The following is a 56,110-nucleotide window of genomic DNA, read 5'->3' on the forward strand; positions in this document are numbered from 1 at the left end:
CTGGAAGTCCACATGGACGGCTGCGCCGAATGCACCCGGGCATTCATCGACGTGCGCGAGGTGTCCTGGATGCTGCGCGACCTCGGCCAACACCTCATCGCCGGAGGCTGGGCCACCGGCACCGCCGTGGGCTCGGGCGCCCTCGCCGCAGGAGCCGCGGGCTCCACAGGCGCACGCCCGCGCTCGTTCGGCAAGAAGGAGACCGCCGTCGCCGCCGGAGTGCTCGCCGTGCTGGCAGTCGGCAGCGGAGCGGCTGCTCTGATCGCCCATCAGAACGACCAGCCACCCGTCCAGGCCATCGAGGAGGCCGGAGCGGCCGCCGGTGGCGGTGCGGGAAGCGGTGACGGCGCGGGTGGTGGTGACGGCGCGGGTGGCGGTGGGGACGCCCCGAGCTCGCCGGAGGACGCCACGCAGGAGCGACCGCCGTCGATCCCGCCCGCCGACCCGCAGCCGCGCCCCGCCACCACCCCCAAGGAAGACGCCGCACCGACGCCGGTGACGGCACCCGAGCAGGAGGTGGTCGACCCTGCGCCGGCACCGGAGCCGAGACCGGAGCGCGAGGACCGCCCACCGGCGTCCGACCCTGGTCCCGGCCCGGCCCCTGACCCGGGCCCGGTCCCCGGTGGTGGTGGCACGGACGAACCCGATCCGGAGCCTCCGACCGACCCCGCGCCCGAGCCCGAAGAACCTGTCGAGCCGCCGACCCTCCCCGAGCCGGAAGTTCCGACGACACCCGGAGTCGGCACGGCGCTGGCCGACCTGCTCGACAGCCTGGGCCTCTCCGACCTGCCCGGCATCGATCTCGCGACGACCACGCTGGACGAGATCTGGTCCCTGCTGTTCGGCACGGTCACCGGCAACGCCGGACAGGCCGTCGGCGACGTTCGAACAGCGGCCGGGGACTGATGACGGTGCGGGCTCGCTACCTGGCCCGCACCTCCGCACTGCTGTGCGAACGCACAGCGCTGCTGGGCGACGGCCCAAGATCGTCCGCCGAGCCCGTCCGCGTCTTCCCTGCGCCCGCGTTCTTTGCGAGCATGCACGCCCGAGGTCTTGTGCAACGTGAGGTCACGCGGCGCCCTGCCGTGTGCAGGAGGGGGGCGGCATGACCGTCACCAGCGCGGACCTCAGCCAGTGGGCGGCACACCGTCGTGCGGTCGTGCTCATGGTCTCCCGGCGCGTGCCCGGCATCGATCCCGAGCTGGCCGCCAGCCGCGGCCTGGAGCTGTTGTGCGTCGAGCTCATCAAGTACGGCGGAGTATCCGACCCTGTCGCGTTCTGGAGCGCCGCCGCGCTGGACGCAGCCCAGGCGATGGCGCACGAAGACCCCCTGCCCGTCGACCAGGCAGCGCAGGCCGAGGCCATCACCGCACCGGTCCGGCGCGCTCTGGACTTCGAGGTACTGACCACGGCGATGGAGCGGCTGCCCGCCGGAGACCAGCAGCTCCTGTGGGACCACCATGTCGCGTCCCGCCCGGTCGCCGCGATCGCCGACGAGATCGGGGTGCTGCCCTACGCCGCCAAGCGGCGGCTACGCCGCGCCGAGAACCGGCTCGCGAGCAGCTTCGCCGAGACGCACGTGGACTCGGCGGACAACGTCGAGTGCGAGTCCACCCGAGCCTCGATGCACGACTTCGTGCGGAACCGCCTCCTGCCGGGCCGTCGGCAGAAGGTCGAGGACCACATGGTTCAGTGCTCGGGCTGCACCAGGGCGTTCGTCGACGTGCGGGAGTCGTACTGGATGCTGCGTGCGGCTGCGCCGGTCCTCCTGCTGGGCGCCGCTACCGCGGCGCAGACGAGCACGGTGGTGGCCGCCGCCGGTGCGGGCCTGACCGGCGCCGGGATCGGTGGCGGGCTCGCCACCCTGGGCACCCGCGTCGTCCTGACCGTCCGCAGCGCACTGACCGATCCGGTCAGCCTGACGGCGACGGTTGCGGGCGGCCTGTTCATCACGACCGCCGTCACGACGGGCGTGGCAGGTGGAGCGGGAGCCGTACCGACGCTCCCCGAGACCGGGATCGTCTCCGTCTCCACACCGGACGTCGCGAAGGCCGCGGTCCGGGGCGCCTCGCCGGCCTCCCGGGCGGAGGACCCCGCGAACCTTCCCGAGCCGACAAGGTCCATCCCAGCGGGCCAGGCGCAGAGCGGCGGCATACCGCCCGGACTGGCAAAGAAGGGCGGCTTACCGCCGGGCCTGGCGAAGGACGACGTACCCCCCGGTCTCGCGAAGGACGAGCTACCGCCCGGCCAGTCGGACAGCACCGGCGGCCAGGGCCAGCCCGACGCACCGGGGACCGCCACACCTGGTGGTGGCGGCAGCGGTGCCGACAAGACCCCGCCCGGCCTCGCGAAACAGGACAAGACCCCACCGGGCCAGGCCAAGAAGGACGGGACGCCGCCCGGCCGGGCCGCGAAGGACGAGTCTCCGCCGGGCCAGGCGAAACAAGACAAGATCCCGCCCGGGCAGGCCACGAAGGACGGGAGCTCGTCCGGGGCGTCCGACCCGGCCTCAGGCCCTCCCGGTCACTCCCGTTCCAGGAGCACGAGCACCTCGTAGTGCGCGGTCTGGGGGAACATGTCGAGCAGGCGCGCCCGCACGGGACGCAGCGACGGCATCGCGGCGAGGTCCTTGGCGAGCGTCGTCGCGTTGCAGCTCGAGTACAGGACGTGCTGGATCCCCGACGTCTCCAGCCATCGCGCGAGGTCCGCGCCGATGCCTCGCCGCGGCGGGTTCACGATCACCATCTCGGGCAGCGGGGCATCCGGCCCGACCGCGAACGCCGTCGCGTCACCCGCGGCGAACGTGACGTCACGGAAGCGTTCGGCTCCCGCGCCGTCGCGCAGCTTCGCCACGGTGCCCGACGCCGCCGCCACCGCCTCCGCGCTGATCTCGATGCCGGTGACGGCGCGGCCCGGCGCGGCGCAGTGCAGCGCGAACCCGCCCACCCCGCAGTACAGGTCCCAGAGGCTGCTCGGTCCCACCTCGTCCACCCAGTCGCGGGCCTGCCGGTAGAGCTCGGCGGCGACCGCGGTGTTGGTCTGGAAGAAGCTCTGCGGGCGCAGGTCGAGCGTGATGTCGTCGATCCGCATCGGCAGGGTGGTGCGCTCGGTGAGCGGGATCTCAAGGTCGCCCTCGAGCACCGCGGCGTGCAGCGGCTGGATGTTCGCCGAAGCGACCGCCAGGGCGGGAAGCTCTTCCTTCAGCACGGGCAGGTGCTTCCGGATCCGCGCTATGGCCTCCTGGGAGCGCAGCACGAACCGCACCATGAGCTCGCCGTCGGGCGACAGGGTGACCAGCAGGTACTTGAGCTCGCCGCGCTGCTGCGCACGCTTGCCCCGGCCGGAGACCTGGTAGGGCTCCAGGCCGGCCCGGGTGACGAACGCCGCGAGGGGCCCGAAAGCCGCCTGGAGCGCGTCAGGGTAGAGCCCGCAGTCCGTCAGGTCGACCCCCCGGCCGGTGCCGTCCAGGATGCCGAGCACCGGCTCGGCGACTGTGCCGCTGACCACCATCTTCGCCTTGTTCCGGAAGCCTGACTCCGCGCTCTTGACGGCAGGGAGCCAGGTCAGGCCCGAGCCGGCCGGCTCGGTGGTCGAGCCGGTGGCCGCATAGGTCGACCCGGGCGGCTCCGAGGCCGAGGCCGTCGGGGCGGTCAGGACCGGAGCGAGAAGTGCGGCGACATGCCGCTCCTTGTCGAGCACCTGGTTGGGGTAGTCGACCTCCAGGAGGGTGCAGGAGTGGCAGCGGCTCGCGTCGTAGTGGGGGCACTGCACCCCACCAGTATCAGCCACCGCACTGCCCGAACGCGATGACGACCTGGTCACTCTCCGTCAGAGGGGGAACCCTCGTACTCGAAGTGCCACGGCTCCTCGCGACCGCCACCCGCCCGCGCCCACTCCGGGTGGTGCCAGCCGGCCTTGGGCCCGTTGGCGGCGAGCCACTCGAACTCGGGCCGGCCGAACCGGAAGCCCTCGTCCACAGGCACGTCCACCGCCAGTGCCCAGCCGTGGTTCGACGTGCCCGGCGCGGCCACCTGGCCGCTGCCGAACTCGTCGAGCGCCTGAAGCTGCCAGTCGTAGGGGCGGTAGCCGTACTCCACCCGCAGCGGCTTGCCGAACTTCGCCTCGAACTGCACCCCGAGCTTCTTCCATGCCTCGGCCGCGTCGCACCGCAGGTACTGGTCCTGCCCCTCGGGCCCGACCCCTACCTTGCAGAGGGCGTCCAGCTCGAGCCGGCCGTTGGAGCCGTCGGCCACCGTCGCGCGCGCTTCCCACGCCGCCGTCTCGATCGCCGCCCGCGCCGCCTCACGTCGCTGGCCGATCGCCTCGACCGAACGGAGGTCGTTCATCTTCGCCGCGGCCGCGAGCGCCGCCTGGCCCTCGGCGCGATGGGTGTCGAGAGCCTTGCGGACGGCGGCGGGAGCGCCGGCGTCGGCGGTCCAGCTCAGGGTGTACTCGGAGTCGCGCACGGAGATCTTGAGCTGGGCGGTGACCGACGTCAGCCGCGCCTTCGCGGTCTTGAGCTGGGCGGCTGCCTTCTGCGCCTGTGCTGCTGCCGTGGCGGCCTCGGCCTGTGCGTCCTTGCGCTTCTGCTGCCACTGCTGGTGCGAGGCCCGTACGTCCTCTGTGGCCGCGACAAGGGCCGTCGACGTGGTGCGCATGGTGATCGCCCACTCGGTCGCCCGCGCTTCCAGTGCGTCGACGTCGTCGGTCGCGTCGAGCCCGGGCGTGCCGGCCTCGGGGACCGACGGCGGCTGTATCGCGCCGAGCTTCTTGGCCGAGGCGACGTGCTCGGCCAGGTCGGTGCGGACGGCGGCGTCGACCACCTTGCCCTCGGAGGCCGCGAGGGCCTGTTCCGCTGCCGCGATCTGCTCGGCCAGGCTCTCCTGGGCGGTGCGCCCCTCGTCCACGGCCTGCACGACGTCGGCACGGGCGTCGGCCAGCTGCTCCTGCTCGCGCTGGTTGCCGACATGGACCAGCGCGAACACGATGCTGCCGACGAGCGCGACCGCCGCGGCGACCAGGAAGACCACCAGCGGTCGCATCGAACCGCCGTCCGACTGGATGCCCACCCGGGGTGCCGCGTTCAGCGGCCACGCGTCGTACGTCGACTCGGCAGTGCCGGCCGGCGGGCTCTGCGTGTCCGCGTCGGGTTCGAGTGGTGGTCCAGCAGGTGCGGGCGGGTCCGCGTTGAGGGGCATGGCCCGAAGTTTGGCGAATCCGGAGCCCGGGCGCTAGTTGCCCGCCCGTTCCGCGAGGTTCTTGAGCTTGTCGAGGTAGACGGCAGCCTCGCCCGCCTGCCAGTCCGGGATGTTGGTGTTGCCGGCGACGAGACCCACGGACTTGTCCGTGAGCTCACGCAAGATGTCGGCGTGCCCGGCGTGCCGGGCGTTCTCGTTGGTCACGTGAACGATGATCTGGAAGAGCGTGACCTCACGGTCCCCCCACCACGGCACGCGACCCACGGTGTCGAGGGGCAGCAGGTCGATGGTCTCGTCGCAGAACACCCCGGCCCTGCGGTAGAGGTCCGCCACCGAGGCGATCGACTCGTTCGCTGTCGCGTACCAGTCCGCCTGGGGGTCCTCGTCCAGCGTCTGGTCGGACACGAGCTCCTCCAGGTCGGGCCACTCCCGGCCGAAGCTGGTGCCGAGGTAGCCGATCTCGGTGTTGGCGCAGTGCTTCACCAGGCCGAGCAGGTTGTTGCCGGAGGGCACCAGGGGCCAGCGGGCCTGCTTCTCCGTGAGGCCCTCCAGCTTCCACAGGAGGGCCTCACGGGACTCGTTCAGGTACTTCTTCAGGATCTGCTTCTGTGCCGGCTCACCCGAACCGGTGGTGCCGTCAGTCGTCTGTGCCATGGGGACAGTGTGTCGCGCACCACCGACATTCAACGACTTCTTTGCACCCGGGCCCGCTTGTTCGGCTTGCGGTGCAGCCACCACTCGGCGAACAGCAGATTTCCGACCCACGACACCCACGCAGAGGTGATCGCAACGTCCTTGACCGCCGGGTGCTCGACACCGATGCTCGGGTCGGTCAGCGACTCCGGCACGAAGATCGCCAGGAGCACGGGGATCCAGAATCGGTTGGCCACGATCGAGAACGCCAGCGCGGTGCTCCGGACCATCCATTCCCGGTGGTCACCGAAGCGCCGCTGCCGCACCGCACGGAAGCCGAGCAGGGTGCAGGCCAGGAACAGCACGCCGAGCAGCGTGTTCGCCACCTGCTGGCCCAGCCCCGCACTGGGGAACTGCGCGACCACCAGCGCGGCGACGCCTGTCACGAGCGCCGTGGCCACGTAGACGCGGCCGCTCCACCGGTGCACCCGCGGGTGGTGCGCACGCAGCCACGGCCAGAGCTGCAGCACGGCGGCAGCGAGCATGATCGACCCGGTGAAGATGTGGGTCACCAGGGCGGGGTAGAACACCGCACCGCGGTCCGTGGGGACCAGGGACTGGGTCGGGTCCAGGCCCACGTAGCGGGGCAGGGACGTCGCGAGGAAGATCGCCGTGATGATCGCCAGCGGCGCGATCCAGGGGCGGCGCCACCAGCGAACCCGCGGGGCCGGCCCGGCCGGTGAGGCAGGAGTCGAGGTGCTGGTCGTCGTGTCGGTTGCCATGACTTGCCTGCTTTCGTCAGGTCGGAAGGTCGGAAGGTCTGACGGCCGGACGGCCGGGAGTGCGCGGCGTCAGCGCCGTGCACGGAACGCCAGGCCTGCCGCCACCGCGAAGACCAGCCCGAGCCCGAGGCACCACCCGACGGCGAGCACCGCGACGCCGACCGGGTCCGCAGCCGTCGGCACGCCGCCCGAGAGCAGGCTGCGCACCGTCTCGATCACCGGTGTCACGGGCTGGTGCTCCGCGAAGCCGCGCAACCAGGACGGCAGCGTGTCGACCGGCACGAAGGCGCTCGACACGTAGGGCAGGAACATCACGAAGAACGTGAAGCCCCCGGCGGCGTCGGGTGACCGGACCAGCACACCCACGAGGGCGGCGAGCCACGTGATCCAGCCGACGAAGAGCAGGATCATGCCGACCGCGGCGAGCCACTCCAGCACGGACGCCTCGGGCCGGAACCCGATGGCCATCGACACGCCGAACACGATCGCGGTGGTGGCCAGGTTCTTCACGAGGCTCGCGACCACGTGGCCCGACAGGACGGTCCAGGCGGTCATGGGCATCGACCTGAGCCGGTCGACCATGCCGCTCGACATGTCGTGCTCCACCGCCAGCGCCGTGTTCGCCGCCCCGAACCCGGCCGCCAGCAGGATCACGCCCGGCGTCACGTAGTTGATGTAGTCGGTGCCGATGTCGACGGCGCCGCCGAAGACCAGCACGAACATCAGCAGGATGACCACCGGCAGCACCACCGCCGTGATCATGGCGTCGAGGTCCCGCGAGACGAGGCGCAGGCTGCGTGCGGCCATCGTCGAGACGTCGCTCAGCAGGTACGTCATGCCGCCACCTCCGCCGTGCGTGCCGGGCTCTCCTGGCCGACGTGACCGGTCAGCGTGAGAAAGACGTCGTCGAGGCTGGGCGCGCGTACCTCCCAGTGCTCCGGCACGGGCCCCGCCGCCTCGACCGCCGAGAGCACGGCGCGCACGTGCCCGACCGAACCGTCGGTGGGCACCCGCACCCGCGTGCCGTCGACCGTCGCGACCCCGAGGGCGGGGGCGACCCGGTCGGCGTCGGACGCCGTGGCGAAGGTGAGCTCGACGCCCGCCTCGCCCACCTGGCGCTTGAGCTGCGCGGGCGTGCCCTCCGCGACGATGCGGCCGCCGTCGACGAGCGCGACGCGCTGGGCGAGCCGGTCCGCCTCCTCCAGGTACTGCGTCGTGAGGAAGACGCTGGTGCCCTCGTCCACCACGCCTCGCACCACGTCCCACAGTGCCTGTCGCGACCTCGGGTCGAGGCCGGTCGTCGGCTCGTCGAGGAACATGACCCGGGGCCTGGTCAACAGGCCTGCCGCCAGGTCGAGCCGACGCCGCATGCCGCCGGACCAGGTGCCGACCTGCCGGTGCGCGGCGTGGGACAGGTCGAAGGCCGTGAGCAGCTCCGCCACGCGCTCCCGCACGACCCGGCGCGGGAGGTGGGCCAGACGCCCCATCATCGTGAGGTTCTCCGCCCCGGACTGCTTGTCGTCCACCGCCACCTGCTGCCCGGTGAGACTGATGATCTGGCGGACCTGGCGCGCCTCCCGCACCACGTCGAACCCCGCCACCGTCGCGCGGCCGGCGTCGGGCCGCAGCAGCGTCGACAGGATGCGGACGGTGGTGGTCTTGCCCGCGCCGTTGGGACCGAGCAGCGCGAGGACCGCTCCCTCCTCGAGCTCCAGGTCCAGCCCGTCCAGCACCGGCGGGCTCGCCGAACCTCTCCGCGCGAAGGACTTCTGCAGGCCTTCGGCTGTGACGATCGCAGCCATGGTCTCTCCCTCTTCCTCGGGTCGTGGCGTTACTGTTTACGCTCTACGCGTTTTAGTGTGGGGCGTAAACAGTATGTGGTCAAGAGAGTTTCGGGAGCCGAGCGGGACAGGAGCCGCCGAGCAGGGCAGGACGAACAGGGCAGGACGAACAGGGCAGGATGGGAACCGATGAGCACCGAGAGCACGCCCGAACAGCCGCACGGTTCCGCCCGACCACCGTCGGACGCGGGCTCGAGGGCTGAGCTGCCCGCCACGATCCAGCGCATGTGGGGCGACGGAGCGCCGCGCCGCCGCGGGCCCAAGCCCGCGCTGTCCGCCGCACAGATCGTGCAGGCCGCACTGGACCTGGCCGACGCCGAGGGCCTCGCCGCCGTCTCGATGGCACGCGTCGCCGAAGCCGTGGGGTACACCCCGATGGCCCTGTACCGGCACGTGTCCGGCAAGGAGGAGCTGCTCGCCCTGATGGCGGACGCGGTGGCACGGGACCTGCCCGACCTACCGTCCGACATCGGCTGGCGCGACGGGCTCGAGACCTGGACACGAACCCAGATCGAGATGAGTCTGGCCCGTCCGTGGTTCCTCGACCTGCCGCTGTCCGGCGTGCTGCCCGGGCCCAACCGGGTGCGCTGGCTCGACCAGGCCTTCGGGGTCCTGCGGAACATCGACCTGCCGGCCGACGAGAAGCTCGCGATCGTGGGGCTGCTCGCGCAGCACGTGCTCGGCGAGGCGCGCGTGCACGTCGAGACCCGTCGTGCGGCGGTCCAGCGGGTGCGCCGTGAGGCCGGGCTCGCCGAGACCACACCGGAGTCCGAGCTCGACCCTGCCGCGATCGAGGCGGCCGACCCGTACGCCGACTTCGAGGCGGTGCTCGCGCGCTATGCCGAACCCGCTGCGTACCCCCACCTGTTCGCGTCGTTCGCCACCTGGACGGGAGCGCAGACGCAGACGGCCGTCGCCGACGACATCGCCTTCGGGATCGGCATAGTCCTCGACGGTGTCGAGGCGTACCTGAGGCGCCGCGGCGCACTACCCGACGACGCGTCCTGAGCCCCTGGCGCACAGTTCCGCAACGCTCCGGGCGCGACCACAGGCAGCGGTTTTCGGACGTCGTGCACAGGTGAGCGGCCGGGACCCGTGGAACGTCAGTGGCGTGAGTCAGAGTGGTGCCGTGACAAGTGATCCCATGACCGATGACAAGACGCCGACACCGGCGCCGGGTACGGCGCTGCGCTGCTTCGGCGACGGCGACCCGCTCTACGAGGCGTACCACGACGAGGAGTGGGGCGTACCCGTCCACGGTGAGCAGGCTCTGCTCGAACGCATTGCCCTGGAGGGTTTCCAGTCCGGGCTCTCCTGGATCACCGTGCTGCGCAAGCGCCCGGCGTTCCGCGAGGTCTTCGAGGGGTTCGACCCGGAGAGGGTGGCGGCCTTCGGGTCGGACGACGTCGAGCGGTTGCTCACCGACGCGCGCATCATCCGGAACCGCATGAAGATCGAGGCCACCGTCGACAACGCACGCGCGGTGGTCGCCCTGCACGACTCCGGCCGCACGCTCGACGAGCTGTTCTGGTCCTTCGCGCCCGAACCGGGTACGCGCGAACGCCCCGCCACCTTCGGCGACGTACCGGGCTGGACCCCCGAGTCAAAGGCCATGAGCAAGGCGATGAAGAAGCACGGGTTCCGGTTCATCGGCCCCACCACGGCCTACGCGGCGATGCAGGCCTGTGGCCTCGTGGACGACCATGTCGCCACCTGTCCGGTGGTGCTGGGGCGTGACCGGGCGGTCACGCCGGAGTCCGCCACCTGAGCGTCAGAGCTCCGCGCACGGCTCCACGACCGGAAGGACGGCGTCGCGGACCCACGCGGCGAGCGATGTGGCGGGCGGGCGCAGGATCACCGTGTCCACCCCGTGCTCGGCGAAGCCGCGCATCTCCTCGACGAACGCCGCCGTGTCACCGGGGCCGATCGGCGCGCCGCGGTGCAGCATCGTGACGCGGATATCGGCGGGGTCGCGCCCGACGTCGTCACAGTGCCGGTGCAGCACGTCCAGCAGGTGCCGCAACCGTTCGGGCGTCTCGGCGAACAGGTTGCACGCGTCCGCGTACTGCGCGACCAGCCGGAGGGTCACCTTCTCCCCCGACCCACCGATCATGATCTCCGGGCCGGACAGCGGCGGCGGCGAGCAGATGGTCTCGGCAAGCTGGTAGTGCTTGCCCTCGAACGGGCCGTTGTTGTCCAGGTCGTACATCTGGCGCGCGATCCGGACCGTCTCCTCGAGCATCTCGAAGCGGTCCTTGAGCGGCGGGAACGGCACGCCGAGAGCCGCATGCTCCTTGTCGTACCACGCGGCGCCGATGCCGTACGTCGCGCGCCCACCCGAGACGACGTCGAGCGACGCGACGATCTTCGCCAGGAGTCCCGGGTAGCGATACGTCACTCCCGTGACCAGGGCGCCGAGCTGTACCTTCTCGGTCACCCCGGCCAGGTAGCCCAGGGTCGTGTACGCCTCGAGCATCGGGTCGGACGCCGGGAAGCCCTGGTGCTCCATCTGGAAGTAGTGGTCCATCACGGAGACCCATGCGACGCCACCGTCGTCCGCGTACCGGGCGGCGTCCGCCAGCTCGGTACGCATCCCGGCGGGCTCCATCGAGTCGAAACGCATGAAGTGGGTGCCGATTCGCATGCCTCGATCCTCCTACGTCGGCACAGGACGTCAAGCGCGGAACGCGGCGAGCTCCTCGGTACGGCCCAGGATCCGGGCGACGAACCACGTGAGCGAGTCGGCGGTCTCACGCGGCGGCGCCGTCGGCTGCATGACGTGGCTCAGCGAGGTGCGCACCAGGATGTCGATGATCGCCGTGATCCGCTCCGGCTCCAGGTCGATCTCGTACCGGTCCACCCGGTCCTGCACGACGACCATCAGCGTGCCGAGCAGCGACTCCGAGTGCGTGGTGAGCAACGGCAGCAGCTCGGTGTCCGCACCGTGCGTCGCGGAGACGACCGCGCGCAGCAGCTCGTTCCCCTCGGCGAGCACGAGCGTGTTCTCCACGGCCTCATGGATCGCCGACAGCAGGTCATCGGGGTGCTTCTCGAAGCCCTCGACGATCGTGAAGATGAACTGGGCCGACTCCGTCAGCACCATCGCCTCGGCGAGGTCCTCACGACTCCCCACGGCGTTGTAGACGGTCTGCCTGCTCACTCCCGCCTCGGCCGCCAGGCGCCCCATCGTCACCTTCGACCAGCCGTCCGCGCACGTGAGCCGCGCCGCAGCCGCGATGATCCGACTCCGGCTGGAGATCGGGTCCTCGTGTGCGGACGTCACCTCGGCCATGACTCGAATCCTAGGCAACCGGCGGCATCCGGGCAGGGACGGCGCGGCCAGGCAGGATGCTTTTCACCCTCACTTCATTTCCCCATATGGATCGGTGGCCGGCGCCGGCACCGAACCCCTGCGATCCGGAAACCCCATAGGGTGGCGATCATGGACCTCGAAGAACGCCTTGCTGTCTTCATCGACTACGAGAACCTGGCGCTGGGCGCCCGGGAGCACCTGGGCGGGATGCAGTTCGACTTCGGCCCGATCGCCGACGCCCTCGCCGTGCGCGGCCGGGTGGTCGCGCGGCGGGCCTACGCTGACTGGTCGTACTTCGACGAGGACCGTCGCATGCTGACCCGGCACCAGGTCGAGCTGATCGAGATGACGCAGCGGATGGGCGCCTCCCGCAAGAACGCCGCCGACATCAAGATGGTGGTCGACGCCATCGAGATGGCCTTCGAGCGCGACTACATCTCGACGTTCGTGATGTGCACGGGCGACAGCGACTTCTCGCCCCTCGTCCACAAGCTGCGGGAGCTGAACAAGCGCGTCATCGGCGTCGGCGTCGAGAAGTCGACGTCGCGCCTGCTGCCCGCCGCGTGCGACGAGTTCCTCTTCTACGACCGCCTCGAGGGTGTCGAGGTGCCCGACGACGACCTGGGCGCACCGGCGCCGAAGCGCGGCACGCGCTCGCGCAGGCCGGCCGCGGCACCGGAGCGTGCCGCAGCCCAGAAGGCTCCCACCACCTCGCGCCGCACCAAGGCCGCCGAAGCGGTGGCGGAGGCCGTCGCCGAGACTCCCGCGCCCGACGCCGTCGTCGAGCCCGAGGCGAAGCCCGCCACCCGCCGCCGCAAGAAGGCCGAGCCAGCCCCCGCACCGGTCGATGTCGCGCCCGAGGCCGAGATCGACGCGAGCGAGCAGGAGGAGGAGGCCCCGGCGTCCAGCGACGCGCCCATGGAGGTGCGGGTGGCACAGACCCTCGCGGACCTGCAGTCCTCCACGAGCGGCCCGGTGACGGCGTCCGCCCTCAAGCGGACGCTGCTGCGCAAGGACGCCACGTTCAGCGAGTCCGACTACGGGTTCCGCACGTTCGGCGAGTTCCTGCGGTTCCTCGCCGACCGTGGGTTCGTCGAGCTCGCGACGGGCCCCTCGGCGGGCGACCCGGAGGTCTCGCTGCCGGAGCAGGGCAACACCGACTCGGCCTTCGTGCTGCTGCGGACCGTGGTGCAGGAGTCGAAGGGATCGGCCGCCCTGTCCGGGCTGAAGAACGCGGTGCGCAAGAAGCGCCCCGACTTCTCGGAGAAGGCGCTCGGCTTCCGCGGGTTCCTGCAGTTCGCGAAGGCGGCGGAAGCCGCCGGCGCCGTCACCCTGGCCTGGGACGACGACGCCGACGACTACCTCGTCACCGCCTGAGCCGGAGGTGCAGCGTAGGGTGTGGGCCGAGGAACGAGGCACGCGCCCGAAGCGGAACCGCAGGCTCAGGCGGTTCAGATGGAGCCTGAGCCCGGTCAGTCGGTGAACACACCAGGGATCGCGGCCAGCTGACGCGTCAGCTCGGCACCGTCCTGGCCGGCGACCGTCGGCACCCGCGGCGCGTCGACGCCGGTCTCCGGCTGATCGGCGACCGGCATGTTCCCGGCGAGGACCCGCTGCCCGCCGGTGAGCTGCCTGATGACCACGGCACGCACGCGGTCAGGATGCCGGTCCACGGCCTGTGCGTAGATCTCCGGGTCGTGCTGGCCGTCGTCACCGATGAGCAGCCAGCACACGTGGGGGAACCAGGCCATCAGGTGCTCAAGGCTCGCCTCCTTGTGCGCCGGTCCGCTGCGGAACCACCCGGTGAGGGTGGGCCCCCAGTCGGTGAGGAGCAGCGGTCCCCGCGGGTAGGCGTGCCGCGCGAGGAAGGCACGCAGGGTGTTCGCCGTGTTCCAGGCGCCGGTCGACAGGTAGAAGAAGCCGGCGTCCGGGTGGTCCTCCTGCAGCGTCCGGTACAGCTCGGGCATGCCCGGCACGGCACGCCGTCCGCTGGAGTGCCGGACGAACGTGTTCCAGGCCGCGAGCAGCGGCCGCGGCACCGCGGTCACCATGGTCGTGTCGTCCATGTCGCTGATGACGCCGAACCGCGTGTGCTCGTCGAGCACCCGGATGGCCGCCTCGGCCTCCCACGGGTCGGGCTCGTCGAGGACCGTCAGGACGGCGGACTGCCAGCCGGCCGGCAGCGCGGCGACGGTGGGGATCTCGACGTCGACGTAACCGGCGCGGTCGCTCGTCACGACGGCGGTGTGACCGCCCACGTCGAGCAGTACGCGACGGTGGGGCACCGGGACCGTGAGGAAGTGGCGGAACCCGCGCCGACCCGCGCGGAGAGCCTCCAGGTCCGGGGCGGCCGGACGCGGCCGCGACAGCAGCACACGAGCGAGCACCCGCACCTTGTCCGGTGTGCCGTATCCGCTGTAGGTCTCGAGGCGCGGGCGCCAGCCGACGCGGCGGAGCACCCACCCCGCCGCGGCGTAGAAGTGGTCTTCCACCACCGCGGCGAGGTGCGGGCGCTGGGAAGGGTGCGGAGTAGGAGTGGCCACACCCGATTGTCGCCTGCTATCGCGCGCCGCTCTATTGCCCGCCCATGCCGGTCGTCGCCACGCCCTGCACGATGCGGCGCTGGAAGAGCATGAACAGGATCAGCAGCGGCAGCGCCGCGATCATCGCGGAGGCCATGTTCTGCGCGTACTGCACGCCGTAGGCGTCCTTCACCGTGGACAGGCCGACGGGCAGGGTCATGAACTGCGGGTCGGTGGTGACGATGAAGGGCCACAGGAAGTTGTTCCACGCACCGATGAACACGAAGATGGCGACCGCCACCAGGATCGACCGCGACAGCGGCAGCACGATGGTCCAGAACAGTCGCCACGACCCCGCGCCGTCGATCCGGGCGGCGTCGAGCAGCTCCCGCGGGATCGCGTCGAAGAACCGCTTGAGGATGAACACCATCACGGGCGCCACGACCTGCGGCAGCACGATGCCCGCGAACGTGTCCACGAGCCCCAGGACCTGCATCTCCCGGAACAGCGGCACGATGAGGATCTGCCCCGGCATCATGATCGCCGCGAGGGTGAGCCACTGCATCACGGCCCGGCCCCTGAACAGGGTCTGCGAGAACGCGAAGGCCGCCATCGCGGAGATCAGGACCGTGATCACGGTGACCAGCACGGCGACCACGAGGCTGTTCCACATCCACAGCAGCAGGTCGCTGCTGCCGAGCACCTTCTGGTAGGCGTCGAGGGTCCACCCCATGGTGGGCAGCAACGACGCGGGGAGCGCGGCCTCGGCCTCGTGCTTGAAGCTGGTGACGGCGCCCCACACGAGGGGAACGAGCCAGATACCGGCCAGTACGGCGAGCGCCGCGAGCGCCCCGGCTCGCGCCCACGGGGACGGACCGATGGTCAGCCTGGTGAGGGTCCGGTTCTCGGCCCGCTCCTGCAGTGCCTTCGTCCGGCGGACCTCGGCGATGTCGGCGACAGCCATCTCAGGCCTCCTTCCGGGCGGGCAGGAGCCGCACCAGGGTGAATACGAGGATCAGGGCGAAGAACACGTAGGAGATCGCTGAGGCGTAACCGAGCCGGTAGTTGGTGAAGCCGGTGTCGTAGATGTACTCCAGGATCGGCCGGGTGCTGCCGTTCGGTCCGCCCGCGGTGAGCATGTAGATCTGGTCGAAGACCTTGAGCGAGGCCAGGAGCTGCAGCACCACGATGACGCCGGTGATGGTGCGCAGCTGGGGCAGCGTGATGGAGAACAGTCGCCGCCAGCCGCCCGCGCCGTCGATGGTCGCCGCCTCGTACTGCTGGGCGGGGATGCCCTGCAGCGCCGCCAGGTAGAGCAGGAAGTTGAAGCCGACGGTCCACCAGACGGTGACTCCGGCGATCGAGAACATCGCGACGTTCTCGTCGGTGAGCCAGCCGAGCGGCTGCAGGCCCAAACCCGTCATCCAGGTGTCGAGCAGGCCGATGTCGGGCTGGAACATCCAGTTGCTCAGGTGCCAGACCACGGCACTGGTCAACAGGTACGGCGCGAAGAACGACATGCGCCACACCCACTGCCCCGGTAGGCCGGTGTGCACGAGCAGCGCCATCACGAGGGCCACGAACACGAGGGGAATGGTGCTCAGGATGGTGAACCAGACGGTGTGCCAGAGGGTCTGCCAGACCTGTGGGTCGCTGAACGCCTCCACGTAGTTGGCGAAGCCGATGAACTCGCTGCCGGTGCCCGTCAGGCTCTGGTTGGTGAAGCTCATCCACAGGCCATACAGCGTCGGCACGACCAGGAAGAGCCCGGTGGCGACGGCGAACGGCGCGACGAACAGGTAGCCGGACCGGTCGCGCTCGCGCATGGACTTGCGGGCCGGTTCGGCGCGTGTGCCGGGCCGGCTGGCCGAGGCCGGCCGGCCGGGCAGTGCCCGCTCCAGGGGCGCGCTGACGCCGGGATTCGAGACAGTCATCGTCGTCCTCTCGATCAGGCGGGGTTGGGCTGGGAGAGGAACCGGTCCATCTCGCTCAGCATCCGGGTCACGGCGGTACGGGCGGGGGCCTTGCCGGCGAGGGTGTCCGTCATCGCGTCGGCCATACGGGTCTGGAAGTCGCTACCGCCGCCGGTGAACCACGCGTCGGGGTCGAAGACGGCGACCTCCGCGGCGGGCGCGTAGTCCCGCTGCGGCGTGAGCTCCTGGTAGGCAGGCTCCTCGACGATGGGCTGGTAGGCGGGGATGTGCCCGGCCGAGGCCCAGGTCAGCCCCTCCTTGAGCAGGCCCGCGAGGACCCGGTAGGTCGCCTCGCGCGCGGCGGGGTCGGGTGTCCCCTGCCGGGGCAGCACGAACGCGTGCGAGTCGGCGTAGTTCGCCGGGGTGTCGAAGATCGCGGGGAACGGCGTGGCCCCGACGTCGGGGAGCGCGTCGCGGAACATCGGCAGGTCCCACTCGCCGGCGAACATCATGCCCGTGCGTTCCGACATGAAGCGGGCGGCGGCGGCGTTGCCGTCCTGGTTCTTCGCGGCGACGGTGCCGTCGACCATGGCCTGCAGGAACTCGAAGACCTCGGCGGCGGCCTCTTCGTCGAGCTCGGCGGGGCGGCCGGGGGTCAGCTCGTAGCCACCGCCGTTCTGGGAGTAGAGCCCCCAGAACATGCGCCAGCAGCCCGCGGGGTCCCGCTGGTAGCCCCAGCCGACGCCGGTCTCGCCGGTGATCTCGGCCAGGGAACGGCCAGCGGCGAGGAAGTTGTCGGCTCCCGCGACCGCGTCCAGGTCGAGCTTGCCGTCCGGGAGCGCGAGTCCCGCGTCCTGGATGATCTTCGGGTTGTGGAACACGATGTACGGGTGAGTGTCCAGCGGCAGCGCATAGAGCTGGCCGTCGTACTGGGCCTTCTCCCACACGGCGGGGGCGAAGTGCTCCTCGCCGATGCCGAGCTCGGCGAGTGCGTCCAGGTCGAACGGCTCCAGGAGCCCGCCGGGTGCGTAGCCGGCCAGCCGGGACATGTGCATGACGGCGGCCTCCGGCGGCCTTCCGCCCGAGGACGCCATCGCCAGCTTGGTGTAGTACGGCGGTCCCCAGGCCAGGGTCGTCGACGCGACGGCGATGTCCGGGTTGGCCGACGCGACCGCGCCCACCATCTCCTGCATGAGGGCGCCGTCGCCGCCCGAGAACAGGTCCCAGATCATGACTGGCGTCTTGCCGGCACCTGCGGCGCTGGGTGTGGCGCATCCGGCGAGCGCCCCGCCGAGCGCGACCCCACCGGCGCCCACCAGTGCGGCCCGGAGCAGGTCACGGCGGCTCAGGCCTCCTGAGCTCTCCGCACGGCTGCGGGTCCTCGACGCGATCACAGGGCTTCCTTGCCCTGGGACGCCACGTCCTCGTAGCACGGTCATCGTCGACCTCCAATGGTGCAACGTTGCGGTCCAACGTTGGATCACGATGGACTAGGCCGGGCGTCCCGTCAAGGGGCAAGGGTGTGGAAGGAAGTGATGGGTTGTCGGAGCAAGCGGGCCGCCGCGTCGGCATCAAGGAGGTCGCCGCTGCGGCGGGGGTCTCCTGGAAAACTGTCTCCAACGTTGTGAACGGCACGGGCCGCGTCGGCGACGCGACCAGGGCCCGCGTGGAGGCGGTCATCGCCGAGCTGGGCTACCGGCCCAACCTCGCCGGACGCCAGCTCCGCCGGGGGCGCACCAACACGCTCGCCCTCGCCGTGCCATGGGTGCACGCGCCCTACTTCTCGGTCCTGGCCCACGAGGTGATCGACGCCGGCAGCTCGCGCGGGTACCGGGTGCTCATCGAGGAGACGAGGTCCTCCCGGGACACGGAGCTCGAGGTGGCGCGCGGCTTCGACGTCCAGGCGATCGACGGCATCATCTTCTCGCCGCTCGAGCTGACCCCCGCGGAGATCGACGAGGTCCGCGGGCCCGTCCCCCTCGTGCTCCTGGGCGAGCGGGCCGACCCCGACCCGACCCGCGAGCGCCGGACGGACCACGTCAGCATCGACAACGTCGACGCGGCGGCGCAGGTCACGGCGCACCTGCTGGAGACGGGGCGGCACCGGCTCGGGTTCCTGGGTGCCGAGCCGCCCGGCGCCGGCCGCACCGGCGCACAGCGGGTCCAGGGTTTCCTCGACGCCCACGCCGCCGCCGGTATCGAGGTCGACGAGCGCTGGGTGCTCCAGGTCCCGCAGTTCTCGCGCCCGTCGGGCGCCGAGACCATCGAGCGGGTGCTGCCCCGGATCGACCAGATAGACGGCCTGGTGTGCGCCAACGACGAGCTGGCCCTCGGCGCGCTGTACGCACTGCGCCGCAACGGGGTGCGTGTTCCCACCGACCTCGCCGTGACCGGCTGGGACAACACCGAGGACGGCCGGTACTCGAACCCGTCACTCACCACCGTGGCACCGGACCTGCGCGCGATCGCGGAGACCGCGGTGGACCGGATCCTCACGCAGCTCGAGAAGCCCTCGGCCGAACCGGTCGACGCACTCGTTCCGCACCGACTTCTGGTCCGCGAGAGCAGCCGCGACTGAGCGGCTGACCAGCGGGCACGCGTTCCGCAGGGCCCTCTGAGGGCCCGGCGTGGTGATACAACGTTGCATTCCGATCGGAAGCCGTGTTGAATCGCCGCGCACCTGTCGTAGACGCAACGGAGCAGCTGATGACCTTCCTCGACCGCTTCTCGCCCGCCGGCGAACCAACGGCCACCGCCGTCCCGCGCCCCGAGTACCCCCGCCCGCAGATGGCCCGCGACCGCTGGCTCAATCTCAACGGCACGTGGCAGTTCGAGATCGACGCCGGCGACTCCGGCCTGGAGCGGGGCCTCGTGGAGCGCCCGCTCGAGAGCGAGATCGTCGTGCCGTTCGCACCCGAGTCGCAGCTCTCCGGCATCGAGAACACCGACTTCCTCGAGGCGGTCTGGTACCGCCGCGAGGTCACCGTCCCCGCGGAGTGGGCCGCCGTCGGCGACGACCCGCACGTCCTGCTGCACTTCGGCGCCGTCGACCACGACACCACCGTGTGGGTGGACGGCACCGAGGTCGTGCGCCACCGCGGCGGTTTCACGCCGTTCACCGCCGACCTGCACGGGATCGCGAGCCCTGGCGACACGGTCACCGTCGTCGTGCGGGCCCGGGACACCCGGCACGGACCCCAGGCGCGCGGCAAGCAGAGCAACCGCTACGCGAACTTCGAGTGCAACTACACCCGCACCACGGGGATCTGGCAGACCGTGTGGCTGGAGCCCGTGCCGGCCGCGCACCTGCGCCGCCCGCGGATCACGCCCGACCTGTCCAGCTCGGCGTTCGACGTCGTCGTGCCGCTGTCCGCGAACCGGCGCGGCCACACGGTGACGGTCACCGTGACCGACGCCGACGGCGTGGTGGCCACCGCCACCGCTCGCGCCGACCTGGACCTGGCGCCCGCGCTGCGCGTCGTCGTCCCGGCGGAGCGCGTCCGCACCTGGGGTCCCGGCGACCCGCACCTGTACGGCGTCGACATCGAGCTACGTGACGCCGACGGCGCGGTCGTCGACGCCGTGCGCTCGTACGCGGGCCTGCGCTCCGTGTCCATCGACGGACAGGTGGTCCGGATCAACGGCGAGGCGGTGTTCCAGCGGCTCGTCCTGGACCAGGGCTACTGGCCCGAGTCGCTCATGACGGCGCCGTCCGACGACGCGCTCGCGCGGGACATCGAGCTCGGCCTCGCGGCCGGCTTCAACGGCGCCCGGCTGCACCAGAAGGTCTTCGAGGAGCGTTACCTGTTCCACGCGGACCGGCTGGGCTACCTCGTGTGGGGCGAGTTCGGCGACTGGGGCGTGAGCGGGAACGGCACGCCCGCCGACGGCCAGCGGCCGACGACGTCGTTCGTCGCCGAGTGGATGGAGGCGCTGCAGCGCGACCACTCCCACCCGTCGATCATCGGCTGGTGCCCGCTCAACGAGACGCACCAGGACCTGCACGACCGCATCACGCAGCTGGACGACGTCACCCGGGCCATGTGGCTCGCCACCAAGGTGGCGGACCCCTCCCGGCCGGTCCTGGACGCCAGCGGCTACTCGCACCGCGTCCTCGAGACCGACATCTGGGACTCGCACCTGTACGAGCAGGAGCCCGCGCAGTTCGCGAAGCTCGTGGGCGGCCTGGCCGAGGGCCGGCCCTACGAGAACGAGCGTGAGAACGGCACCAAGATGTCGGTGCCCTACCGGGGTCAGCCGTACTTCGTCAGCGAGTACGGCGGCATCTGGTGGAACCCGGACGTGGCGGCCACCGCCACGGGGAACTCGCCCGACTCGTGGGGCTACGGCCAGCGCGTCGCGGACGAGGAGGAGTTCCACGCCCGGTTCCGCGGCCTGACCGACGCACTGCTCGGTGACCCGCGCATGTTCGGCTACTGCTACACGCAGCTCACCGACGTGTTCCAGGAGGAGAACGGGGTCTACCGGTTCGACCGCAGCGAGAAGCTCGACGTCGCTCGCGTGCGCGAGGTCCAGGTCCAGGTCGCGGCCATCGAGGTGGCGGACGGCGACGAGGAGGCTGCTGACCAGGCATCCTGACCGATCGACGGGGTCTTGTAGGTCTCTTTAGTCTTTTTCACCACATATCACCCCGTCCACAGGGTTGCTTGAGGGGTGCACAATAGGCCGGTGACGTACCGGTTCCTCAAGCTCATCCTCTCGATCCTCGTGCTCGTGCTTCTGCGCCCGCGCGTCACCGGCCTGCACAACATCCCGAAGCGCGGCGCCGTGATCCTGGCGAGCAACCACCTGTCGTTCATCGACTCGCTGCTCATCCCGATCATGGCGCCGCGCCACGTCGCGTTCCTGGCCAAGGCCGAGTACTGGACCGGCAAGGGGATCAAGGGGCGCTTCTCCCGCTGGTTCTTCACCAAGATGGGCGACATCCCGGTGCAGCGCGACGATCCCCGTGCCGGGCAGCGCTCCCTCGAGGACGCTCTGGCCGTGCTGCAGCGTGGCGGGGCCTTCGGCATCTACCCCGAGGGCACGCGCTCGCGCGACGGCAAGCTGCACAAGGGCCACACGGGCGTCGCCTGGCTGGCCCTGACCGGCAAGGCCCCGGTGGTCCCGGTCGCGCTGCTCGGGACGGACAAGGTGAAGCCGATCGGCAAGATGCCGCGGTTCGCACGCGTCGAGCTGCACTTCGGGGTGCCGATCGACCCGTCGCGCCAGATCGCCGCCGGCACCAAGCCCGCGCAGGCGCGGCGCGAGCTGACCGAGCAGGTCATGCAGTCGATCCAGGCCATGAGCGGCCAGGAGCGTGCCGACGACTGACGAGGCTCCCCCACGTCCCGCGAGGTAGTCACCTGACTACCTCGCCAGGTGACTACCTCCGCGAGGCGAGGCGGGCTACAGGCGGGTGATCCGGATGGCGTCCGCGATGACGTACGCCGTGCCCTGCGTCCAGCGGCTGACGGCCACCACCGTTCGGGTGCCCGCCGTCATGGCGTAGGTCCCCAGTGAGAGCCAGGCACCGCCGCCCGTCGACTGATCGACGCGGATCGTCGACGAGCCGCTCCCGGTGTGGACGATGAACGGGGTGGACGTGTTGTAGCCGGCGATCCCCGGGAACCACGCCTCCACCCGGTACGAGCCGTTGGACGGGATGGTCGCCGAGTACGTCGCCAGGTCGCTGACCTCCGCGGGCGTCGCGTAGCGGTAGCTGGCGCCGTACCGCTCGGCCGAGAAGGTCGACGTCTGCCACGACGACCCCGCCGCGAAGCCGGCCGAGGTGTTGTCCACGATGACGGACCAGCTCGAGCCCGCCAGGGCCGCCGCCACCTCGGACCGCAGCTGGGGCAGCATCGAGTAGAGGACGTCCCCGGGGCAGGCCGTGGCGGTGTAGTCCCGGTGCCCGTAGATCTGCGTCGGCGCGATCCCGTACTGGTCGCAGATGTAGGCGCACAGCTCGACGAGACGGCTCCAGAGCTGCGCGGGCGGCGTCGCGCTCGTGTAGGTGCCCTGGCTCTCGATGCCGATGGCCTGGCTGTTCTGGCCGGGAGCGTGGGCGCCCACCACCGTGCCGCTGCCGTTCCGCAGCCGGGACAGCGATCCGTGCCGCCCCTCCATGACGTACCCGCCGCGGCTCAGCGTGAGGTGCTGGCCGGTGTCCACCCAGCCGTTGGCGAAGTGCCACTGCTGGATGTCGCGTGCGATCTGGTACCCGGCGGCCTGCGAGTAGTCGGTGACGTTCGCCGACGCCGTGTGGTGGATCAGGATCTTGTTCGGGTTGGTCGAGACCGTGTCGATGGTGCCGCGTGCGGCCGCGGCGCCCCAGGTGGCGCAGCTCGCGATGGTCGGCGCCGCGACCTCCACGCCGGCCAGCGCGCCTCTGGGCGCGTCGGCAGGGGCCTCGGGGTCCGGGGCGAGCGACGGCGGTGCGTCCCCGTCCCGCGTCGGCGAGGCATCCGTCGGGGCCGGGCCCGCCGGGGCCGCGGAGGCGGGCGCCGCGATCGTCGCGCCCGCGGCACCGATGCCGAGGACGACGGCACTGCGCAACAGGTCACGTCGGCCGAGCGCGTTCCGGCCACGCGAGCTCGGGTAGGGCACGGTCAGGTCGGAGTCCGGTTCGTACGGGTGGTCGTGCGAGTGGTCGTGTGTGTGCACGGGTGTCCTCCACGATCTGGTCACGCTGGGGTCGATCCAGGTCAAGTGGAGTATCCGGCCCCGCGGCCACCACCCGGTACATCACATCTGGGTCATGCCCGCGATGCGATGGTCCACCGAGCCGAGCCGAGCCGCACCGGACGCCGCACCCGGGTCCGCTACGGCCGGCCCTCGTCCCACACACGGCAGACCCACAGGCCGCGCACGCGGCCTGTGGGTCCGACACGTACGGCGGGCGTCGCTCGCAGGCGGAGCGCCACCCGCAGGGGGATCAGGACTCGATGGTCTGCTTGCTCTCCGACGCGCCCTGGCCGATCGCGGTCGCACCGGCGGTGTGCGCCACCTCGACCTTGCGCGGCTTCGCCTCCTCGCTGACCGGGATCGTCAGGGACAGCACACCGTCGGCGTACGAGGCCGAGATGCTGTCGAGAGCGAGCCCGCGGCCCACCGTGAGCTGCCGTGCGAACGTCCCCGCGGGCCGCTCGCGGACCAGCCACTGGGCGTCGGCGTCGGAGCGTTGCGTGCGCTCGGCGCGGACCGTGAGCGTCCGGTCCTCGACCGACACGTCGATGGTGCCGGGGTCGACGCCGGGCAGATCCATCGACAGGACGTAGTGGTCACCCGTACGGAACAGGTCCATCGGCATGCCGCCCGACTGCCGTGCGTTGCCGGCGAACGTGCTGAACAGCCGGTCCATCTCCTGGATCGGGTCCCAGTAGGTAGCCATCGCGCATCACCTCCTACGACGATGCGGCCCTGGCCCCTCCAGGGCCGCAGCGCTCGACGGCGGGGCTGGCCGCCGTCCGGCTACGCCACCAATTTTGGCACTCTCACCCCGAGAGTGCCAAGAGGGAACCCGGGCCGATCACTCCCGGCGAACACCACCGGCGGACCACCGACGTCAGGCCGCGGCGCGGCCCGTCAGCCCCACGCGTTCGAGCAGGTCGAGGGCCGGCCGATGCTTGTTGAACGTGTACACGTGCACACCGGGCGCCCCGGCGTCGAGCACCTCGCGCGCGAGCGCGGTGGAGTACTCCAGGCCGTGCTCGTGCTGGGCCTCGGCGTCGACGACACCGTCGGGCGCGGTGAGCCGGTCGAGGTCCCGCAGGAGGTCGGCAGGGGCCGCGACGCCCGTGAGCTCCTCGACACGACGCAGCCGGCGCGCCTCCGTGGCGGGCAGGATCCCGGCGAGGATCGGGATGGTCACGCCCGCGGACCGCGCCGCATCGACGAACCCCGTGTACGACTCGGCCCGGTAGAAGAACTGGGTGATCGCGAAGCTCGCGCCCGCCTCCTGCTTCTCCAGCAGCCGCCGGACCTCCTGGTCGCGCGTGGTGCCGGCCCCGGGGTTGCCGTCCGGGAACGTCGCCACGGCGATGGTGAGTGGACGGGTGGCGGCCCGCAGGGCGGTGCTGGCGTCGGCGGCACAGCGACGCGCGTCCACCTGTCGGAGCAGGCGAACCAGGTCCACGCTGGACCGCACACCGTCGGACGGCGGGTTCCAGTCGGGCTCGTCGCGCGGTGGGTCGCCGCGCAGGGCGAGGAAAGATCGCACGCCGGCCTCGAGGAACTCGTCGATCACCTCGGACACGTCCTCACGGGACGCGCCCACGCAGGTCAGATGGGCCACCGGCAGCACCGGCGTGCCCCGGAGGAGAGTGGCGAGCACCTCGCGCGAGGTCGCCCGGTCACCCCCGGCCGCACCGTAGGTGACGGACACGAAGTCCGGGCGAGCCGCCACGAGACGCTGCGCCGTCTCCCAGAAGTTGGGCGCGGCCTCGGGCCGACGTGGCGGCATCAGCTCGAACGACACTGTCGGGCGGTGCGGGTATCCCTCGACGACCATGGCTGCTCCATCGAACCTGGCGTGAGCACCTTACGTCCACGCGCCACGGCTGCGGGCAGGAAGTCTGCAGGTTGCTGCGGTGTCAGGGAGCCAGGACTCTCGACCGCTCTGGATGGGTTCGCCACCATGCTAAGCGAATGTCCACCACTGGGACGGATTTCGTCCGTTGATCGAGACGGCCTGGTCCACTGACTGCCACAGCTCCGCGCGGTTACTTCACCGACCCCGCCACCAGGCCGCCCACCAGCCGCTTCTCGATGGCCATGAACAGGATCACGACGGGCACGATCGCCACGATGGACACCCCGAAGACGTAGTGCCACGACGTCTCGTACTGGCCCACGAACTTGGTCAGCGCCACCGACAACGGCTGGTTGCCCGCCGTCGTCAGCAGCACGAGCGAGGCCGCGAACTCGTTCCACGACGCGACGAACGTGAACACGACGGCGGTCACGATCCCGGGCCACACGAGCGGCAGGTTGATCTTCGTCAGGACGGCGAAGGTGCCGGCGCCGTCGAGCTGTGCCGCCTCGTCGACCTCCTTCGGGATGCCCGCGAAGAAGCTGTGCATGATCCAGACCGCGAACGACAGGTTGAACGCGGCGTTGACCAGGATCATCGCCGCCCAGGTATCGAGGATCCCCCACGCGATGAACTGCCGGAACAGACCCGAGGTCAGCACGGCGGGCTGAACCATCTGGGTCACGATCACGAGGAACAGGAAGACGAGTCGCCCCGGGAACCGGAACCGTGCCGTGTAGTAGGACGCGGGCAACGCGACGGCGAGCACGAGCAGCGTGGCACACAGCGAGATCACCAGGGTGGAGACCAGGTTCTGCAGCAGCGGCGTCTCGGGCGTGGCCCACATCGTGACGTAGTTGTCCCAGTGCCACTCCCTGGGGAAGTAGCTCGGGTCGACCGACCTGATCTCGGCCTTCGTCTTCACCGACCCGAAGAACATGATCAGGTACGGCAGCAGGAACACCACGAGGACGACGAGCCCGGCGAGCATGCGCAGCAGCAGGGATCCCAGGGGCACCTGGTCCGAGGTGTACTTCCGCACCCTCTTCCGGTCGCCCGACGTCGGGCGGGTCGCCTCGCGCGGGGCGGTCCCCGACTCGGTGATGGCAGCCATCAGACCTCCTCCAGGGGGCGGACGACCCGCACGTAGATGGCGACGATCCCGATGACGACCAGGAACGCGATGACGGACAGCGCGCTGGCCAGATCGATCTGCCGCTGGTTCTGCATGTACTTGAAGATCATCGTCATGACGGTGTCGGCGTCGTACCCGGGGATGGACCCGGTCATGACGCGCAGGATCGGCAGGGAGTTGAACACGTTGATGATGTTGATCAGCACCGCCACCGACACGGCGCCGCGCAGCTGCGGCAGCACGACGCTGAAGTACGTCCGCACGCCGCTCGCGCCGTCGATGCGCGCGGCCTCGACGGTCTCGCCGGGGACGGTCTGCAGTCCGGCCAGGATCGTGTAGGTGGTGAACGGCAGCGAGACGAACACGGCGACCGCCATGGCCCACGCGAACGCGGTACCGGGATGCCGGGTCCAGCCGTAGCCCTCGGGCGTATCGATCAGGCCGACGTCCACGAGGAACGAGTTGATGATGCCGAAGTACGGCTCGAGCCCGTAGTGCACCACCAGCGTCGTCATGACCACGCTCGCCGCCCACGGCACGATGACGGCCATGCGGACCAGGCGGCGGCCCGGGAACGCCTTGTTCAGCAGCGCCGCGAGCGCGAGCGACCCGAGCAGCGTGCAACCCACGACGACGACGACCCAGATGACGGTGCGTCCCAGGATCGGCCAGAAGTACTGGAAGCCGACGACCGTCGCGAAGTTCGCGAGACCGACGCCTCCGTCGTCCAGGCCGCTCTGGCTGATGTCACGGGTCGAGTTCCAGAACATCAGGCCCACCGGGAACAGGACCACGGCCGCGATGAGCGCGACCGCGGGCCCGATCCACGGGAGGGCCTTCAAGAGGTCCTTCACGAGAGTTCCGATCAGCCTTCGTCGACCTGGGTCTGGATCTCGGCCAGGACGTCCTTGGCGGACTTGTTGCCGTCGAGCTGGCCGAAGAGCGCCTTGAAGGCGGAGTCGGCCGCGTTCCAGTCCGGGTTGGTGGTGGGGTAGAACTGCGCGTCCGGCAGCACGTCGAGGAACGGGGCGAGCGCCTCCTCGTCGGCGAGCTGCTCCGAACCCGAGAGGGTGGTCGGCAGGAAGCCCTCGGCCTGAACCCACGGCACGTAGACGTCCGCGGAGTAGAAGTAGTCGAAGAAGGCGGTGATGGCCTCCTGCTTGTCGCCGTCGTTCTGGAACGCCATGAGGTGGTCGGCCACGCCCAGCGTGAACGGCTCGCCGTCCTTGGTGGGGATCGGGTGGATCGAGTACTCGAGCTCCGGGTTGTCGGACTCGATCTGACCCACGCTCGGCGGCAGGCCGACCTGCATGCCCACCTTGCCCTGGACGAAGATGTCGAACAGCGGGCTGCGGTCCGTGGCGCCGGCGTCGGCCTGCGTGGCACCCTCGTCGATCATCGTCTTGATGAACTCGGCACCCTCGAGGTTCTCCGGGGTGTCGATGGTGATCTGCTCGGCGTCGCCGAAGGATCCGCCGCCGCCCCACAGCCACACCGCTGCCTCGGCCTGCGCCTCCTCGGAACCGAGCGGCATGCCGTAGCCGGCCACACCGCCGCCGAGCTCCGAGACCTTCTTGGCCGACTCGAGCAGCTCGTCCCAGGTGGCCGGGACCTCGGCACCCGCCTCCTCCAGCAGGGCGTCGTTGACGAACAGCGCACGCGCCGACGCGATGAACGGCAGACCGTACGTGGTGCCGCCCACCTGGGCGTTCTCCAGGAACGTGGGCTGGAAGTCGGCGTAGGTCTCCTCGGAGATGACCTCGTCGACCGGGTACAGCAGCTCGTCCTCGGCGAATCCGGCGAAGGGGCCACCGTTGTAGATGTCGGGTGCCTCGCCGCCCTGGATCTTGGTGGCGATGACCGACTCGAGGTTGTCCCAGGACTCGACCTGCAGGTTCACGTCGATATCCGGGTTTTCTTCCTCGAAACCGGCGATCACGTCGTCCCACAGGCCCTGGGTGGCGTCGGAGTAGCTGGGGACGAGCAGGTCGAGGGTCGTCCCGTCGCCGGTCGCCTCCCCGGTGGACCCGCCGAACCCGCAGGCGGTCAGGCCGGTCGTCGTGGCGAGCGCGATCGCGAGGATCCCGCCGAGCCTCCTGTACTGGGCCATTACTACTCCTTAGTGCTCGTCGTACTGGTGCGTGGTGCAGGTCACGTTTTCACTTGCCCCTTAATCTGTCAATGGTTCTAACAAACCTGTGACATACGGGTGACGGGCCGGTCCGGAACGGTCCGCGGAGCAGGTGGAGGCACACAGAAGGAGGGCCGCAGCGCACGGCTGCGACCCTCCTTCGGCGTGGCCGGGGGCCGACGGCGGAGCGTCGGCCGGGGCGATCAGCAGCCGCAGCCCAGGTCGCCCTGCGGACGGTAGCTGTAGTTGCCGGCATACCGGGTGTTCCCGCCGTAGATGATCTTCCACCAGCGCTCCTGGGCGGGGACGACGGTGGAGAACGTACCGTCGGCACTGATGGGCACCTTGCGCACCACCACGTCGCGTGCCCGGTCGGCGTAGGGACCGTCCGGGTCGTAGGCGATGGTGACGTTGCCGCCGGTCACCGGCTTCATCGAGAGGTCGCGGTCGGCAGCGATGGCCAGTACCTCGACTCTTCCCGAGAGGCGTGACGGCCGGCCATCGATGGCCCGGGCCGGAGAGATCTTCGACGTGACGATGGTCTGCCGGCGGATCGTGACGGTCTTGGCCTCGTTGACGTTGACCCGGTGACTGCTCATCCTGCCGCCGGAACGCTCGATCTCGGCCGTCAGCTCGATGCCCACGCGATACCGGCCCGGCTTCGTCGCGTGGTGCAGCCTGACCCTGTGCTGGCCGTCGCCCTGTGCGTCGACCTCCAGCGGGAAGTAGAAGGTCGGCCCGTTGTCACCGTGCTGCAGCGTGACCCGGCCGGTGAGCGACCGCAGTGCGCCGCCGGTCCAGTCGACGTCCGCACGGTACGTGAACGACGGAGGCCGGGTGAGCTTGTTGGTGGAGACGTTGCCATAGGTGACCGAGCCACCGGCCGTCATACGGGTGGTCAGCACCGTGCCGGGGAGCCGGTCGGTGTCGACTACCGGCACCTCGACGGCGTGCGTCGCCGGAGCGGTGACCAGGCCTCCGACGAGGAGGGTCGCGGCGGCGGCCAGGACCGCCAGCCCTCGGCGGAGACTGTCGGTACGGGACCTGCTGTGCAGAGACATCTCGGTTCCAGTCTGTTCGATGGTGCCTGTCCCCGGCGAGCACGTCGCTCGCCGTCAGGCTCTACCACCAAGTACGGAAAGGAGGACCGGAACGTTGTGGGTGAACTGCGGAAGAGCGCCCGCCCGGTCGAGACCGGACGGGCGCTCCACGTGTGCTGCCTATCGTTCGGTGGCGCCGATCATCGGCAGCCCGAACGACAGCCCGACGGCGAGGATGCCGGCGACGAACAGGTACGGTGCGGACGCGCCCTGGTCGGCCCCGCCGATCGCCATCAGTGCGAACCCGCCCAGGAACAGGGCGAAGCACATGATGAAACGAACCAGCAGGGTCGCCGTGGGCTCCTGCTTCTGCCTGCGGGCCACCTCGAAGTCACTCATGAGGCAAATCTACCGCCCTCTCGGCTCACGTCGACGGCCAGCTCGCCGACCTGCCCGTTGACCGTGACGGTCACGGTGGTCCGGCCGGCGCGCAGGGCGGTCAGCTCATGGGTGTCCGGGTGGAGGGCGAGCACGGCACCGCGGGAGCAGTCGCGCAGTGCGGCGCGGCCGGTCCGGTCGGTGGTGCACACCCGCTCACCGCCCCAGGACGACGAGACCGGCCATGCGACCGGTACCTCCCGCGTCCCGTCCTGCACGACGACCGCGCGCACCGCCGCGGACTCGCCCACCGTCAGCGACTCCGGACCGGAGACCGTGACCGCCTCGGCGCGCGTGTTGACCTCCCACCCCAGCCACTGTCCCTTGCCGCCGGCGCCCGACGCCGGCCGGATGCCCAGCATCGACCAGCCGGTGAAACCGCCGTCGGCCGGCGTGCTCGCCGGGCTCTTGCCGGAGTTGCCGTTGACCAGGTACGGGATGCCGTCCTGCGTGCTCGCGTGGAACACGCCGACGTGCGAGCCGACCGAGGCGATCGACTTGCCGGACCGCTCCTCGAAGTCCTCGAACCAGCCGCGCAGCGTGTCGGCCTCGAGACGGTCGGTGAGCCGGCTGGCCTTGGTCGGCAACGGGTCGTCCAGGGGGTGGTGCGCGAACACCACGACTCCCGTGACCGATCGATCGGTCGCGGCGTCGTCGAGCGCGTCGCGCAGCATCCGCACCTGGTCGAAGTCCGCGCCCAGGCGGCCGGACGACGAGTCGAGCATGACGAGGCGCGTCGTCCCCCCGGCCCGCCCGGGCGTCGGCACGTCGAGCACTCGTGTCCGCTCGCCGAACTCCTCCTCGAAGTTCGTGATCGAGCCACCCATGACCTCGTGGTTGCCGGGCAGGTAGTACCAGGGGAAGTCCGCGTCGCCGAGCTCCTCGGTCAGGACCCGGCGGGCGAGGTCGAAGTCCTCCGGTGCGGCCTCGTCGACCAGGTCGCCGTTGATGACCAGGAGGTCCGGGTCGTCGGCAACGATCTCGCGGAGGGCATCGCGCGCCCCGGCCACCGCGCCCGAGCCGGGGTCACGCGCCACGAACTGGGCGTCGGACAGCACCGCCACGCGCAGGGGCGCGTCGTCGGTGGCGCCGTCCGCGGTCACCGTCCCGTCCTCGACCCGGGAAGCCTCCGGCACGTCCACGGCGGGCGGGACCTGCGCCGTGATCCGGGAGAACGTCAGCGCACCCGAGTACTGGTCACCGGCGGCCGTCTCCAGCGCGCGGATCCGCTGCAGCTTCAGGGGGAACGCGACGCCGTCGGGCACCGTGAACGTGACCTGCCGCCAGCCGGTCCAGGTGACCTCGGGCCCGTCGAGCTGCGTGACGACGCCGTCGCCCTGCCGCACCTGCAGGCGCAGCCAGGCGCCCTTGCCGTCGCCGTCGACCCACATGGCCACCGCACGCGGCGAGCCGGGGAGCTCACGGCCACCCGCCGCTGCCTCCGGCAGCACCGCGTACTGGCCACGCGTCGCCGTGGACCTCGTGAAGTCGTAGGTCATGCGCAGACCCGCCGCGCCGTCGTGACCGTCCGCGGGTGCCAGGGAGCCTCCGGGAGCCCGGTCGTTCGCCGGCGTCCAGGAGGCCGCGTCGGCGAAGTCCGCGACGACGTCCTCCTCCAGGCTGACGGTCACGGCGACCTCGGTCGTCAGCTCCTCGCCGTCAGGTCCGGGCACGGTCAGCTCGAAGGTGGTGCCGCCCACCGGGGCGAGCGCGCGGACCTCGAACGACCCGTCGGCCGCGGGAACGAGCTCGGCGACCGGGTCGTCGACGGGCTCGACCACGGACACCGTCACGTCCCGCGCCTCGATCGGTGCGGCGAACCCCTGCGTGTCGTAGCCGGTGAGAACCAGCGGTGCCGTCGCGTCGGCGTCGTTCAGCCCGATGACCGGGGTGTCCACGCCGGTCCGAACCAGGGGGCCGAGCACCTCGACCTCGGCCGTCCCGGTCGCGAGCCCGGAACGGCCCAGGGACGCTGCGGTCACGACGGTGCTGCCGGGCCTACGCCCCGTCACCACGCCGTCCCGCACCGACGCGACCGACCCGTTGCGCGTCCGCCACGACGACGGTGCGGAGGCGACGGGGGACATCGTCTCGTCGTAGCCCTTGGCGACCAGCGTGCGGTGCAGGCCGGGGAAGACGCGGTCGGCGTCGGCGGCCGGGACGGTGGTGCGCACGTCGTAGGCCGAGACGCGGCCCGAGCCGGCCGGCACGAACAGGCCGAGGCCGTTCGCGTCGGAGCGCTCGTAGCCGTCCGACGGGCTGTTCAGGATCGTGGTGCCGGTGTCGCCGGGAATCCGGGCGACCATCTCGGAGGAGCCGCCCCCGTCGAGGTTGATCGCGTCGTCGGCGCCGAGCTGGGCCATCAGCTCGCCCAGCTCGTAGAGGTTCATCCCGATGCTGTGGGTCTGCCGGCCGTCGATCACCACGAAGTAGGCGCGGGTACCGGTCTCGTCGAAACCGACGGCGGTCCGCGGGTGCCGCAGCTCGACGTGATCACCGGTGGCGGACGTGACCTCGCCGTCCTCCAGCAGAGGGTCCTCGGGTCCGCCGCCGATGGCGACGGCGACGTCGCCCGCATCCTCGCGCAGGCCGTACGCGACGTCGACGTGATCGCCCGTCCGCAGGCCCGCGAGCGCGTCCGCAGCGGCTCCGGGCCGCGCCACGACGGCGCGCGTCCCGTCCGCCAGCTGCCCGTCGCCCGGCTGTCCGACGGCGGTGACGGTGCCGTCGGCGTCGACGAGCACCTCGACGCCCTGCTCCCCCGCTGCCAGCGGACGCGCACGGGTGAAGGTGCCCCAACCGGCGTCGTACACGGCGACGCCGCCGGCGGGCAGGGCGGTCACGTTGAGGCCGCTGACGGGGATCTCACCGGCCGATCCCCAGGTCACCGAGCCTTCGAGGAAGATCTGCGCGAGCCTGCCCACGCCGTCGGACCCGAACGCCACCGAACGTTCCCGGCCCGGGGACGCGGACTTGACCAGCGTGCCGTCGTCGACGGCCACCCCGAGCGCGGCGCCGGAGTTGTTGATGTCGAAGTAGTCGCCGTTGATCGCGGCGATCGCGCCCCGGGAGGCCGCCATCTCGGAGACCGTCGCGTTGTCGGCCACGTGGTCCGGGCCGACGTAGCCGACCTGCACCTTCCCCCGATGCCCCGGTCCCGACGGACCGAGGTCCGCGACCAGCACCTCGCCGCTGAGCCAGCCGTCCTCGCTCATCCGCGCGAACCGCGTGAGCTCCAGGCCGGGCGCGATGCGCTGCTCGTCGCGGCGCGTGATGATGGCGTCGCCGTTGTCATCGAGCGCGAGATGGGTGACATCTGCGGAAATTTCGACGGGCTTCCCGGAGCGCGACGGAGCGCTCGCGAAGGGTGCCGGAGCCGTCAGCGCGGCGCTGCTGCGCGGGACGTCCTCGGGCAGGGGCAACGGCGCGGCGGCGGCGCCCACACCGGGAGACATCACGAGCGCTGCCGCGATTCCGCAGGTCAGCGCGTTGGTCAAGACTTTGTTCGGTGTTGCCGGGGACACTGCGGGCGCGACTCGGCGCATGCTCGATCCTTCTGGGGGCTCGGGGGGAGCGTTCAGCGGCAGCGTTGCGCGGCGAGGTTATGGCCCGGCGGCGGGAGTGTGAATAGTGCCCTAACCGCAACGGTGTTCGCTGAGCGCGAAACATGGGCGAGTTCGGGTGACACTACGATGCGTTCGTGGCAAACACGTCCCCCGCCTTCGACCAGCGTCCTGCCCGTGTGCGCACGGACTGGGGTATCTCCGGCGCGCTCGCCCTGACCGCCACGGATGCGCGCGCGTCGCTCGTGGTCGTCGTGGACGTGCTCTCCTTCTCCACCACGGTCACCGTCGCCTGTGAACAGGGCGCCGGGGTGTACCCGTTCCCGTACCACGATCCCGCCGGCGCCGCCCGGCTCGCGCGCACCATGCGCGCCGCCCTCGCCGGCCCGCGGTGGGAGGACGGCATCAGCATCTCCCCCGCGTCGCTGCAGGACCTGGACGCGGAGCGTCTCGTCCTCCCGTCGCCCAGCGCCGCCCAGATCTGCCACACGATCGCCAACCGGGGCGCCCTCATCGTCGCGGGCAGCCTGCGCAACGCGAAGGCGGTGGCCGGCCTCGCGGCCGCGCACCTGGACGCCTCCGAGAAGCACGACGTCGTGCTCGTCCCGGTGGGTGAGCGGTGGCCCGACGACACACTGCGTCCCGCGCTCGAGGACTACCTCGCCGCCGGCGCCATCGCGGCGCGGCTCACCACGATGCTGCCCAAGGTCAGCGTCTCGCCGGAGACCGCGGCGACGGTGACCCTCTGGAAGGGCACCCAGGACACCATGGACTCGGTGGGCGGCACCGCGAGCGGTCGCGAGCTGCTCGACTCGGGGTTCGCCGACGACGTCACGATCGCCACCGAGGTCGACGCCACCGATGTGGTGCCGGTGCTGATGGACGGCGCGTTCGTGCCGCTCGGGCACCGCGTGGCCGCGGCCCGCAGCCGCAGGAGCGTCGCAGCGAGCGCACGCTGACCATCCCGCCGAGGTCGTCACCTGGCGAGGTCGTACTACTTCGCCAGGCGACTAGCTCGGCGAGAGGTGCTCGGCCAGGGCCGTCACGATCTGCACGTCCCCGTCCAGCCACGGGACGTCGTCCAGCTCGGCGGCCGTCAGCCAGCGCAGCTCGTCGTGATCCTCCAGCGGTTCCGGCGCGCCCTCCTGCAGCCGCGCGAACCAGACCCGCATCCGGTGCTTGCTGGTGATCGCCCACCCACCGTCGTGCGGTCCCGGGAGCTCGTCGCCGACGGCTACCGCCACGCCGAGCTCCTCGTCGAGCTCACGGTGCAGCGCGGCGAGGTGCTCCTCGCCCGGCTCCACCTTGCCACCGGGAAACTCCCAGCGGCCGGCGAGCGCCGCCGGAGCCGAGCGGCGGGCGGCGAGCAGCCGGGTGGGATGGTCCAGGTCGTCCACGATCGCGGCCGCGACGACGTCGATGAGGGTCTCCTGCATGCCGAGCAGTCTCCCACCCGAACGTGCCGGCCACCCCTGACGTTCGGCGGCCCTGACGTTCGGCGGACACAGAGCGACGACGGCACCTCTGGGGAATGGCGCCGTCGTCGTCTGGTGCTGTGCTGTGTGTCAGTCAGCGAGCTGGAACTCGTTCGCCTTGGCAATCGCCTCCGCACGCGAGGACACGCCGAGCTTGCGGTAGACGCTACGGACCTGCGTCTTCACCGTGTTACGGGTGACGTACAAGCGTCGAGCAATCTGCTCGAGCGTGGCGTCCTCGGTGAGGTTCGCCAGAATTACCCGCTCACGACGGGTAAGGGTGGGCACACGGTGGTCAAGGGTCATCGCAGTCATGGTCGTTTCCTCCACACAGCGGCCGGGTCTGGGGTTCCGGCCTACGGTTGCTGCTACGAGGTAAAGCCCCCCGCATGGAGTTCATGACGCGGTTCTGGACGAACTTTTCGACTGTTACCGTTCCGAGACCGAAGCCGCCCCCCAGATGCACACAAGGTGACCTGAGGGGCGGCGCGACGGCGGCTCCGTGAAGCCGCGGACATCAGTTCCCGGTGTGCGCTGCGTACTCCGCGGCGGTGAGCAGCTCGCCGGCTCCGGTGACCTCGACCTTGAAGAGCCAGCCCTTGCCGTACGGGTCCTGGTTCACGATCTCGGGGTTGTCCACAGCCTCGGTGTTCACCTCGGTGATGGTGCCGCTGACCGGTGAGTACAGCTCGGACACGGACTTCGTGGACTCGATCTCGCCCACCACGGCGCCCGCCTCGACGGTCGCACCCACCTCGGGGAGCTCCAGGTAGACCACGTCACCGAGAGCTTCGGCGGCGACGTCGGTCACGCCGATGACGGCGGGGGTGGATCCGTCGAGCCACTCGTGCTCGGTGGTGTACTTGAGGTTCTCGGGGAAGTCGGCCATGACAGCTCCTTGCACGTTGCGGGTTGGGACTGCTGGTGGCCGGGCCGACGACGGCTCGACCACCGCTCGATCAGTTCTGGGGACGACGGTAGAACGGCATGGGCACGACCACGAACGGTTCGGCCCGCCCGCGGACGTCGACCGCGAGCTCCGTACCCTCCGCCGAGACCTCGGGCGTCACGTAGGCCATCGCGATCGGGTGGCCGAGCGTCGGCGACGGCGCACCGGAGGTGACCCGGCCGACCACCGTTCCCGGTGCGGTGCCCTCGCCCCGGCGCACGACGTCGTAACCGGCACGGGCCGGGCGCTTGCCCTCGCCACGCAGCCCGACGAGCACGCGGGCCGGCGCCGACTGCTTGCGCGCGGCCAGGGCGTCACGGCCCACGAAGGGGACCGGCGTGCCGTCGTCGGACACCTTGTCGAGGCGCACGACTCGGCCCATCCCCGCCTCGAAGGGCGTGGTGGTGGTGTCGAGCTCGTGGCCGTAGAGGGGCATGCCGGCCTCGAGGCGCAGCGAGTCCCGCGCCGACAGGCCCGCCGGGACGAGGCCCAGCGGCTCGCCCGCCGCGAGCAGCGCACGCCACAGCGCGACGGCCCGCTCCGCCGAGACCCAGATCTCGAACCCGTCCTCGCCGGTGTACCCGGTACGGCCCACGAGCAGCGGCTCGCCGTCGAAGCGCATCCGGAGGCAGGCGTAGTACTTGAGGTCGGCGAACGCCGTGCCGCCGGAGATCTCGGCGTCCTCCGCCAGACCGGCGGTCGCGAGCATGATCTCCGCGGCCCGGGGACCCTGCACCGCGATCAGCGCCTGGCCGGCCTGCACGTCCTTGAGCGTCACGTCGAACCCCGTGGTGCGCTCCTGCAGCTTCGCGAGGACGAGCTCCGCGTTCGCGGCGTTCGCGATGACCGAGTACTCGCCGGGAGCGATGTGGTAGACGATCAGGTCGTCCAGCACGCTGCCGTCCTCGGCGCAGATCATCGAGTAGCGCGCCCCCATCTCGCGGACCTTGGAGATGTACCCGACGAGCGCGTGGTCGAGGAACGCGGCGGCGTCGGGCCCGCTCACGTTGATGTTGCCCATGTGCGACAGGTCGAACAGGCCGGCCGCCTCACGCACCGCACGGTGCTCAGCGAGGTCGGACGTGTACCGCAGCGGCATCAGCCAGCCGCCGAACGGCGTCATCGAGGCTCCGAGCGCGACGTGCTCGTCGTGCAGCGGGGTGGTCTTGTCAGCCACAGACTCTCCTTGGTTGTGGGCGTGTTCCTTGCGACTACCTGTCCCTTGGGGCGCGACGATCACGCCCACAACAAGATGGCTATTCGGCGTAGGACTCGATCGGCGGGCAGGAGCAGACCAGGTTGCGGTCGCCCTTGGCACCGTCGATACGGCGCACCGGCGGCCAGTACTTGGTGGCCCGCAGGCTCGCCACGGGGAACGCGGCGAGCTCACGTGAGTAGGACTTGTCCCACTCGTCCGTCATGAGCGACGCGGCCGTGTGCGGCGCCCCGCGCAGCGGCGAGTCCGCGGCGCTCCAGCGGCCGGCGGCGACGGCGTCGATCTCGCCGCGGATCGCGATCATCGCCTCGATGAACCGGTCCAGCTCCGCCAGGTCCTCCGACTCGGTGGGCTCCACCATGAGCGTGCCCGGCACCGGGAACGCCAGGGTCGGCGCGTGGAAGCCGTAGTCCATGAGCCGCTTCGAGACGTCCTCGGCGGTCACGCCGGTCTCGGCGGTGATCTTGCGCAGGTCGAGGATGCACTCGTGTGCCACCAGCCCGTTCGGGCCCGTGTACAGCACCGGGAAGTACGGGTCGAGGCGCGAGGCCACGTAGTTCGCCGTGAGGACGGCGGCCTTGGTCGCCTCGGTCAGCCCGTCCGGTCCCATCAGTGCCACGTAGGCGTACGAGATCGGGAGGATGCCCGCGGAGCCGTACCGCGTCGACGCCACCGGGATGCCCGCCGAGCCGCCGGCCGAACCGGTCGATCCGGTCAGGACGCCGGGCGTCGGGTCCGCCGGGAGGAACGGCACGAGGTGCTCGGCCACCGCGACCGGTCCGACGCCGGGGCCACCGCCGCCGTGCGGGATGCAGAACGTCTTGTGCAGGTTCAGGTGCGAGACGTCGCCGCCGAACTCGCCCGGCCGCGCCAGCCCCACCAGCGCATTCAGGTTGGCGCCGTCGATGTACACCTGGCCGCCGGCGTCGTGCACCAGGTCGCAGACCTCGCGCACGTGCTCCTCGTACACACCGTGCGTGGACGGGTAGGTGATCATGATGCCCGCCACCTGGGACCCGTGCTGGTCCAGCTTCGTGCGCAGGTCGTCCAGCAGGATCTCGCCGTCGTCCGCCGTCGACACGACCACGACCCGCAGGCCCGCGAGCGCCGCCGACGCCGCGTTCGTGCCGTGCGCCGACGCCGGGATCAGCACGATGTCGCGCCCCTCGTCGCCACGCGACGCGTGGTAACCCTTGATCGCGAGCAGCCCCGCGAACTCGCCCTGGCTGCCCGCGTTGGGCTGGAGCGAGACGGCCGCGTAGCCGGTGATCTCGGCGAGCTGCTGCTCCAGCGCGGTGACCAGCTCCGTGTAGCCCTGCGTCTGGTCGACCGGCGCGTACGGGTGGATGTCCGCGAAACCGGGCCAGGAGATGGCCTCCATCTCGGCGGTCGCGTTGAGCTTCATGGTGCAGGAGCCCAGCGGGATCATCGTCCGGTCCAGCGCGAGGTCCTTGTCCGAGAGCTTGCGCAGGTACCGCAGCATCGAGGTCTCGGAGCGGTGCTGGTGGAAGATCGGGTGGGTCAGGTACGACGTCGTTCGGGTCACCTCCGCAGGAAGGTCCGAAGACCTCCGCGCGGACGCGTTCACGGGCGCCAGGGCGCCCTCCACTTCGGGAAGGATTACGTCCGCGCGGGGGTCTTCGGACCTTCCCGCTCCCTGCATCGTCTTCAGACCCAGGGTGGTGAGGAGGCAGGTGGCGACCGTCTCGATATCCGACTGTGTCGTCGTCTCGTCGAGGCTGACCTGGATGTGGTCGGCGTCCGGGACGAAGAGGTTGTAGCCCGCGTCGGCTGCCGCGGCCGCGACAGCCTGGGCCTTGCCGGGGACGACGGCGCGGACCGTGTCGAAGAAGACGTCGTGCTCGACCGTGACACCCGCTGCCCGCAGGGCTTCGGCCAGGGTGATCGCGTGCGTGTGGACCCGGGTCGCGATCGCCCTGAGGCCGTCCGGGCCGTGGTAGACGGCGTACATGCTGGCCACGATGGCAAGGAGCGCCTGGGCGGTGCAGATGTTGCTCGTGGCCTTCTCGCGGCGGATGTGCTGCTCGCGGGTGGCCAGGGCGAGGCGGTACCCGGCGGCGCCGTCGACGTCGATCGAGACGCCGACGAGACGACCGGGGAGCTGCCGCTCCAGGCCCTTCTTGACCGCCATGTAGGCGGCGTGCGGGCCACCGTAGAACAGCGGGACGCCGAAGCGCTGCGCGGACCCGACCGAGATGTCGGCGCCGAGCTCACCCGGGCTGACCAGGAGCGTGAGGGCGAGCAGGTCGGTGGCGACGGTGACCAGCGCACCGGCCTCCTTGGCCTCCGCGATCACGCCGCGCGCGTCGAGCACCCGGCCGGACGCGCCGACCTGCTGGACCACGAGGCCGACGAGCTGGCCCGGGGGAAGCTCGGCGGGCAGGCCTGCCCGCAGCCCCTGGCTGAGGTCGGCGACCACCACGGGCAGGCCGATCGCCTCGGCACGGCCGCGCGCCACCGCGAGCGACTGCCCGAACAGGTCGGCGTCCAGGACGACGTACCCCTCCTTGGCCCGCGACGCACGCCACATCAGGGCGACGGCCTCTGCGACGGCGCTGGCCTCGTCGAGCAGGGAGGCGTTCGCGATCTCGAGCCCGGTGAGGTCCTCGACCGCGGTCTGGAAGTTGAGGAGCGCCTCGAGCCGGCCCTGGCTGATCTCCGGCTGGTACGGGGTGTACGCCGTGTACCAGGCGGGGGACTCGAGCACGTTGCGGCGGATGACGGCGGGCGTGTGGGTGCCGTAGAAGCCCTGGCCGATCATCTGGGTCTTGACCTGGTTCTTGCCCGCGAGCTCACGCAGGTGGGCGAGCACCTCGGGCTCCGTGCGGGCGGCCGGCAGGTTCAGCGGCGTCTGGGTACGGATCGCCTTGGGGACCGCCCGGTCGACGAGGGCGTCCATGGTGTCGATGCCCAGCTGGTCCAGCATGGTGCTGACCTCGCGGCCACGAGGGCCGAGATGCCGGTCGGCGAAGACGTCGGGGTTGTGGGGCGTGCGCACGGCGGGCTCCTGGCTGTCCGAGGGCGTGGGGACGACTGCGGTCCCTCCCCGCTCTGTCATCGGACGCGCTGCCCGCTCGGGGCGTACGTCTACCTGAGAGTTTTGCCGGTCCGTCATGTCCCTGCCCGGGAACCGGGAGGAGGACGGGACGCGCCGACTTGCACCGTCGGTGGAGCCTCCGCGCCCGGACGCCGGGCGGCGGCGGCTCTCTTTCCAGAGTTGCCTCACTGTGACGGTACGGGGGCCTGAGAGATTCCCGGGGAGGAAATTGCTCCTTCGGCGCCGGGTGCTCCGGAGGCGCCCCGCCCGACGGCGGTGGTGCGCACCCGGCCGGACTCTCCCGTCACGGTTCTGGCGGCACGGTCCTGATCGGTCGAGCTGGTCGACGTCCGGGACCGGTGAAGATCTTCAGTTATGCGGACATCGTAGCCGCGTGGATACGGCCCGGGTATCGCCGCTCGCCCCCGTCGCCGCGTGCCGCGGCGTCGCCGAGGTCTATCCGAGGTCGATCTCGCGCGCGGCAGCGACCATCTCGTCCACGACTGCGCGCACCGCGGGTCCTGGCTCGTGCCGGTTCTTGCGGTGTCGCGCCACCATGCGTCGCGAACCGAGGCCGGCGAGGGCGACCACCGCGACGCCGTCGGGCACCTCCTGCTGCAGGGCCAGGGCGGGCAGCATCGCGATGCCCTGGCCTGCGGCGACGAGCGAGATCGCGGTGTCGAAGTCGTTGTAGGCGTGCCGGGTCTCGAAGGTGGTGCCGAGCTGGGCGGCCAGGCGCCCCAGTGCGCGCTCCGCTGCCGATCCCGCCTGCGGGCCCACCCAGGTGAGGCCGGCGAGGTCGTCAAGACGCTCTGGCTCGGGGAGGCTCGCCGGGACCACGATGCGCCACGGCTCGTCGAGCAGCGGGACGTCGTGGGCGCCGCGTGGCGCCGGGGCATCGACCTCGACGTCGCGTTCCAGCACGATCGCGTCGAGATCGCCGGCACGCAACCGTCGGGTCGCCTCCGGCGGGTCGTACTCCTGGACGTCCACCTCGATGTGCGGGTGACGCTCTGCGAGGGAGACGAGCATCGGTGCGACGACCGTTCGGATGGCGGTCTGGATGGAGCCGACCGACACGCGCCCCGTGAGCTCGCCGCCCAGAGCGGCGACGGCCTGCCGTGCCTGGACCAGCTCGGCCTCGATGCTCTCGGCCGCGTCGGCGAGCACGCGGCCGGCCGGTGTGAGGGTCACGCCGCGGGGTCCGCGGTCGAGCACATCGATGCCTTCCTCAGCCTCCAGGCGGGCGATCTGCTGGGAGACGGCGGAGGGTGTGACATGCAGGAGATCAGCGGCTGCGAGCACTCCACCGGCACGGTGGACTGCGAGGAGAAAAGCGAGTCGTCGCGGGTCCGTCGGCATGTAGCAATGCTACATGCCGGAGTCACAAACATTCGATTGTGCTGAACGCCGATCTGCCTCATGCTTGATCTCGGCGGTGGTCCGACCCAGCTCTTCCGGCCCCCACGCCACACCCCCACATGGAACCCGGATCTCGGACTTCCCGCACCCCTCGAATCGTTTCGATCTCTTCCTCAGGAGTATTGCCATGTCCCTCATGATGGTTGCCACCGCTCTCGGCTGGGTCGGCGCGCTCGCCGGCCTCGTGGCCTACGCCATGGTCAGCCGTGGGCGTTGGAACGCCGACTCTCTCGCGTTCCAGGGAACCAACATGCTGGCGGCCGTGACCATGCTGACGGTCGCCGCATCGAACGGCGTCTGGCCGTCCGCCGCCGCCAACATCGCCGCCATCCTGATCGGTTTGAACGCTGTCGCCACCGTGCTCCGCGCGAAGAAGAAGCGACAGGCAGCGAGCGCGCCGACGCTGACGGTCGTCGAGGACACCGCGCAGGACGACCAGGAGCCCGCGACGCAGGCCGCAGTCGGCCACCGCGCCTACGCAGAGGCCGCCTGACGGTCCACGTCTCCTGGGTTCCTCACGCGAGGTCCGGCGCTGCGGCGCCGGGCCTCGCGTGGTCTTTGCGGCCGGACAACATTTGCGGGTGGCGCCACATGTGGTGCGCTGTCCAGATGAACCCGCGCATCCGACAGGTGGTGCTCGACACCACCGACGCACGCGCCCTCGCCGAGTTCTACCGGCAGCTCTTCGGGCTCTCGTACCGCCCCGGCGACGAGCCGCCGCCGTCCGGCGAGCCGGACCCGCAGGGCCGCGACTGGCTGGTACTGCAGAACGACGACGGCGTTCCCCTCGCGTTCCAGCAGGTCGACGAGCTACCAAGGTCGACATGGCCGGAGCCCGGCGTACCGCAGCAGCTCCACCTGGACACCTCGGTGACCGACGTCGCCGCGCTTACCGAGGCGCGCGACCACGCCCTCGCGCTCGGCGCGACCCTGCGCTACGACCGGTCGGACGATCCCGAGGAACCGCTCTACGCGCTCGCCGACCCGGACGGCCACACGTTCTGCATCTTCGTGGCCTGACCCGGGCGCCCGCCGACCGACGGGGCGTTCAGGCCGGGCCGAGCGCCGCTCGCCCGCCACGGCCCCTCACCAGTCGACGTCGACGACCAGGGCGCGGTGGTCCGAGACGCCCGTGTCAACCACCCTGGCCTCAGTGACCGGCATACCGCTCGAGGTCAGCCCTGCGCCGTCGGGCCGGGCGACCTCACCGTCGGGCAGGGCGGTCCCGCCGTCCCAGAGGACGTGGTCGATCTGGAACCGCGGGTCGTGCCGGGGAAACGTATGGCCTGTGGCGAGCGGACGCCAGCCGGTGCGGTCGGCCGGCACCGTACCGCGGAGGTTGAAGTCCCCCAGCAGCACCAGCGGCCGGGGTAGCCCCGCGAGCCGACCCCGCAGGTGGTCGACCTGGCGTTCCGCGTGCCGCTCGCCAGGCGTGCCACGGCGGTACCCGGCAGCGCGCCGCGCGAGACCACCCGCCCAGGTGGCCGTCGGGAACCGGTACACGCTGAGGTGGGTGCACACCACGGTGAGCGGGCCCGACGGCGTCTCGACCTCCGCCGCCAGCGCCACCCGCGGTTCGTCGGTCCCGAGCTGGACCCGGCCCCACACCCACGGGGTGGCGGGTGGCAGGAGCACCGTGTGCCAGTTCCGCACGGGGTACCGGGAGAGCAGCGCGATGCCGTAGCCGGGCGCGTCGGGCCGTTCCGCACGGCGGGCCCGGCGCCGGACGCCGGGGTAGCGGAACGGGCCCGCGAGCGCGGGCCGGAACCGGTGGTCGACCGCACCCATCGCCTCCGCGCAGAGCCGTGCCTGGTCGGCTCCCCCGGAACGGGCCTGCCGCAGGTCGACCTCCTGCAGCCCGACGACGTCGGCGTCGAGCGCCGCGACGGCATGCGCGAGCCGCTGGTTGTCGACCCGGCCGTCGGGGCCGAGGCCGTGCTGGACGTTGAACGTGGCAAGGCGCACGCCCTGATCATGGGCCCGATGTGTCCGCTGCCGCGACCGCACGAGTCGGCCGTGATCGCACGGCCGGCTCGGGTCAGAGATTCTCGGGCGGGATCGGTTTGTCCAGGAACTCGTCGATGGCCTCGCGCGTCGGGAACACCGTGACCTCGGGCCCGGAGAACAGGTGCACCAACGAGTAGGCGATGTCCCGGACCGCGATGTTCGCCAGGTTCGACGCCTGCCGCAGCTGCTCGAACGCGTCGTCCTCGTCGATGCCGTAGACCACCATGAGCACGCCCTTGGCCTGCTCGATGACCGCACGGCGCTCGGCCGAGGCCTGGATGGAGGCCGTCGCGTCGCGTGCCGCCGCCTCCCGGTGCGACTCCGTGACGTCGATGAAGTAGCCGAACAGCTCCGTCACCCGGCCCGTCGCGGGGTCACGCCGACCCTGGCCCGTGACGGCCAGCGTGCGTGTCTTGCCGTGGGCGTCCCGGATGCGGTGCACCGAGCTGAACGGCTGCCCGGTCTCCGCCGCACGGCGCAGCAGGCCGTCGACCCGCGCTCGGTCGTCAGGGTGCTTGTGAGAGAGCATCAGGGGCGTCGTCGGTACGATCTGGCCCGGCTCGAAGCCGTGCATCACGTACACCTCGTCCGACCATGCCCACTGACCCGTCGCCAGGTCGAGCCGATACCGACCGACCGGGGGCCGAGCGCCTCCGGCGAGCACTTCCTCGAGCGTCTCGTCGAGCGGGGGCTCGCTGGGCGTGGTTGGGGAAGTCACGAGGCTCCTTCCAGAACAGTTCGCAGAACCGGTGCTCTGACAGTACGGGATATGCGACACGCGAGCCCACGGGCTAGCGTGTTTTCGAGGGTCGAGCAGAGGCCACCACATCGGTCGGACACGTCACACGACGATGGAGGACAAGATGAGCCAGGACCAGCCCTTTCCCCCGCAGCAGCAGAATCCGCCCGGCACGACCGATCGGATGGTCCCGACGCCGGACCACGGTGAGGCCAGCTACGTCGGCAGCGAGAAGCTGGTCGGCTACAAGGCCCTGGTGACCGGCGGTGATTCCGGTATCGGCCGCGCGGTCGCCATCGCGTTCGCCCGCGAGGGCGCCGACGTCGCCATCTCCTACCTTCCGGAGGAGGAGAAGGACGCGCGCACGACGGCGGAGTGGGTGCACAAGGCGGGGCGGCAGTGCGCGCTTCTGCCCGGCGACCTGCGGGACGAGGCGACCGCGCGCGGTGTCGCGCACCGAGCCGCCGGTGAGCTGGGCGGGATCGACGTCCTGGTGAACAACGCTGGTTACCAGATGGCACGTCGAGCATCCGTCGAGGAGGTGACGACCGACGAGCTGGACCGCGTCCTCAAGACCAACCTGTACGCACTGTTCTGGGTGACCCAGTCCGCGCTCTCGCACCTCGGCGAGGGGGGTGCCATCATCAACAACTCCTCGATCCAGGCGTATCAGCCGTCGACCTCGCTGCTCGATTATGCGGCCTCGAAGGCAGCGATCAACAACATCACGGTGAACCTTGCCGCCGAGCTGGGGCCCCGCGGGATCCGGGTGAACGCCGTGGCACCCGGACCGATCTGGACACCGCTGCAGCCTGCCACCCAGCCCGAGGAGAAGGTCGCGTCGTTCGGCCAGGACACGCCCCTGGGCCGCGCCGGGCAGCCGGCCGAGGTGGCGCCGGCGTTCGTGTACCTGGCGTCGCCCGTGACGGCGTCGTACGTCTCCGGCACCGTGCTCGGCGTGACCGGCGGTAAGCCGGTGTTCTGACCTTCCGGCCGGCCAGGGTGTGTGGGTCCTCAGTCGCTCCCGGCGTCCGCCGGGATGCCCGGCTCACGGGCGACGATCGGTCCAGCGGACGTCGGTCACCGTGGTGAGACCTCGGTGTTGGGCTGCCGGCCGGCCGCGCCCGTGACGGGCCGCGCCTGCAGGATGAACGGTCGACCGTCGTCCACCGCCCACTCGACGTCCACGGGGGCCTCGTACAGCTCCTCGATGCGGGAGCCGAGCGCCGCGAGGCGGGCGGCCTGCGCGTCGGTGAGTGACGGGCGGTCGCGCAGCTCAGCGGGAACCGGCTCGTTCCGCGTCCCGTCATCCGTGCGCACCGTGCGAATCTCCTTGGTACTCACCGTGGCATCGACACCGCCACTCGCCCGGGCCACCAGGAAGGTGTCGGGGGTGACCTGACCGCCGACGACGGCCTCCCCCAGCCCCCACGCCGCGTTGATCACCACCCGGTCCCGAGAACCGGTCATCGGATCGACGGTGAACAGGATGCCCGCGGCGTCGGCGGGGACCAGGCGCTGCACGACCACCGCAAGGCTCACCTCGTCGGCAGGGATGCGGTGCCTGGCGCGGTAACCGATGGCGCGCGCCGTCCACAGGGAGGCCCAGCAGTCCCGGACCGCGCGCAGCAGCGCCTCCTCGCCGCGGATGTTGAGGTACGACTCCTGCTGACCCGCGAACGACATGCCCGGCAGGTCCTCGGCGGTCGCCGAGGAGCGCACGGCCACGGCGGGCTCACCCGCGCCGGGGACGCGGTTCCCGGTAGGGACGCGCAGCGTCGAGTACCCGGCACGGACGGCGTCGGCCACCTCCCCCGGGATCTCCAGCTCCGCGAACACCGCGGCGATGCGGGAGGCCGTGGCCTCGTGGGTCTCGGGCAGGTCCGGCTGCACGTGCGTCGCCGCCTCGACGATCGCCCGCTGCGGAGCACCTGCCACCGCCGCACGATAGGCGTGGGTGGTCAGGTGGAACGCCCCGGGGACCGGTAGGCCGGCCGCAGCCAGGCGGGCCAGGGACGAGCCCTTTCCACCGGTCGTCGCGAGGTCGGTCGCGGCGGGGTGCGCCAGGTCGAGCGCGAACGGCTGCGCGACATCGGTGCTCACGGGGTTCTCCTTCGTCCGGGGACCGGCCTCGCGTGCGGCCGTGGTCAACCGATCATGGTGCATCTGACCTGAGCGTTCGGATTCGAACCCCCGACGTGGAACCTTTCTCGCAGTCGCCCGCGTGGTGGGGGACATGACGAGGGAGAGCGCGCGACCATGTCCGCCCAGGTGAGTGACGACCCGCTGGTCCGGGTCGACGTCACGCGGACCAAGGACCAGGAGTTCACGGCGTTCGTGCAGGACACCGGCCCGTATCTCTACAAGACGGCGCTCTTCCTGTCCGGCGACCCGCACCGGGCCGAGGAGCTGGTGCAGGCGACCTTCGAACGCTCCTACCGGTCGTGGCACAAGGCGCGCGTCGGCGAGCCCCGCGCCTACGCCCGCCGGATCCTGCTCAACCTGCGCATCGACGGCTGGCGCCGGACCCGCCACGAGGTGGCGTCCGAAGCCGTTCCGGCCGGGTCCGTCGCAGGTCCCGCCGACGGCATCGCCGTGCGGGACGAGGTGATGCGCGCGTTGTCGCAGCTCCCCGTCGCGCAGCGTCGGGTGGTGGTGCTGCGCCACCTGCTCGACCTCACCGAGGAACAGACCGCCCGCGAGCTCGGGATCCCCCTCGGCACGGTCAAGTCCGCCAACGCACGCGGGATCGCCCGCCTGCGCGACATCTTCGAGGAGGGTGCGCGATGAGCATCGACGACACGGACGTCCTGGCCCGCCTTCGGGCAGGTGCCGACACGGTCGAGGAGCGCCGGTTCGACGCGCACGAGGTGCTCGCCGAGAGCCGGCGCGCGCTGCGGCGCCGGCGGTCGTGGCAGGCGGTGGGTGCCTGCACGACGGCGGCCGCCGTCGCCTTCTCGCTGGCCCTCGCTGGGCCGGTACACGCGCCTGGGCTCGGCGACGTGACTCTTCCCGGGAGTGAGCAGATACGGGAGCTGCTCGGGATCGCGGAGGCGGACGTGTCGAGCTGCGAGGTTCCGGAGCCTGCCATACGGCAGACGCCTGACCCGGAAGCGCCGCCGAGCACGCGTCCGGGAGTGACCTACCACCTGACCGACGCACGCCCGATCTCGCCGTGTCTCGACGTGCGAGTCGACGACACGCTGCCGGCCGCCCCCGGACTCACACCGGCGACTGTTACCGAGGACGGCGCGTTCTGGCGAACGCATCAGATGCCCTCTGACGAGGGGTATCTCATCGGCTACCAGGTATTCGGGACCGATCACTTCGGCGGGACCCTGACGGGCGACAAGAACCGTACGCCCATAGGCCTGACGGCCCATGGGCGTGTGGCGGCCTGGTACGAGCTCGAGGATGCCGGCGCAGACGGGCAACCTGTCGGGCAGCGGACCATCCGAGTGGCAGGTACCGCGATGGGCGACATCCGAACGATCGGAGAGGCACCCCTCCTGAACACCGGCAGCCTGGTCATGTCCGACGAGCGGATTGCCTGGCGCCACGGAACCACCGTCTCCGCCGCTCCGACAGACGGTTCCGAACAGCCGGAAACCCTGGCCCGGCAAGCAACCGCCGTAGGCAGCGACAGCGACGAGATTGTCGTAGCGACGCTGGGGCAGGACGCTGACGGCTTCCCGACGACAACCTTCACCTCGTACGGGGACGACGGCAGCGTGGCTACCCTCCTGACGGTGAACAACCCGGACGGCCAGCCGGTCACAGCCGTCGACATCACCGACGACGTGCTCACCTACGCTCGTGGCAGTGACCTGGTCACACTCACCGCCGTCCCGCGGGTGGACGGAGTCGTCGCTCCCGACGAGGACCAGACGATCGCCGTCCATCTGCGCGACAACCCGGTGACCAGTCTCTCCGCGGCGGGCGACGCCATCGTCTGGGTGTCCGGTCCGGTCGCCTACCTTCTCCGCGACACCTCGCCGAGCCGTGCAGGCCACCCCGACCTGGTCCGGGTAGGTCAGAGCAGCCCGGAGGAACGGATGATGATCGGCCTCGCCGGCGACCGGATCGCCTGGAACACGACCGAAGGATCCGACGTGACGATCAATGTCGGAACACTGCTGGAGTCGGGGGGCCGCGCCACACTGCAGGCGGTTCCGGAAGGCTTCGGCTCAGTGCCCGAAGCACCGACGGTGACGGTCCCGGAGGACGCCGTCTTCCACACCTACGACTGAGACCAAGCGCCACGACGGGACGGCAAAGGTCCGCCTCCACCAAGCCTCTTCGCATGCTCTCTCGCAAGAATGCATGCCGAACGGCTTGGTAGAGACGGACCTTTTGTCGACGAACTAGTTGACCGTGATGGCCACAGTCGCCTGCGACGGCGCCTGCAGGGTGGTGCCCGCGTACTTCGCGATCCACTTGCCCGAGGAGCTCGTCAGGGCCGTCGTCGAGTACGTCCCGTTCGAGCCGGTGGTGACGGTCTTCTGGAGGGTCGGCCCCGCCGAGCCGGCCGGGTCGAAGTACAGACCCACCGACGTGTTGGGTGCCGGCTTGTCCGCGGCGCCACCGCCGCTCACGAGCTGCACCTTCCGCACCTCACCGCTGAGGGTGATGGTCTTCGGCCCGGTGAACGACGTGTCCGATGCCGCGACGGTGGTGGTGCTGGCGCGCTTCACCACGATGGTCGTGACGGTGGAGTCCTGGACCAGGACGTTGTGCGTGCAGTTGCTCAGGCCGCTGGCGGCGTCGTTCGCGGCCCAGTCGGGTGCGGAGCACGCCTTCATGGCGTCCCTGATGCCGATGTCGTAGACGCCCGCGGGCAGGGTCGGGTTGAAGGTGAACGTCACGGCACTGGTGCCGACACCGGCGTGCACCATCTCGCGCTCCACCCGGTACCCGTCGGGGAAGCTGCCCTCGCCGCGCCGGCTCTGGGCGCTGACCCAGCCCGACTTCCCACCGACGGTGAAGTCGAGGCTGCCGACGTCGACCCGGCGCTGCACCGGGGCCAGGCCGACCACGACGTCGTGCGTCATCAGGTGGTCCCCCGCGGTGAAGCCGTTCTGGGTGGCGCTCACCGAACCCTGTCGGAGCTTGGTGGTGCGCTCCCGTTCCGCGGAGGTGATGGTCCATACCGCTCGCGCGCCCGTGTCGGTCATCGGCATCTCTGCCCGCCATCTTCCGGAGCCGCCCGGCTTCTGCCGGCTCGTGAAGAAGCCTCGCGAGTCGGTCGTGAGGGTTGCGCGCAGGGCTTCCGGCGCGTCGCCCGTCGGGTCGAAGTACAGCTTCACCTGCTGACCGGTGGCGGGCAGGTAGTTGCCGGTGCCGAGGCTCCGGATGTTCGCGGCGCCCGAGACCGAGATCGTCGAGCCTGCGGGCGCGCTCGACGTCGACGTCCAGATCGAGGGGATGTTCCGCTGAGCACGGAACGGCACCGAGACCGGGTCGGCGGTGCGAATCGGCACGTTGACCACGCCGTCGGACGTCGTCACCGCGATCTCGGCGGCCACGCTGACCTGGTAGATGCCCGACTTCGCGTCCGCGGACAGCGGCACGGTCGAGGTCCAGGTATTGGCCGCCCCGGCCGCGACGAACTGCGCCCCCACGAGGTCCCGACCGTCGGGGTCGACCATCGTCATCCGCCCCGACCGCATCGCCGCGGACGTCCCGTTGTGGGTGATGCTGAGCGTCCCGACGATGGATCCCCGCACGTCGGATCCCGGCGGCAGGGAAATCTTCGCCGTGACCGTGACGTCCTCCACCTGACGGGTCATGGTCTGGGCCTGCTTCTGCCTCGCGGACGGCCCGGGCTCCACCGCCGCGTCGGGCGTCACCGCCATGCTCGACGTCGCGATCCCGGTCATCGTCAGTGCCGCACCGAGCACCATGCTCAACGGCACACGCATCTTCGATCTCATCAGTCCACGCCCCTAGTCCTGGGGACGCGGACGCGTCCCGCCCCAGCCGCATGTTCTCCCGGGCAGCAGGGGCGGGCCACGGGAGGCGGTGATGCCAGCGGGTGAATTTTCTCGACGGGCCGGACCTACCAGACACTTGCGACAATGGGACTGTGCAGAGCGACGGACGCAGCGAGTCACCCGCCGAGCGGGCGGACCGGAACTGGAACGAGCTCCTCCAGGAGCTGCGCGTCATGCAGACGGGCGTGCAGATCCTCACGGGGTTCCTGCTCACGCTGCCGTTCCAGCCACGGTTCGCAGATCTCGACGACTACCAGCGCACCGTCTACCTGATCCTGGTCGTGACCTCGGTGGCGGCGACCGCCCTGATCGTGGCGCCCGTGAGCGTGCACAGGGCGCTCTTCCGCAAGCAGATGAAGCGCCACATCGTCACCCTGGGCGACCGGCTCACCCGGCTCGCGCTGGGCGTGCTCGCCCTGGTGATGACCGGCGCGGCACTGCTCGTGTTCGACGTCGTGCTCGGGCGGACCGAGGGGATCGTGGTCGGCGCCTGCGTGCTCGTGGTGCTGGTGATCGTGTGGGTGGTGCTGCCCGAGGTGCTGCGCCGCCGCCAGTGATCACGACCTGATCAGACCGCCTGGATCAGAGCGTCTTGTGCCAGGCCACTATCCGGTCGACGGCGCGCGTCACAGTGTCCAGGGACGACGCGAACGACAGCCGCACCCACTCGTGCCCGTGCACGCTGTCGAAGTCGGTCCCCGGCGTGATCGCCACGTCGGCCTCGGCCAGGAGCCGCGCGCAGTAGGTGATCGAGTCGAGCCCGAACGCGGCGACGTTGCCGTAGAGGTAGAACGCTCCGTCGGCCGGAGCGACAGGACGCCACCCCAGCTCACCGAGCCGCTCCAGCAGCAGGGTGCGCGACGCCGCGTACCGGGCCACGTTCTCCGCCGCCGCCGCGTAGCCCTCGGGTGTGAACGCGGCGATGCCGGCATGCTGCGCGAGCGCAGGCGGCGAGAGCGCGACGTTGCCCGCGAGCGCGTCGACGGGTGCCACCAGCTCCTCGGGCAGCACCAGCCAGCCGAGCCGCCAGCCGGTCATCGCCCAGTACTTCGAGAACGAGTTGACGACGACGGCGCCCTGGCCCGTGAACGTCGCCGCCGTCGCCTGCGCCACCTCGTCCGAGTAGGCGATGCCGTGGTAGATCTCGTCGCTGATCAGCCGCACGTCGTGGTCGGCGCACCACTCCGCGATCGCGGCCAGCTCGGCCGGCGTGATCATCGTGCCGGTCGGGTTGGCGGGCGAGGCGACCATGACGCCGTCGAGCCCTCCGCCGTAGTAGGCCTCGTTGAGCTGCGACACCGTGGGCTGGTAGCGGGTCTCGGGACCGCAGTCGAGCTCGACGACCTCGCAGCCCAGCGCCGACAGGATGTTCTTGTAGGCGGGGTAGCCGGGCCTGGCGAGCGCCACGCGGTCACCGACGTCGAACGACGCGAGGAACGCGAGCACGAACCCACCGCTCGAGCCCGTGGTGACGGCTATCCGCGCGGGGTCGACCTCGACGTCGTACCAGCGCTTGTAGTGGCCTGCGATCTCCGCGCGCAGGGCGGGCACGCCCATCGCCTCGGTGTAACCGAGGGTGCCCTCCCGGAGCAGCGCGATGGCACGCTCCCGCACGACGTCGGATGCGCCGGTCGACGGCTCCCCCGCGCAGAGGTTGAGCACGTCCGCCCCGGTGGCGCGCCGCGCGTTCGCGGCGGCGAGCACCTCCATGACGGCGAACGGGGGCACGTGAGAGCGGCGAGAAACCTTCATCCGCCCATCATCGCCCAACGATCGGGTTACCCACGGGCGAACGGGCACGAAGTTGCCCGGTTGGACCGATGGCCCACCCTGCCGATCGCTCCGCAGTCCTCGCGACGACCCTTCCGAGACGCTTGTGAAAGTTGTAACATGCGGATATGGCGCCGGGATCGCGCAACGACGCAGAGAACGACCCCTTCCGCCGGGCCGCGCAGTACCGCGTGGACCGGGAGGCGGCGAGCCCCGAGGAACCAGCCGACTCCCCCGCGTCCGACCGTCCTGAGGATGACGACGAGGGCAAGAAGTCGATCGGCAGCATGAGCGCCGAGGAGCGCTCCCGCTACGTCGACGTCGTCGTGGACCAGGCGATGCGCCGCGGTGAGTTCGACAACCTGCCGCTGCAGGGGAAGCCGATCCCCGGGCTGACCGGCACGCACGACCCCGACTGGTGGGTCAAAGGCCTCATCGAGCGCGAGAACATCACGGGCTTCCTGCCGTCCGCCCAGCTGCGCAAGGACGACGCGGAGCTGGACGACAAGCTCGACCTCGAGGGGATGGAGCAGCGTGTGCGAGAGATCGTCACGGACTTCAACGCGCGCGTCGTCGATGCGCGGCGCCAGCTCCAGGGCGGTCCGCCGGTCGTCACGCCCACCCGGGACGTCGACCACGAGGTCGCGCGGTGGCGCGCCCGAAGAGCGGCGCGGCGAGCAGCGTCGAGCACGTCATCGGCGTCGAGCCGCGAGCCGACGACGTCGGAGCGCCGCCCGTGGTGGCGGTTCTGGTGACCGGCCCGCGCCGGTTCAGAACCCGTACGCGGTCACGATGACGACGACGGTCACCAGCCAGTAGGGCACGGATCCCAGCACGAAGCCGAGTCCTGCCGCCACGGCCATGCGCCCCCAGCTCGCGCCGAACTTGCCGAACAGCGCTCCGGCGCACATGGCGAGGCAGCCCGCGATCGTCACCCCCTCGGCGGCTCCCTGCGAGATCAGCATCCCGAGGATGAGCGCAGCGAGTCCGACGGCGGTCTCGCTGCGAGCGAGAAACGGCCCGCCCCGGCGAGCCCGGGGATGGGTCTCCTGGTGCGTTGTCATGGCGCATCGCCCCTCGTGCCCGACGTCGGTGTGGGCACCTCCGTTCCAGGATCCCACCATGGTCCGTTCTTTGCCAGACGCCGCCGGGCCGAGGAACCACGCGGATCGACGTCAGTCCGGAGCGAGCACGTAACCGCGGAACCAGCGCTCCGTCTCGCGCCACACGTGCTCGCGTACGGGCTTCGCCGAGAGGGTCACGTCGTGCAGGCCGCCGGCGATGCGCACGAGGCTGATGAGCGATCCGACGTCGGGCACGCGGCGGGCGATCCCGACCACGTCCAGCACCGAGTCGGTGCTCTTCATGTCCTCGCTCCACCGTGTCGGGATGGTGCTGCGTGCGCTGAGCAGCACCAGGACGGGCACCTCGATGCCGAGCCCGCGCGCCACCTGGTCCTGCCCGCGGAAGATCGCCGCGAGCCACGCCGGTGTGGGGTGCCAGCCGGCATCGGGTCGCCAGGCGACGTCGTACTCCCACTCCCCGTCGAACCGCGAGGAGATCGCGCGGGCATACAGGCCGCGGTCCAGGTTGACGAGCTGGCTGCGCGGCACGAGCGCGGACTGGACGCGGATGCCCGGCTCCATGATCTTGCGCACCGCCTCACGAGGCTGGAACTCCAGCCAGGGCGAGTTCAGGACCAGCGCGGCCACACGCTCCTGGTTGCGGGACGCCCACAGGCTGACGGTGAGACCACCCGTGGAGTGGCCCATGAGCACCAGCCTGCGCTCGGGCTCCGCGTCACGGCCGTGCCCCATGGCGGTGAGCGCGGCCTCGATCTCCTCGTCGTAGGTGGCCAGGCTGCGGATGAATCCCGGGGTCTGGCCCTCGCGCAGGCTACGGCCGTAACGCCGCAGGTCGAGGGCGTGGAACCGCACTCCGAGCGACTCCCAGAAGTCAGCGAGATGGGTCTGGAAGAAGTAGTCGAGCCAGCCGTGCACGTACAGCAGGTCGACACCGACGTCGGGCCGGGCCGGCTGCGGTTCACCGTCAGGATGCGGGCGGGCCGCGCCCCGCAGGTGGAGCCGGCGCCCCAGCTCCGACAGCTCGTCCCAGAGCCGCGCGACCTGCGAGTTCTCGGCGCCCACCCGGTGCATGCCCCGGCGGGGCTCGCCGCCGTCGTGCCCGTCTGCCGCCGGCTCGGCCGGCGCCGGCCGGGTGCGGCGTACCAGCGTCGCCACCACCTCTGGCTCGTCCTCGTCCGGCTGCAGGGGCAGGGTCAGCCGCTCGAAGCCCGGCAGCACGTCGGGCTCCCACGCCGGCTCGGGCGTCGTTCCGTCTTCCGGACCTGGGGAGAGGCTCGTCATCTCACCGACGGTAACCGCAGGTGCGCCCACTCCGTCGGATAGTCGTCGAGCCACGTCTCGAGCGAACGCGCCGCCCGCCCCGCGAGGTGCCTGACGTCGGGGCTCACCGTGGCGAGCACGCCCGCCTCGATCGCCTGGCACTGCGATATCCAGTCCTCCACCTCACCCGCGGTCGACCGGTAGAACAGGGCGCGTGCCTGGTCCACGGTCTGCGGCACGTACCGGACGGACCGCCCCGCAGCCGTCGACAGCACCGCCGCCACCTCGTCGAGGCTCAGCGCCTCGGGTCCGGTCAGGTGGTAGGTCCGCCCCGCGTGACGCTTCGGATCCTCGTCGAGCAGGACAGCGGTGGCGACGTCGGCCACGTCGTCGTGCGACACCGTGGCGACCCGTCCGGCTCCTGCGGGGGCGCGCAGCACGGTGTCGCGCACCGATCCGTACGACTCGTCGTGGACCGCCAACGTCAGGGTGCGGTGGAACATGGCGGTCCGCAGCATCGTCCATCTGAGGTCGGTGCCACGCAGGTACTCCTCGGTGAGCCAGTCGTCGCGTGCCGCGGATGCCACGGCATCCGGCGCCGCGCCCACCGACGACACGTAGACGACGTGCCGCACCCCCGCGAGCACCGCCGCGTCGATGGCGGCACGGTGCTTGCCGGTCCGGCCGGTACGGTCCTTGCCCGGGACCAGGAACACCGCGTAGGCGCCGGCGAAAGCACTGGTCAGGGCCCTGGAGTCGGCCTCAGGCGGGACGGCGACGACCTCCGCCTCCGGCAACGGCGCACCGTCGGGCAGGCGGGGCGCCGTACCCCTGCCGCTGACCAGCAGGCGCTGCCGACCGCCCGCCGCTGCCACGCGGAAGGCGAGCCTGGTGCCCAGGCGGCCGTCGGCCCCGGTAAGGACGACCAGCCGGTCGGGCGACGCGGAGGTCATCCCCTCACGGTAATCGTCCGGGAGTCACCGAGCCGGACGTGACGGGGTGAATCGTCCGGCGGTCACGCGCCGGAGGACACGCCGAGCTCCGCCCGGACGAAGTCGACGACGCCGTCCGCCGCCGCTTCGATCTGCGCCAGGCACACCTCGAAGTCGTGCGGGCCGCCGTACCAGGGGTCGGCGATGTCGAGCTCGTTCTCGGGGAGCCCGTCGGCCGCCGGGTCGAACGAGCGGTACATCCGGATCGTGGCGTCGCCCCCTACCCGCCCGGCAAGGTCCCGCAGGCCACGCGCGTGCCGGGTGGTCATGGCGAGCACCAGGTCGTGCGAGCCGACGTCGTCCGTGGTCACCTGGCGCGCCCGGTGTCCGTCACCCGTGGGGTAGCCGTGCTCGGCCAGGACGGCGCGGGCCCGCCGGTCCACCGGGTTGCCGTGCTCCTCGTCGCTCACGCCGGAGGAGTCCACCACGACGGAGTCGCCGAGGCCCGCGGCCTCGAAGCGTTCGCGGAGCACGATCTCGGCCATCGGGGACCTGCAGATGTTTCCCGTGCAGACAGTCATCACGCGGTAGGCAGTCACGCGTCCATTCTCCCGGACGGGGGCATGGGAAAGCCCGCGGGGCGACTGGTGTCAGCCGTGCTGGACGAGGGCACGGCACCCGCGGGCTCCGGTGGTCGCGAGGAACTCGCCACCATGTCCCGTTGCGCCTGGGCAGATCAGGAAGGCCCCGTGCTGAGCCCCCCGACCGACGTCGGCGCGAAACGCATACGCGTCACGCGACTAGCGCGCGACCACCTCATGGGTCCGATGTGAAATCACTACTCGGATCACCTCCCTTCTCATGTGCCCACGAACTTACGCCCCAAGTCGACGACCGCCCAGGTTTTTTCCTCGCGGCGAAATCGGTGCGGCATCGATAGCCCCGAGCATCGGTCGGAGCGACGACTTTCGGGACGCCGTTCCGTCTGCCCTGCATGACGACCATCACCGCCGACGCCTTCACGACGTCGGCAGACGGCACGCGGATCGCGTACGACCTGACCGGTCCGACTCCCGGGTTGGCGCCCGCCATCGTGGTGGTCGACGGTGTGCTCGCCCATCGCCTGCCCGTGACGCTCGCCGTGGCGACAGTGCTGGGCGAC

The 56,110-nt window shown here is 71.0% G+C and carries 52 protein-coding genes, 1 pseudogene and 1 riboswitch (1 of these 54 cut by a window edge); of the genes and pseudogenes, 17 read left to right on the forward strand and 36 right to left on the reverse strand.

What is annotated here, in order from left to right; genetic code table 11:
- Both LUU90_RS17335 and LUU90_RS17340 read left to right on the forward strand, forming a co-directional pair.
- Positions 1-906 (forward strand): annotated as a pseudogene (locus LUU90_RS17335) (hypothetical protein); the annotation flags it as partial.
- A gap of 199 nt (positions 907-1,105) precedes the next feature.
- Complete coding sequence (locus LUU90_RS17340) at positions 1,106-2,557, forward strand: hypothetical protein (RefSeq protein ID WP_275004882.1); 1,452 nt, start codon at positions 1,106-1,108, stop codon at positions 2,555-2,557.
- Here the strand turns inward: LUU90_RS17340 and rlmC are convergent.
- The 6 genes from rlmC to LUU90_RS17370 all read right to left on the reverse strand — a co-directional run bounded on the left by rlmC (position 2,524) and on the right by LUU90_RS17370 (position 8,415).
- Complete coding sequence (rlmC, locus tag LUU90_RS17345; RefSeq protein ID WP_275004883.1) at positions 2,524-3,771, reverse strand: 23S rRNA (uracil(747)-C(5))-methyltransferase RlmC; 1,248 nt, start codon at positions 3,769-3,771, stop codon at positions 2,524-2,526. The two genes, LUU90_RS17340 and rlmC, sit on opposite strands and share 34 nt — an antisense overlap.
- A 47-nt stretch (positions 3,772-3,818) precedes the next feature.
- Positions 3,819-5,198, reverse strand: coding sequence for a M15 family metallopeptidase (locus LUU90_RS17350; RefSeq protein WP_275004884.1), 1,380 nt, complete (start codon positions 5,196-5,198; stop codon positions 3,819-3,821).
- A gap of 33 nt (positions 5,199-5,231) precedes the next feature.
- Positions 5,232-5,852, reverse strand: coding sequence for a DinB family protein (locus LUU90_RS17355; RefSeq protein ID WP_275004885.1), 621 nt, complete (start codon positions 5,850-5,852; stop codon positions 5,232-5,234).
- A 29-nt stretch (positions 5,853-5,881) separates the two neighbouring features.
- The gene (locus LUU90_RS17360) at positions 5,882-6,613 is read right to left on the reverse strand and encodes a DUF2306 domain-containing protein (protein WP_275004887.1); all 732 of its coding nucleotides are present in this window, start codon (positions 6,611-6,613) and stop codon (positions 5,882-5,884) included.
- Positions 6,614-6,682: 69 nt separating this feature from the next.
- On the reverse strand, positions 6,683-7,450 hold the full coding sequence (locus tag LUU90_RS17365) for an ABC transporter permease (protein ID WP_275004889.1): 768 nt from the start codon (positions 7,448-7,450) through the stop codon (positions 6,683-6,685).
- Entirely contained in the window at positions 7,447-8,415 is a 969-nt protein-coding gene (locus LUU90_RS17370; RefSeq protein WP_275004890.1) for an ATP-binding cassette domain-containing protein, read from the reverse strand. Before LUU90_RS17370 ends, LUU90_RS17365 begins: the two co-directional genes overlap by 4 nt.
- Before the next feature lie 168 nt (positions 8,416-8,583).
- Here LUU90_RS17370 and LUU90_RS17375 point away from each other — a divergent pair, with 168 nt between their 5' ends.
- Complete coding sequence (locus tag LUU90_RS17375) at positions 8,584-9,462, forward strand: TetR/AcrR family transcriptional regulator (RefSeq protein WP_275004892.1); 879 nt, start codon at positions 8,584-8,586, stop codon at positions 9,460-9,462.
- 136 nt (positions 9,463-9,598) lie between these two features.
- A complete protein-coding gene (locus LUU90_RS17380; protein ID WP_275005270.1) occupies positions 9,599-10,222 on the forward strand; it encodes a DNA-3-methyladenine glycosylase I in 624 nt (207 codons plus the stop codon).
- A 3-nt stretch (positions 10,223-10,225) separates the two neighbouring features.
- On the opposite strand, the gene LUU90_RS17385 is transcribed toward LUU90_RS17380, so the two are convergent.
- Entirely contained in the window at positions 10,226-11,098 is an 873-nt protein-coding gene (locus LUU90_RS17385; RefSeq protein WP_275004893.1) for an LLM class F420-dependent oxidoreductase, read from the reverse strand.
- Positions 11,099-11,128: 30 nt separating this feature from the next.
- Positions 11,129-11,746: a TetR/AcrR family transcriptional regulator gene (locus LUU90_RS17390; RefSeq protein WP_275004895.1), complete on the reverse strand. Its 618-nt coding sequence runs from the start codon at positions 11,744-11,746 to the stop codon at positions 11,129-11,131.
- A gap of 150 nt (positions 11,747-11,896) precedes the next feature.
- On the opposite strand from LUU90_RS17390, the gene LUU90_RS17395 reads away from it, so the two are divergent.
- Positions 11,897-13,144, forward strand: coding sequence for an NYN domain-containing protein (locus tag LUU90_RS17395; protein ID WP_275004897.1), 1,248 nt, complete (start codon positions 11,897-11,899; stop codon positions 13,142-13,144).
- Between the two features lie 95 nt (positions 13,145-13,239).
- On the opposite strand, the gene LUU90_RS17400 is transcribed toward LUU90_RS17395, so the two are convergent.
- The 4 genes from LUU90_RS17400 to LUU90_RS17415 are packed head-to-tail and all read right to left on the reverse strand — an operon-like array spanning position 13,240 to position 17,596.
- Positions 13,240-14,310: an App1 family protein gene (locus LUU90_RS17400; protein ID WP_275004898.1), complete on the reverse strand. Its 1,071-nt coding sequence runs from the start codon at positions 14,308-14,310 to the stop codon at positions 13,240-13,242.
- Positions 14,311-14,341: 31 nt separating this feature from the next.
- The gene (locus LUU90_RS17405) at positions 14,342-15,253 is read right to left on the reverse strand and encodes a carbohydrate ABC transporter permease (RefSeq protein ID WP_275004900.1); all 912 of its coding nucleotides are present in this window, start codon (positions 15,251-15,253) and stop codon (positions 14,342-14,344) included.
- A gap of 1 nt (position 15,254) precedes the next feature.
- Positions 15,255-16,223: a carbohydrate ABC transporter permease gene (locus LUU90_RS17410; RefSeq protein WP_275004901.1), complete on the reverse strand. Its 969-nt coding sequence runs from the start codon at positions 16,221-16,223 to the stop codon at positions 15,255-15,257.
- Between the two features lie 14 nt (positions 16,224-16,237).
- On the reverse strand, positions 16,238-17,596 hold the full coding sequence (locus LUU90_RS17415; protein WP_275004903.1) for an extracellular solute-binding protein: 1,359 nt from the start codon (positions 17,594-17,596) through the stop codon (positions 16,238-16,240).
- Positions 17,597-17,742: 146 nt separating this feature from the next.
- Between LUU90_RS17415 and LUU90_RS17420 the strand changes: the two genes are divergently transcribed.
- The 3 genes from LUU90_RS17420 (at position 17,743) to LUU90_RS17430 (ending at position 21,536) form a co-directional block, all read left to right on the forward strand.
- Positions 17,743-18,780, forward strand: coding sequence for a LacI family DNA-binding transcriptional regulator (locus tag LUU90_RS17420; RefSeq protein ID WP_275004905.1), 1,038 nt, complete (start codon positions 17,743-17,745; stop codon positions 18,778-18,780).
- A 128-nt stretch (positions 18,781-18,908) separates the two neighbouring features.
- Entirely contained in the window at positions 18,909-20,801 is a 1,893-nt protein-coding gene (locus LUU90_RS17425) for a glycoside hydrolase family 2 protein (RefSeq protein WP_275004906.1), read from the forward strand.
- A gap of 90 nt (positions 20,802-20,891) precedes the next feature.
- On the forward strand, positions 20,892-21,536 hold the full coding sequence (locus tag LUU90_RS17430; protein WP_275004908.1) for a lysophospholipid acyltransferase family protein: 645 nt from the start codon (positions 20,892-20,894) through the stop codon (positions 21,534-21,536).
- 75 nt (positions 21,537-21,611) lie between these two features.
- Here the strand turns inward: LUU90_RS17430 and LUU90_RS17435 are convergent, their stop codons facing one another.
- The 9 genes from LUU90_RS17435 to LUU90_RS17475 form a co-directional block, all read right to left on the reverse strand.
- Positions 21,612-22,868 (reverse strand): N-acetylmuramoyl-L-alanine amidase, encoded by a 1,257-nt coding sequence (locus tag LUU90_RS17435; RefSeq protein WP_275004910.1) that lies wholly within the window; start codon positions 22,866-22,868, stop codon positions 21,612-21,614.
- A 271-nt stretch (positions 22,869-23,139) separates the two neighbouring features.
- Entirely contained in the window at positions 23,140-23,595 is a 456-nt protein-coding gene (locus LUU90_RS17440; protein WP_275004912.1) for an Hsp20/alpha crystallin family protein, read from the reverse strand.
- 174 nt (positions 23,596-23,769) lie between these two features.
- Entirely contained in the window at positions 23,770-24,714 is a 945-nt protein-coding gene (locus LUU90_RS17445; RefSeq protein WP_275004914.1) for a methylenetetrahydrofolate reductase, read from the reverse strand.
- Between the two features lie 211 nt (positions 24,715-24,925).
- Positions 24,926-25,849: a carbohydrate ABC transporter permease gene (locus LUU90_RS17450; RefSeq protein WP_275004915.1), complete on the reverse strand. Its 924-nt coding sequence runs from the start codon at positions 25,847-25,849 to the stop codon at positions 24,926-24,928.
- Positions 25,849-26,724, reverse strand: a complete 876-nt coding sequence (locus LUU90_RS17455; RefSeq protein ID WP_275004916.1) for a carbohydrate ABC transporter permease — start codon at positions 26,722-26,724, stop codon at positions 25,849-25,851. The genes LUU90_RS17450 and LUU90_RS17455 overlap by 1 nt, the downstream gene beginning before the upstream one ends.
- Positions 26,725-26,735: 11 nt before the next feature.
- Positions 26,736-27,980, reverse strand: coding sequence for an ABC transporter substrate-binding protein (locus tag LUU90_RS17460; protein ID WP_275004917.1), 1,245 nt, complete (start codon positions 27,978-27,980; stop codon positions 26,736-26,738).
- A 224-nt stretch (positions 27,981-28,204) separates the two neighbouring features.
- Positions 28,205-29,062, reverse strand: coding sequence for a hypothetical protein (locus tag LUU90_RS17465; RefSeq protein ID WP_275004918.1), 858 nt, complete (start codon positions 29,060-29,062; stop codon positions 28,205-28,207).
- Positions 29,063-29,221: 159 nt separating this feature from the next.
- Positions 29,222-29,440: a hypothetical protein gene (locus LUU90_RS17470; protein ID WP_275004919.1), complete on the reverse strand. Its 219-nt coding sequence runs from the start codon at positions 29,438-29,440 to the stop codon at positions 29,222-29,224.
- Positions 29,437-32,976 carry a phosphodiester glycosidase family protein gene (locus LUU90_RS17475; protein ID WP_275004921.1) on the reverse strand — a complete coding sequence of 1,180 codons (3,540 nt, stop codon included), beginning with the start codon at positions 32,974-32,976 and terminating at the stop codon, positions 29,437-29,439. The genes LUU90_RS17470 and LUU90_RS17475 overlap by 4 nt, the downstream gene beginning before the upstream one ends.
- A gap of 203 nt (positions 32,977-33,179) precedes the next feature.
- Between LUU90_RS17475 and LUU90_RS17480 the strand changes: the two genes are divergently transcribed.
- On the forward strand, positions 33,180-34,001 hold the full coding sequence (locus LUU90_RS17480) for a 2-phosphosulfolactate phosphatase (protein ID WP_275004923.1): 822 nt from the start codon (positions 33,180-33,182) through the stop codon (positions 33,999-34,001).
- 51 nt (positions 34,002-34,052) lie between these two features.
- On the opposite strand, the gene LUU90_RS17485 is transcribed toward LUU90_RS17480, so the two are convergent.
- The 6 genes from LUU90_RS17485 to LUU90_RS17510 all read right to left on the reverse strand — a co-directional run bounded on the left by LUU90_RS17485 (position 34,053) and on the right by LUU90_RS17510 (position 41,102).
- Entirely contained in the window at positions 34,053-34,478 is a 426-nt protein-coding gene (locus LUU90_RS17485; protein WP_275004925.1) for a (deoxy)nucleoside triphosphate pyrophosphohydrolase, read from the reverse strand.
- A gap of 129 nt (positions 34,479-34,607) precedes the next feature.
- Positions 34,608-34,832, reverse strand: coding sequence for a LuxR C-terminal-related transcriptional regulator (locus tag LUU90_RS17490; protein ID WP_275004926.1), 225 nt, complete (start codon positions 34,830-34,832; stop codon positions 34,608-34,610).
- A gap of 202 nt (positions 34,833-35,034) precedes the next feature.
- A complete protein-coding gene (gene gcvH / locus LUU90_RS17495; protein ID WP_275004927.1) occupies positions 35,035-35,406 on the reverse strand; it encodes a glycine cleavage system protein GcvH in 372 nt (123 codons plus the stop codon).
- Positions 35,407-35,476: 70 nt separating this feature from the next.
- Positions 35,477-36,643: a glycine cleavage system aminomethyltransferase GcvT gene (gene gcvT / locus LUU90_RS17500; protein ID WP_275004929.1), complete on the reverse strand. Its 1,167-nt coding sequence runs from the start codon at positions 36,641-36,643 to the stop codon at positions 35,477-35,479.
- Between the two features lie 79 nt (positions 36,644-36,722).
- A complete protein-coding gene (gcvP, locus tag LUU90_RS17505) occupies positions 36,723-39,761 on the reverse strand; it encodes an aminomethyl-transferring glycine dehydrogenase (RefSeq protein WP_275004931.1) in 3,039 nt (1,012 codons plus the stop codon).
- Between the two features lie 163 nt (positions 39,762-39,924).
- Positions 39,925-40,054: riboswitch (glycine riboswitch) on the reverse strand.
- A 142-nt stretch (positions 40,055-40,196) separates the two neighbouring features.
- The gene (locus tag LUU90_RS17510; RefSeq protein WP_275004932.1) at positions 40,197-41,102 is read right to left on the reverse strand and encodes a LysR family transcriptional regulator; all 906 of its coding nucleotides are present in this window, start codon (positions 41,100-41,102) and stop codon (positions 40,197-40,199) included.
- Positions 41,103-41,289: 187 nt separating this feature from the next.
- Here LUU90_RS17510 and LUU90_RS17515 point away from each other — a divergent pair, with 187 nt between their 5' ends.
- Together LUU90_RS17515 and LUU90_RS17520 are read left to right on the forward strand one after the other, a co-directional pair.
- Positions 41,290-41,655: a hypothetical protein gene (locus LUU90_RS17515; protein WP_275004933.1), complete on the forward strand. Its 366-nt coding sequence runs from the start codon at positions 41,290-41,292 to the stop codon at positions 41,653-41,655.
- Between the two features lie 116 nt (positions 41,656-41,771).
- A complete protein-coding gene (locus LUU90_RS17520; RefSeq protein ID WP_275004934.1) occupies positions 41,772-42,182 on the forward strand; it encodes a VOC family protein in 411 nt (136 codons plus the stop codon).
- Positions 42,183-42,248: 66 nt separating this feature from the next.
- On the opposite strand, the gene LUU90_RS17525 is transcribed toward LUU90_RS17520, so the two are convergent.
- Both LUU90_RS17525 and LUU90_RS17530 read right to left on the reverse strand, forming a co-directional pair.
- Entirely contained in the window at positions 42,249-43,127 is an 879-nt protein-coding gene (locus LUU90_RS17525) for an endonuclease/exonuclease/phosphatase family protein (RefSeq protein WP_275004935.1), read from the reverse strand.
- 73 nt (positions 43,128-43,200) lie between these two features.
- Positions 43,201-43,887 carry a PAS and ANTAR domain-containing protein gene (locus LUU90_RS17530; RefSeq protein ID WP_275004936.1) on the reverse strand — a complete coding sequence of 229 codons (687 nt, stop codon included), beginning with the start codon at positions 43,885-43,887 and terminating at the stop codon, positions 43,201-43,203.
- Positions 43,888-44,032: 145 nt separating this feature from the next.
- On the opposite strand from LUU90_RS17530, the gene LUU90_RS17535 reads away from it, so the two are divergent.
- Entirely contained in the window at positions 44,033-44,893 is an 861-nt protein-coding gene (locus tag LUU90_RS17535) for an SDR family oxidoreductase (RefSeq protein ID WP_275004937.1), read from the forward strand.
- Positions 44,894-44,988: 95 nt separating this feature from the next.
- Here LUU90_RS17535 and LUU90_RS17540 read toward each other — a convergent pair whose 3' ends face one another.
- Complete coding sequence (locus LUU90_RS17540) at positions 44,989-46,011, reverse strand: PEP/pyruvate-binding domain-containing protein (protein WP_275004938.1); 1,023 nt, start codon at positions 46,009-46,011, stop codon at positions 44,989-44,991.
- A gap of 156 nt (positions 46,012-46,167) precedes the next feature.
- On the opposite strand from LUU90_RS17540, the gene LUU90_RS17545 reads away from it, so the two are divergent.
- The gene (locus tag LUU90_RS17545) at positions 46,168-46,698 is read left to right on the forward strand and encodes a SigE family RNA polymerase sigma factor (protein WP_275004939.1); all 531 of its coding nucleotides are present in this window, start codon (positions 46,168-46,170) and stop codon (positions 46,696-46,698) included.
- Positions 46,695-48,158, forward strand: coding sequence for a hypothetical protein (locus LUU90_RS17550; protein WP_275004940.1), 1,464 nt, complete (start codon positions 46,695-46,697; stop codon positions 48,156-48,158). The genes LUU90_RS17545 and LUU90_RS17550 overlap by 4 nt, the downstream gene beginning before the upstream one ends.
- Before the next feature lie 114 nt (positions 48,159-48,272).
- Here the strand turns inward: LUU90_RS17550 and LUU90_RS17555 are convergent, their stop codons facing one another.
- Entirely contained in the window at positions 48,273-49,841 is a 1,569-nt protein-coding gene (locus LUU90_RS17555; RefSeq protein ID WP_275004941.1) for a hypothetical protein, read from the reverse strand.
- A gap of 152 nt (positions 49,842-49,993) precedes the next feature.
- Here LUU90_RS17555 and LUU90_RS17560 point away from each other — a divergent pair, with 152 nt between their 5' ends.
- Positions 49,994-50,458, forward strand: a complete 465-nt coding sequence (locus LUU90_RS17560) for a DUF6328 family protein (RefSeq protein ID WP_275004942.1) — start codon at positions 49,994-49,996, stop codon at positions 50,456-50,458.
- A 25-nt stretch (positions 50,459-50,483) separates the two neighbouring features.
- Here the strand turns inward: LUU90_RS17560 and LUU90_RS17565 are convergent, their stop codons facing one another.
- Complete coding sequence (locus tag LUU90_RS17565; protein ID WP_275004944.1) at positions 50,484-51,653, reverse strand: aminotransferase class I/II-fold pyridoxal phosphate-dependent enzyme; 1,170 nt, start codon at positions 51,651-51,653, stop codon at positions 50,484-50,486.
- Positions 51,654-51,799: 146 nt separating this feature from the next.
- Between LUU90_RS17565 and LUU90_RS17570 the strand changes: the two genes are divergently transcribed.
- Positions 51,800-52,426, forward strand: a complete 627-nt coding sequence (locus tag LUU90_RS17570; RefSeq protein WP_275004945.1) for a DUF1992 domain-containing protein — start codon at positions 51,800-51,802, stop codon at positions 52,424-52,426.
- Between the two features lie 15 nt (positions 52,427-52,441).
- Here LUU90_RS17570 and LUU90_RS17575 read toward each other — a convergent pair whose 3' ends face one another.
- From LUU90_RS17575 to LUU90_RS17590, 4 genes are all read right to left on the reverse strand, one after another.
- Positions 52,442-52,735, reverse strand: a complete 294-nt coding sequence (locus tag LUU90_RS17575; RefSeq protein WP_275004946.1) for a hypothetical protein — start codon at positions 52,733-52,735, stop codon at positions 52,442-52,444.
- 111 nt (positions 52,736-52,846) lie between these two features.
- The gene (locus LUU90_RS17580; protein ID WP_275004948.1) at positions 52,847-54,037 is read right to left on the reverse strand and encodes an alpha/beta hydrolase; all 1,191 of its coding nucleotides are present in this window, start codon (positions 54,035-54,037) and stop codon (positions 52,847-52,849) included.
- Positions 54,034-54,969, reverse strand: coding sequence for an NAD(P)H-binding protein (locus LUU90_RS17585; protein ID WP_275004949.1), 936 nt, complete (start codon positions 54,967-54,969; stop codon positions 54,034-54,036). Before LUU90_RS17585 ends, LUU90_RS17580 begins: the two co-directional genes overlap by 4 nt.
- Positions 54,970-55,031: 62 nt before the next feature.
- A complete protein-coding gene (locus LUU90_RS17590; RefSeq protein WP_275005271.1) occupies positions 55,032-55,529 on the reverse strand; it encodes a low molecular weight protein-tyrosine-phosphatase in 498 nt (165 codons plus the stop codon).
- A 413-nt stretch (positions 55,530-55,942) separates the two neighbouring features.
- Between LUU90_RS17590 and LUU90_RS17595 the strand changes: the two genes are divergently transcribed.
- A protein-coding gene (locus LUU90_RS17595; protein ID WP_275004950.1) for an alpha/beta fold hydrolase crosses the window boundary here: on the forward strand, positions 55,943-56,110 show its 5' end (the start). Its footprint extends 666 nt past the window's final position; only the first 168 of its 834 coding nucleotides appear in the window; it begins with the start codon at positions 55,943-55,945; its stop codon lies off the right edge, out of view.

The organism is Promicromonospora iranensis, assembly GCF_028994775.1.
Lineage (GTDB): Bacteria > Actinomycetota > Actinomycetes > Actinomycetales > Cellulomonadaceae > Promicromonospora > Promicromonospora iranensis_A.

What these genes read in the sequence shown, in the direction of transcription:
- LUU90_RS17465 (WP_275004918.1), bottom strand. Translation starts at nt 29,062, where the DNA reads ATGTCTCTGCACAGCAGGTCCCGTACCGACAGTCTCCGCCGAGGGCTG.
- LUU90_RS17395 (WP_275004897.1), top strand. Translation starts at nt 11,897, where the DNA reads ATGGACCTCGAAGAACGCCTTGCTGTCTTCATCGACTACGAGAACCTG.
- LUU90_RS17360 (WP_275004887.1), bottom strand. Translation starts at nt 6,613, where the DNA reads ATGGCAACCGACACGACGACCAGCACCTCGACTCCTGCCTCACCGGCC.
- LUU90_RS17580 (WP_275004948.1), bottom strand. Translation starts at nt 54,037, where the DNA reads ATGACGAGCCTCTCCCCAGGTCCGGAAGACGGAACGACGCCCGAGCCG.
- LUU90_RS17410 (WP_275004901.1), bottom strand. Translation starts at nt 16,223, where the DNA reads ATGACTGTCTCGAATCCCGGCGTCAGCGCGCCCCTGGAGCGGGCACTG.
- LUU90_RS17485 (WP_275004925.1), bottom strand. Translation starts at nt 34,478, where the DNA reads ATGCAGGAGACCCTCATCGACGTCGTCGCGGCCGCGATCGTGGACGAC.
- LUU90_RS17585 (WP_275004949.1), bottom strand. Translation starts at nt 54,969, where the DNA reads ATGACCTCCGCGTCGCCCGACCGGCTGGTCGTCCTTACCGGGGCCGAC.
- LUU90_RS17405 (WP_275004900.1), bottom strand. Translation starts at nt 15,253, where the DNA reads ATGGCTGTCGCCGACATCGCCGAGGTCCGCCGGACGAAGGCACTGCAG.
- LUU90_RS17445 (WP_275004914.1), bottom strand. Translation starts at nt 24,714, where the DNA reads ATGGTCGTCGAGGGATACCCGCACCGCCCGACAGTGTCGTTCGAGCTG.
- LUU90_RS17545 (WP_275004939.1), top strand. Translation starts at nt 46,168, where the DNA reads ATGTCCGCCCAGGTGAGTGACGACCCGCTGGTCCGGGTCGACGTCACG.
- LUU90_RS17535 (WP_275004937.1), top strand. Translation starts at nt 44,033, where the DNA reads ATGAGCCAGGACCAGCCCTTTCCCCCGCAGCAGCAGAATCCGCCCGGC.
- LUU90_RS17590 (WP_275005271.1), bottom strand. Translation starts at nt 55,529, where the DNA reads ATGACTGTCTGCACGGGAAACATCTGCAGGTCCCCGATGGCCGAGATC.
- LUU90_RS17370 (WP_275004890.1), bottom strand. Translation starts at nt 8,415, where the DNA reads ATGGCTGCGATCGTCACAGCCGAAGGCCTGCAGAAGTCCTTCGCGCGG.
- LUU90_RS17460 (WP_275004917.1), bottom strand. Translation starts at nt 27,980, where the DNA reads ATGGCCCAGTACAGGAGGCTCGGCGGGATCCTCGCGATCGCGCTCGCC.
- LUU90_RS17380 (WP_275005270.1), top strand. Translation starts at nt 9,599, where the DNA reads ATGACCGATGACAAGACGCCGACACCGGCGCCGGGTACGGCGCTGCGC.
- LUU90_RS17515 (WP_275004933.1), top strand. Translation starts at nt 41,290, where the DNA reads ATGTCCCTCATGATGGTTGCCACCGCTCTCGGCTGGGTCGGCGCGCTC.
- LUU90_RS17575 (WP_275004946.1), bottom strand. Translation starts at nt 52,735, where the DNA reads ATGACAACGCACCAGGAGACCCATCCCCGGGCTCGCCGGGGCGGGCCG.
- LUU90_RS17440 (WP_275004912.1), bottom strand. Translation starts at nt 23,595, where the DNA reads ATGGCTACCTACTGGGACCCGATCCAGGAGATGGACCGGCTGTTCAGC.
- LUU90_RS17550 (WP_275004940.1), top strand. Translation starts at nt 46,695, where the DNA reads ATGAGCATCGACGACACGGACGTCCTGGCCCGCCTTCGGGCAGGTGCC.
- LUU90_RS17375 (WP_275004892.1), top strand. Translation starts at nt 8,584, where the DNA reads ATGAGCACCGAGAGCACGCCCGAACAGCCGCACGGTTCCGCCCGACCA.
- LUU90_RS17520 (WP_275004934.1), top strand. Translation starts at nt 41,772, where the DNA reads ATGAACCCGCGCATCCGACAGGTGGTGCTCGACACCACCGACGCACGC.
- gcvP (WP_275004931.1), bottom strand. Translation starts at nt 39,761, where the DNA reads ATGACAGAGCGGGGAGGGACCGCAGTCGTCCCCACGCCCTCGGACAGC.
- LUU90_RS17385 (WP_275004893.1), bottom strand. Translation starts at nt 11,098, where the DNA reads ATGCGAATCGGCACCCACTTCATGCGTTTCGACTCGATGGAGCCCGCC.
- LUU90_RS17555 (WP_275004941.1), bottom strand. Translation starts at nt 49,841, where the DNA reads ATGAGATCGAAGATGCGTGTGCCGTTGAGCATGGTGCTCGGTGCGGCA.
- LUU90_RS17470 (WP_275004919.1), bottom strand. Translation starts at nt 29,440, where the DNA reads ATGAGTGACTTCGAGGTGGCCCGCAGGCAGAAGCAGGAGCCCACGGCG.
- LUU90_RS17365 (WP_275004889.1), bottom strand. Translation starts at nt 7,450, where the DNA reads ATGACGTACCTGCTGAGCGACGTCTCGACGATGGCCGCACGCAGCCTG.
- LUU90_RS17350 (WP_275004884.1), bottom strand. Translation starts at nt 5,198, where the DNA reads ATGCCCCTCAACGCGGACCCGCCCGCACCTGCTGGACCACCACTCGAA.
- LUU90_RS17510 (WP_275004932.1), bottom strand. Translation starts at nt 41,102, where the DNA reads ATGCCGACGGACCCGCGACGACTCGCTTTTCTCCTCGCAGTCCACCGT.
- LUU90_RS17390 (WP_275004895.1), bottom strand. Translation starts at nt 11,746, where the DNA reads ATGGCCGAGGTGACGTCCGCACACGAGGACCCGATCTCCAGCCGGAGT.
- LUU90_RS17340 (WP_275004882.1), top strand. Translation starts at nt 1,106, where the DNA reads ATGACCGTCACCAGCGCGGACCTCAGCCAGTGGGCGGCACACCGTCGT.
- LUU90_RS17355 (WP_275004885.1), bottom strand. Translation starts at nt 5,852, where the DNA reads ATGGCACAGACGACTGACGGCACCACCGGTTCGGGTGAGCCGGCACAG.
- gcvH (WP_275004927.1), bottom strand. Translation starts at nt 35,406, where the DNA reads ATGGCCGACTTCCCCGAGAACCTCAAGTACACCACCGAGCACGAGTGG.
- LUU90_RS17425 (WP_275004906.1), top strand. Translation starts at nt 18,909, where the DNA reads ATGACCTTCCTCGACCGCTTCTCGCCCGCCGGCGAACCAACGGCCACC.
- LUU90_RS17565 (WP_275004944.1), bottom strand. Translation starts at nt 51,653, where the DNA reads ATGAAGGTTTCTCGCCGCTCTCACGTGCCCCCGTTCGCCGTCATGGAG.
- LUU90_RS17450 (WP_275004915.1), bottom strand. Translation starts at nt 25,849, where the DNA reads ATGGCTGCCATCACCGAGTCGGGGACCGCCCCGCGCGAGGCGACCCGC.
- LUU90_RS17570 (WP_275004945.1), top strand. Translation starts at nt 51,800, where the DNA reads ATGGCGCCGGGATCGCGCAACGACGCAGAGAACGACCCCTTCCGCCGG.
- LUU90_RS17490 (WP_275004926.1), bottom strand. Translation starts at nt 34,832, where the DNA reads ATGACTGCGATGACCCTTGACCACCGTGTGCCCACCCTTACCCGTCGT.